A 56,442-nucleotide genomic window follows, 5' to 3' on the forward strand; every position below is an offset into this window, starting at 1 on the left:
GTGGGGCCACCCGGGGGAAAAACGGGGCTTCCGGGGGGGGAAGCTTGCCCCTTTGTGGTCCGGGGTTTCTCCTCCCGGTCCGCCCCGCCCCACCCGCTTTTGCCCCCCCCCCCTCCCCGCCGAGACACCCCCTGACGGCAAGGCTCGATGGAGACGCTCGACAGCAAGGAGGCACGGGTGCTGCTGACCGGCATCAGGGGACCGCGCGATCTGGACCGGCTCGCCCCGGAGCAGCTGAACCAGCTGGCCGCGGAGATCCGCACCTTTCTCGTCGACGCCGTGTCCAAGACCGGAGGGCATCTCGGGCCCAATCTGGGCGTGGTCGAGCTGACCATCGCCCTGCACCGGGTCTTCGAGTCACCGAAGGACAAGGTGCTGCTGGACACCGGGCACCAGTCCTACGTCCACAAGCTGCTCACCGGGCGCCAGGACTTCTCGCGGCTCAAGAAGAAGGACGGGCTGTCGGGTTACCCCTCGCGCGCCGAGTCGGAGCACGACGTCATCGAGAACAGCCACGCCTCCGCCGTCCTCGGCTGGGCCGAGGGCATCGCCAAGGCGAACGAGCTGCAGGGCAAGCCGGACCACGTGGTCGCGGTCATCGGGGACGGCGCGCTGACCGGCGGCATGGCCTGGGAGGCGCTGAACAACATCGCCGCCGCGAAGAACCGCCCGCTGGTCATCGTCGTGAACGACAACGAGTGGTCGTACTCGCCGACGATCGGCGGTCTCGCGAACCACCTCGCCACGCTGCGCACCACCGACGGCTACGAGCGTTTCCTGGCCCGCGGCAAGGACCTCCTGGAGCGCACCCCGGTCGTCGGCCGCCCGTTGTACGAGACGCTGCACGGCGCGAAGAAGGGGCTGAAGGACTTCATCGCCCCGCAGGGCATGTTCGAGGACCTGGGGCTGAAGTACGTCGGCCCGATCGACGGCCATGACATCGAGGCGCTGGAGTCCGCTTTCCAGCGGGCGAAGCGTTTCGGCGGCCCGGTCATCGTGCACTGCCTCACCGAGAAGGGCCGTGGCTACACCCCGGCCGAGCAGGACGAGACCGACCGTTTCCACGGCATCGGCCCGATCCACCCCGACACCGGGCTGCCGATCTCGGCGGGCGGCGCCGACTGGACCTCGGTCTTCGGCGAGGAGATGGTCAAGCTCGGCGAGGAGCGGGAGGACATCGTCGCGATCACGGCGGCGATGCTGCACCCGGTGGGCCTCACCGAGTTCGCGAAACGGTTCCCGGATCGGGTCTACGACGTGGGCATCGCCGAGCAGCACGGCGCCGTGTCGGCGGCGGGCCTGGCCACCGGCGGTGTGCATCCGGTCTTCGCGGTCTACGCCACGTTCCTCAACCGCGCCTTCGACCAGGTGCTGATGGATGTGGCGCTGCACAAGTGCGGGGTCACCTTCGTCCTCGACCGCGCCGGGATCACCGGTTCGGACGGGCCGTCGCACAACGGCATGTGGGACATGTCTCTCCTCCAGGTCGTCCCCGGGCTGCGGATCGCCGCCCCGCGTGACGCGGGCCAGGTCCGTGCCCAGCTGCGGGAGGCCGTCGAGGTGGACGACGCGCCGACGGTGGTGCGGTACTCGAAGGGCGCGGTCGGCCCGGAGGTCGCCGCGGTCGGGCGGATCGGCGGCATGGACGTGCTGCGCGAGCCCGCGGCGAGCGCCGCGGACGACCCCGATGTGCTGCTCGTCTCGGTCGGCGCGCTGGCCCCGATGTGCCTGGAGATCGCGGACCTCCTGGACAAGCAGGGCATTTCGGCCACGGTGATCGACCCGCGCTGGGTCAAGCCGGTGGACGAGGAGCTTCCCGCGCTCGCCGAGCGCCACCGCGTCGTCGTCACCGTCGAGGACAACAGCCGGGTCGGCGGGGTGGGCTCCGCCATCTCCCAGGCGCTGCGCGACTCCGGCGTCGACATGCCGGTGCGCGACTTCGGCATCCCGCCGCGCTTCCTGGAGCACGCCTCCCGCAAGGAGGTCATGGCCGAGATCGGTCTGACCGCACCGGACATCGCCCGCCAGGTCACCGGCCTGGTGTCGCGGCTCGGCGGCCGCTACGAGGAGTCGTCCGGTACGGAGGAGCAGGGCGTGGCGACGCGCCGCGCGACCTCCGCCGAGCCGGTGCGCGACTAGCTCCAGCGGCTGGGTTCCAGCGGTTAGGTTCCAGCGGCTAGGTTCCGCGGAACAGGGCCCCGGCCCGGACCGAGCAGGTCCGGGCCGGGGCCCTGTCGTGCTCCGACCGGCCCAGCCCCGTCCCGCCTGCCCGCCCCCATCGGGTGAATCGGCGAGGCCGCCGAGTGTGCGCGCATCCCTCCCGCGCGGTTGGCAGAACCATGACGCGCGGGGGCAGGCGCGGGAGGTGTCACCGGTGAGCGATGAGGAACCAGGCGGCGACGGAGGCCGGAGCGGCCGCCGGGGCAGGGCCCGGCCGGAGTATCTGCGGACGAAGACGATCGAGCAGTCCATCAAGGACACCGAGGAGCCCGAGCACGCCCTCACCAGGTCGCTGACCGCCCTGGACCTCACGGTCTTCGGCGTCGGCGTCATCATCGGCACCGGCATCTTCGTGCTCACCGGCGCCGTCGCCAGGCAGCAGGCGGGCCCCGCGACCGCGCTGGCCTTCGTGGTCGCGGGCGTGGTGTGCGCGCTGGCCGCGCTGTGCTACGCCGAGTTCGCCTCGTCCGTTCCGGTGGCCGGGTCCGCGTACACCTTCTCGTACGCCTCGCTCGGCGAGCTGCCCGCCTGGATCATCGGCTGGGACCTGGTCCTGGAGTTCGCGCTCGGCACCGCCGTGGTCGCGGTCGGCTGGGCCGGGTACGTACGCTCGCTCCTGGACAACGCCGGGTGGCGGCTGCCCGCCGTGCTCTCCGGCCCCGACGAGGCGAGCGGCTTCACCTTCGACATCCTCGCCGCCGCCCTGGTGCTGGCGCTGACCGCGATCCTGGTCCTCGGCATGAAGCTGTCCGCGCGCGTCACCACCGTCGTGGTGGCGGTGAAGGTGACCGTCGTGCTGCTCGTCATCATCGCGGGCTCCTTCTTCATCGACGCGGACAACTACCGGCCGTTCATCCCGGAAGCCAAGGGCACGCTCTCCGCATCCGGGCTGCGGGCGCCGCTGATCCAGCTGATGGCCGGGTACGAGCCGACGACCTTCGGCGTCGCCGGGATCTTCACCGCCGCCGCCGTGGTCTTCTTCGCGTTCATCGGCTTCGACGTGGTGGCCACCGCGGCGGAGGAGACCAAGAACCCGCAGCACGACATGCCGCGCGGCATCCTCGGCTCGCTCTTCATCTGCACCGCGCTCTATGTCGCGGTGTCCATCGTGGTCACCGGCATGCAGAAGTACACCCGGCTGACGGTCGACGCCCCGCTCGCCGACGCCTTCAAGGCGACCGGACACCCCTTCTACGCGGGCCTCATCAGCTTCGGCGCCGCGGTCGGGCTCACCACCGTGTGCATGATCCTGCTGCTGGGCCAGACCCGGGTCTTCTTCGCGATGAGCCGTGACGGGCTGCTGCCGCGGTTCTTCGCCAAGGTGCATCCGCGGTACGGCACCCCGTACCGCTCGACGATCCTGCTGGGCGTCCTCATCGCGGTGGTCGCCGGGTTCACCAGCATCTCGGAACTGGCGGCTCTGGTGAACATCGGCACGCTCTTCGCGTTCGTCGTCGTCGCGCTCGGCGTCATCGTCCTCCGCCGCACCCGCCCCGACCTGCCCCGCGCTTTCCGCACGCCGTGGGTGCCGGTGCTGCCCGCCGTCTCCGTGGCGGCGTCGCTGTGGCTGATGCTGAATCTGCCCGCGGAGACCTGGCTGCGGTTCGGGGTGTGGATGGTGCTGGGCATCGTCATCTACGTCCTGTACGGGCGCGGGCACAGCCGGGTGACCCAGGCGGGCACGCGCCGCTGAGCGCCTGCCTGACGGGGCGTCTAGCCCCGGACGGCGCGGGGGCCCACGACCTCCGCGCCGAGCGCCGTCACCCGCTCCCGCAGCTCCCGGTCGGCCGTGACCACCAGGCAGGGCCGCCCCGGCTCGCGCGCGGCCGTCAGCTCCACGATCAGGTCGTCCCCGCTCCCCGGCGCCGCCTCCACCCGTACGCCCTCCACGGGCTCCACGCCGCGCGCGGCGCCCTCCACCACCAGGACGATGTCCAGGGGCGGTTGACGGGCCCATTCGGGGACGCCCGTGCGCTCCGGGACGCCGCTCACCGCGACCGCTCCGAGCCGGTCGCGCAGCCGCTCGGCCGCCCCGTGCCGGTCGCGCCACCAGCCGTCCGGGACCGAGCCGACCACGTTTGCCGCGTCCACGATGACGAGCCCGCCGAGACTACTCATAGACCAGGCAAAATACTATGGGCGACGGGGAACAGGTAGATCGACGCGGGAAGGTTGGCGGCGGGCCATGGCGTTGCGGTTGCTCCGCGGCAAGGACGGCAGGCTCACGGCCTACGCACTGGTGGCGGGCGGTGTCGCCCGCTGGACCGAAGAACGGCGGGGCGGGCCGGACTGGACGGGCCCTCTGCGGATCGAGGTCCCCGGGCTGTCCCGGCTGACGGCCGCTCAGGGGGCCGACGGCTACGCGCATCTCGTGGGGCTCCGGCACACGGAGGGCAAGGACGGGCAACAGGTCGACATCGTCCACGCGACCCAGTTCCAGACCGGCCGCGCGCTCACCGCGTGGCACTCCCTGGGCACCCCGCACCCCAAGGACCAGGCCAAGGCGCAGCGGATCGGCATACCGGCCGCGGCGGTGGACTCCACGGGCGCGCTCCGCGTCTTCGTCCGCAACGCCGGGGGAGGGGTGAGCGCGCGGCGGCAGGATCCCAAGAAGGGGACGTGGGACCGCTGGACCGACTGGAAGGGCACGCACGTGCTGGACGGCCTGTCCGCGGCCGCCACCGCCGACGGCCGTCTCGAACTGTTCGCACCGGCCTGGAAGGGAGCGGCGCTGCGCTGGTACCAGCCCACGCCCGGCGCCGCTCCGAAGCGGGCCGAGGACATACCCGCCGACGCCCAGCCGGATTCGGCGTCCGCGGTGGAGACCAGCCCCGGCACCGTCACCCACTACTGGCGGGACGTCCGCAGCGGTGAGGTCCTGGCCTGGCGGCCCAGCTCCCCGGCCCCCGTGCCGCTGGGCGGGCTGACGGGCGCCGGGCCCGTCGCGGTGCTCCGCGCCCCGGTGGACGGCCACGACTGCACCGTTCTGGCGCACCGCGACACCTCCAGCGGACGGCTGGCCGTCGCCGCGCATCCGGCGGAGGACGAGGCGGCGGGCGTGTGGTGGACGCCGTCCGGCGACCCCGGCGCCCAGCACCCGGCGCTCGTGCTGGACGGGCACGGGCTGGTGGTCCTGGCCGCGCTCGCGCCGGACGGCGGTCTGCTGGTGGCGCGTCAGAAGACGGACGAGCGGGGCCTGGCCCTGCGAGCCTGGTCCCGCGTCGGGACATGACCCGGCGGGCCGGGGCATGACACGGGCGCCGGGCGGGCCCGCTGGCCCACCCGGCGCCCATCGACGGCGCGGCGCGCGGTGTTACGCCGGGACGCTCGCGATCCCCGGGGCCAGGAACGGCTTGCCGTTCACCCGCTCCGAGACGCCCTCACGGTCCAGGTACGGCGTCAGGCCGCCCAGGTGGAAGGGCCAGCCGGCGCCGGTGATCAGACACAGGTCGATGTCCTGCGCCTCGGCGACGACGCCCTCGTCCAGCATCAGGCCGATCTCCTGCGCGACGGCGTCCAGCACCCGGGCGCGCACCTGCTCCTCCGTCAGGACGGTGTCGCCCTGCTGGAGCAGCGCGGCGACCTCCGGGTCCAGCTCCGGCTTGCCGGAGTCGTAGACGTAGAAGCCGCGCTTGCCCGCCTCGACCACGCGCTTGAGGTTCTCCGAGACCGTGAAGCGCTCCGGGAAGGCGCCGTGCAGCGTCTCGGAGACGTGCAGGCCGATGGCCGGGCCGACCAGCTCCAGCAGCACCAGCGGGGACATCGGCAGCCCGAGCGGCTCGACCGCGCGCTCCGCGACGTCGACCGGGGTGCCCTCGTCGATGACGTTCTGGATCTCGCCCATGAAGCGGGTCAGGATCCGGTTGACGACGAATGCCGGGGCGTCCTTGACCAGGACGGCGGTCTTCTTCAGCTTCTTGGCCACCCCGAAGGCGGTGGCCAGCGACGCGTCATCGGTCTGCTCGCCGCGGACGATCTCCAGCAGCGGCAGGATCGCGACCGGGTTGAAGAAGTGGAAGCCGACGACCCGCTCGGGGTGCTGGAGCTTCGACGCCATCTCGCTGACCGACAGCGAGGAGGTGTTGGTGGCGAGGATGGCGTGCTCCGGCACGACCGCCTCGACCTCGGCGAACACCTGCTGCTTGACGCCCATCTCCTCGAAGACGGCCTCGATGACGAAGTCGGCGTCCCCGAAGGCGGCGGCCTTGTCCAGCGAGCCGGTCACCGCGGCCTTGAGCCGGTTGGCCTTGTCCTGGCTGATCCGGCCCTTGAGCAGCAGCTTGTCGATCTCGTCGTGGACGTAGCCCACGCCCTTGTCGACGCGCTCCTGGTCGATGTCGGTCAGTACGACCGGCACCTCCAGGCGGCGCGCGAACAGCAGCGCCAGCTGCGAGGCCATCAGCCCCGCGCCCACCACGCCGACCTTGGAGACCGGGCGGGCCAGCGACTTGTCCGGGGCGCCGGCCGGCCGCTTGGCGCGCTTCTGCACCAGGTTGAAGGCGTAGATGCCGCTGCGCAGCTCGCTGCCCATGATGAGGTCGGCGAGCGCCTTCTCCTCGGCCTCGTAGCCGCGGGCGAGGTCGCCGTTGCGGGCGGCGTCGATGATCTCCAGCGCGCGGTACGCGGCCGGGGCCGCCCCGTGCACCTTGCCGTCGGCGATGGCGCGGCCGCGTACGACGGCCTCGTGCCAGGCGTCGCCCCGGTCGATCTCGGGCCGGGCGATCTCGATCTCGCCCCGCAGGACGGCCGCGGTCCAGATCAGCGACTGCTCCAGGAAGTCCGCGCCCTCGAAGATCGCGTCCGCGATCCCGAGTTCGTAGACCTGCTGGCCCTTCAGCTGCTTGTTCTGGTTCAGCGAGTTCTCGATGATCACCGAGACCGCGCGGTCCGCGCCGATCAGGTTCGGCAGCAGGGTGCAGCCGCCCCAGCCGGGCACCAGGCCGAGGAACACCTCGGGCAGCGAGAAGGCGGGCAGCGCGGCCGAGACGGTGCGGTAGGCGCAGTGCAGGCCGACCTCGACGCCGCCGCCCATCGCCGCGCCGTTGTAGTACGCGAAGGTGGGCACGGCGAGGGTGGACAGCCGCTTGAAGACGTCGTGGCCGCCCTTGCCGATGGCGAGCGCGTCCTCGTGGCGCTTCAGCAGCTCCACGCCCTTGAGGTCGGCGCCGACGGCGAAGATGAACGGCTTGCCGGTGATGCCGACGCCGGTGATCTCGCCGTCCGCGGCCTCCTTCTCCACCTGGTCGATCGCCGCGTTGAGGTGCGCGAGCGAGGCCGGGCCGAAGGTGGTGGGCTTGGTGTGGTCGAGCCCGTTGTCCAGGGTGATGAGGGCGAAGCGGCCCGCGTCCTGGGGGAGGTCGAGGTGACGGACGTGCGCCTGCGTCACGACCTCGTCCGGGAACAGCTCGGCCGCCCCCTTGAGAAGCTCTGCGGTGGTAGTCACTTGTTCCCCTCGAAGTGCGGGTTCTCCCAGATCACGGTGCCACCCATGCCGAAGCCGATGCACATGGTGGTGATGCCGTAGCGGACTTCCGGCTGCTCCTCGAACTGCCGCGCCAGCTGCGTCATCAGGCGGACGCCGGAGGAGGCGAGCGGGTGGCCGAAGGCGATCGCGCCGCCGTACTGGTTGACGCGCGGGTCGTCGTCCGCGATGCCGTAGTGGTCCAGGAACGACAGCACCTGGACGGCGAAGGCCTCGTTGATCTCGAAGAGGCCGATGTCATCGATCGTCAGCCCGGCCTTGGCCAGGGCCTTGACGGTCGCCGGGACCGGTCCGTAGCCCATCACCTCGGGCTCGACGCCCGCGAAGGCGAACGACACCAGACGCATCCGGACCGGCAGCTCCAGCTCCCGGGCGAAGTCCTCGGAGGCGATCAGGGAGGCGGTGGCGCCGTCGTTGAGCCCCGCGGAGTTGCCCGCGGTGACCCGGCCGTGCGGCCGGAACGGGGTCTTCAGCGTGGCCAGGTTCTCCAGCGTGGTGCCCGGGCGCATCGGCTCGTCGGAGGTCGCGAGCCCCCAGCCGGTCTCCCCGCCCTCGGGGGTGGTGCGGCGCACCGAGACCGGCACCAGGTCCTGCTGGATCTTGCCGTTGGCGTACGCCTTGGCGGCCTTCTCCTGGCTGCGCACCGCGAACTCGTCGGCGCGCTGCTTGGTGAGGTGCGGCAGCCGGTCGTGCAGGTTCTCCGCGGTCATGCCCATGAAGAGGGCCGACTCGTCGACCAGCTTCTCGGAGACGAAGCGCGGGTTCGGGTCGACGCCCTCGCCCATCGGGTGGCGGCCCATGTGCTCCACGCCGCCCGCGACGACCGCGTCGTACGCGCCGAAGGCGATGGAGCCAGCGGTGGCGGTGACGGCGGTCATCGCACCGGCACACATCCGGTCGATCGAGTAGCCGGGGACGGACTGCGGCAGCCCGGCCAGGATGCCCGCGGTGCGGCCGATGGTCAGGCCCTGGTCCCCGATCTGGGTGGTCGCGGCGACGGCCACCTCGTCGATGCGCTCCGGCGGCAGATCCGGGTTGCGTCGCAGCAGCTCCCGGATGCACTTGACGACCAGGTCGTCGGCGCGGGTCTCGTGGTAGATGCCCTTCGGGCCCGCCTTGCCGAACGGGGTACGGACGCCGTCGACGAAGACGACGTCCCTAGCGGTACGAGGCACGTTGGCTCTCCTCCAGGTGCGGGATGGCACTGCTGCGGGCACGCCATCGGCGCGCCTCCACACCCTCATGCTACTTATGAGTAACCACGCTGCCCAGTCTTCACCGCCGTAGCGTCGAAGGTCACAGGTCAGGGCGGGTGAGCCGGGCTGGGAGCCACGCGGGAGGGGACCGGCGGCAGGGCCGCCGGTCCACGCGCGTCACATCACGCCGGAGGTCACGCGGGCTCTGCCCCCAAAGCGCCGGTCAGGACCGCCGACACCTGGTCGATCTGCCAGGGACGGGCGCCATGAGCGGCGAGAACGTCCGCCACCGCGTCCGTCGTCGGCTCCGCCGGGGGCTCCCAGCACAGCCGCCGGACGGTGTCCGGGGCGATCAGGTTCTCCTGCGGCAGGTTCAGCTGCTCGGCGAGCGAGGTCACCGCCGCGCGGGCCGCCGAGAGCCGGGCCGCCGCCGCGGGGTCCTTGTCGGCCCAGGCGCGCGGCGGGGGCGGACCGGCCACCGGCTGGCCGGGCTGCGGAAGTTCGGCCTCCGGCAGTTCCCGGGCCCGGTCCACCGCGGCCTGCCACTGCTCCAGCTGGCGGCGGCTCATCCGGTGGCCGAAGCCGCTGAGCGCGGACAGCGCCCGGGCGTTCACCGGCAGCGCCAGCGCGGCCTCCACGATCGCCGCGTCCCCCAGCACCTTGCCGGGGGACACGTCGCGGCGCTGGGCGATCCGGTCCCGGGTCGTCCACAGCTCGCGCACGACGGCCATCTGCCGTCGTCGTCTCACCTTGTGCATCCCCGACGTACGCCGCCAGGGATCCTTGCGCGGCGGGGCGGGCGGGGCCGCGGCGATGGCCGCGAACTCCTGGTGCGCCCACTCCAGCTTCCCCTGCCGGGTCAGCTCCTCCTCCAGCGCGTCGCGCAGGTCGACCAGCAGCTCCACATCGAGCGCGGCGTAGTGCAGCCACGGCTCGGGGAGCGGGCGGGTCGACCAGTCGACGGCCGAATGACCCTTCTCCAGCGCGTAGCCGAGGATGTTCTCGACCATGGCGCCGAGCCCCACCCGGGCGAACCCGGCCAGCCGGCCCGCGAGTTCGGTGTCGAAGAGCCGGTCCGGGACCATGCCTATGTCCCGCAGACACGGCAGATCCTGGGTGGCGGCGTGCAGCACCCACTCGGCGTCGGCGATGGCGGCCCCCAGACCCGACAGGTCGGGGCAGCCGACGGGGTCGATCAGTGCGGTCCCCGCTCCGGCCCGGCGCAGCTGGACCAGATAGGCCCGCTGTCCGTAGCGGTAGCCGGAGGCGCGCTCGGCGTCGACGGCGACGGGGCCGTGGCCCGCGGCGAAGGCCGCGACGACCTCGTCGAGCGCGTCCGGGCCGGCGATGACGGGCGGAATGCCCTCCCGCGGCTCCAGCAAGGGGACCGGCGCCGGGGGGAGGTCGTCCGGAGGAGCGCCCCCGGTGGTTCGCAGTGTCGTCTCTGCTGCGGTCTCTTGGGCGTCGGTCACCTGTCAAGGGTAGCTGTGTACGGCGCGTACACAGGCGCCCGTCGACGGAACGTTCCGTCGACGGGCGCCAGGGCGGTGCGGGCGGGGCATCCCCGCCGTGGGTCTCAGTGGATGATGCCGGTGCGCAGCGCGACCGCGACCATGCCGGCGCGGTCGCCGGTGCCGAGCTTGCGGGCGATCCGGGCGAGGTGGCTCTTGACGGTGAGTGCGGACAGGCCCATCGAGACGCCGATGGCCTTGTTGGACTGGCCCTCCGCAACCAGCCTCAGCACCTCCACCTCACGTCCCGACAACTCCCGGTAACCACCCGGGTGACCGGGGGCGCCCGGCGGGCGGCGGTGCATGCGGGCGGCGGCGGCGCCGATGGGGGCGGCGCCCGGGCGGCCCGGAATGCCCAGGTTGGTGCGGGTGCCGGTGACGACGTAGCCCTTGACGCCACCGGCCAGCGCGTTGCGCACGGCGCCGATGTCGTCGGCGGCGGAGAGGGCCAGGCCGTTCGGCCAGCCCGCGGCGCGGGTCTCGGACAGCAGGGTGAGGCCGGAGCCGTCGGGGAGGTGGACGTCGGCGACGCAGATGTCGCGCGGGTTGCCGATACGGGGGCGGGCCTCCGCGACGGACGACGCCTCGATGACGTCGCGCACCCCGAGGGCCCACAGGTGACGGGTGACGGTGGAACGAACGCGGGGGTCGGCGACGACGACCATGGCCGTCGGCTTGTTCGGGCGATAGGCGACCAGGCTGGACGGTTGCTCGAGGAGAACAGACACCAGGCCTCCTGGAAAGTGGTGGGACGGGTCACCACTCCTTCGGCACCGATTCGGTCCAGCTTTAGGGAATGATCACGATTTGGTGAGTAACAATTCGGGCAATTCAGACTCCTGAGCGATCAGTGCCGCTCTTTTTGAGGCGCGTTCGCCTCCGGGGCGCCACAGCCGGTGTCGACGGCCGACCGTGCTCGGCCCGTCGTTCCCCAGGGCCTGCGCGCGCTTTCCCTTCCGGTACCGGTGCGCCCCTTCGGCTCGCCCCCAGCTACCGCTGGGAGGTGCCCCCGCCGATCAGCGCGGTCCGCCGGGGCCCCGACGCTGGGGGAGGGAGACGACGCCCGCCTCCGTCGTCCCGGCCGGGGGAAGACCGGCGATCTGGCACAGCAGGTCGCACCAGGCCGCCAGGTGTGCCCCGGTGTCCGGCACGCCCAGCGGCTCCGCGCCCGCCTCGTCCGCCCGCTCCGCCTCGGGGGGCGGGTGGTCCGACGGCGTCCAGGAGGCGCGGATCTCGATCCGGGTCGAGGGCTCCCGCTCCCCGATCCCGCCGAAGTAGTGCGAGCTGGCGCGCGTCACCGTGCCGCTCGGCTCCCCACAGGAGAGCCCGCGCGCGTCCAGCGCGCCGGTGAGCCACGACCAGCACACGTCGGGCAGCAGGGGGTCCGCCGCGATCTCCGGCTCCAGGTCGGCGTGGATCAGCGTGACCAGCCGGAAGGTGCCGCGCCAGGCGTCGTGGCCCGCCGGGTCGTGCAGCAGGATGAGCCGGCCCTCGGCCAGCTCCTCGTCGTCGTCATCGGAGGTGGCGTCCGTGACCACCGCTTCGAGTGCGTAGGAGAACGGCGCCAGACGGCGCGGTGGTGGGGTCGGGTCGAGCTCCACCTCGGGCCGCACCCGGACCGCGCGCAGACCGGCGACCGCGCGCCGGAAGGCGAGCGGGGCGCCTTCCCCGCCCGCGTCCGGGCCCCCCGCACCGTCAGCACCGTTCGAGAGGTGTCCTTGAACCGCTGCCATGCCCGGAAGACTAGGCGCAGTAAGGGCTTCAACCGGGGAGGAACACCCGGGTTGGCGGGTCACTCGTTCGGCCCGTGCGAAGATTTGGTGCATGAGCGCCACAGAGCGGCCCTCGGGCCAGCAGCAGACCGGCCGCCCGGCGGCGAACCCCTGCGCCGATTCGGCCTTCCTCCGGGCGTGTCGGCGCGAACCGGTGCCGCATACCCCGGTGTGGTTCATGCGGCAGGCGGGGCGCTCGCTGCCGGAGTACCGCAAGGTCCGCGAGGGCACCGCCATGCTGGAGTCCTGCATGCGGCCCGACCTGGTCACGGAGATCACGCTGCAGCCGGTGCGCCGTCACCGGGTGGACGCGGCGATCTACTTCAGCGACATCGTGGTGCCGCTCAAGGCGATCGGCCTCGACCTCGACATCAAGCCCGGCGTCGGCCCCGTCGTGGAGCGTCCGATCCGCAGCCGCGCGGATCTGGAGCGACTGCGTCCGCTCGATCCCGATGATGTGAAGTACGTCACCGAGGCCGTCGGATCGCTCGTCGGCGAGCTGGGCGCCACGCCCCTCATCGGTTTCGCGGGCGCGCCCTTCACGCTCGCCAGCTATCTGGTCGAAGGCGGCCCGTCGCGCAACCACGAGCACACCAAGGCGCTCATGTACGGCGACCCGGAGCTGTGGGCGGATCTGCTGGACCGGCTCGCGGACATCACCGCCACCTTCCTCAAGGTGCAGATCGAGGCGGGCGCCTCGGCCGTGCAGCTCTTCGACTCCTGGGTCGGCGCCCTGGCCCCGGCCGACTACCGCCGCAGCGTGATGCCCGCCTCCACGAAGGTCTTCGAGGCCGTCGCCGGATACGGTGTGCCGCGCATCCACTTCGGCGTCGGCACCGGTGAACTGCTCGGCCTGCTCGGTGAGGCGGGGGCGGATGTCGTCGGCGCCGACTGGCGGGTGCCGCTGGACGAGGCCGCCCGCCGGGTGGGCCCCGGCAAGGCGCTGCAGGGCAACCTCGACCCCGCCGTGCTGTTCGCGCCGCGCGAGGCCGTGGAGGCCAAGGCGGCCGAGGTGCTGGACGCGGCCCAGGGTCTTGAGGGGCACATCTTCAACCTCGGCCACGGGGTGCTGCCCACCACCGACCCGGACGCCCTGACCCGGCTCGTGGAGTACGTCCACACCCGCACCGCGCGCTGACCCGGGCACCGGCGGCGGGTCCCTGCCCGGCACCGGCGGCGGGGTCCTACCCGTCCGCCGCCTCCCGTACGGCGGCCGCCGCCTTGCGCGCCGCCACCTGCACCGGGTCCCAGACCGGGGAGAACGGCGGGGCGTACCCCAGGTCCAGCGACGCGACCTGCTCGACCGTCATCCCGGCGGTCAGCGCGACCGCCGCGATGTCCACGCGCTTGCCCGCGCCCTCCCGGCCGACGATCTGCACGCCGAGCAGCCGCCCCGTGCGGCGCTCGGCGAGCACCTTCACCGTCATGGGGCGGGCGTCGGGGTAGTACCCGGCGCGGCTGGTCGACTCGGCGGTGACGGTGTGGAAGCGCAGCCCCACCTCCTCCGCCTGGGCCTCCAGCAGCCCGGTGCGGGCGATCTCCAGATCGCAGACCTTGCTGACCGCGGTGCCGACCACGCCGGGGAATGTCGCGTAGCCGCCCCCGATATTGGTGCCGATGACCTGGCCCTGCTTATTGGCGTGGGTGCCCAGCGGGATGTGCCGGGTGCGGCCGGACATCACGTCCAGGACCTCGACGCAGTCGCCGCCCGCCCAGATGTTGGCGTGGCCGCGCACCCGCATGGCCAGGTCGGTGAGCAGCCCGCCGGACTCGCCCAGGGGCAGCCCCGCCTCCCGGGCGAGCCCGGTCTTGGGGGCCACTCCGAGGCCCAGGACGACCAGCTCGGCCGGGTATTCGCTGACCTTGGTGGCCACGCCGCGCACCCGGCCGTCCTCGCCGGTCAGCACCTCGGCGACCTCGGCGCCGGTCACGGTGTCGATGCCGAGCCCGGTCATGGCGTCGCGCACCAGCCGCCCCATGTCGGGGTCGAGCGTGGCCATCGGCTGCTCGCCGCGCTCCAGGACGGTGACGCGGCAGCCGCGGCGGGTCAGCGCCTCGGCCATCTCGACCCCGATGTATCCGGCGCCGACCACGACCGCCCGCTCGACCGTCCGGCCCTCCAGGGTCTCCAGCAGCGCCCGGCCGTCGTCCAGGGTCTGCACCCCGTGCACCCCGGGCGCGTCGATGCCGGGCATGCCGGGGCGGCGCGGCCGGGCGCCGGTGGCGATCACCAGGTCGTCGAAGCCGTGCCAGCGCTCGGCGCCGCCGGACGCGTCCAGCTCGCGGACCCGGACCCGCTGCCCGTAGAGGTCGATCTCGGTGACCTCGCTGCGCGTACGGACGTCGATACCGCGCCCGCGGTGGGCCTCCGGGGTCCGGGCGACGAGGTCGTCGGGGCCGTTCACCAGGCCTCCGGCCCAGTACGGGATGCCGCAGGCCGAGTACGACGTGAAGTGGCCGCGCTCGAACGCGAGGATCTCCAGCTCGCCCCGCTTGCTGAGCCTGCGCGCCTGGGACGCCGCCGACATCCCCGCCGCGTCGCCCCCGATGACCACCATCCGCCGTGCCGTCATCGATTCCGCCCCTTCGCCGCCGTATGTCCCGCTCCGTCACGGGCCAGGCTACGAGGGGGCGGTGCGCTCGCGTACCAGGACGTACAGAACAGCACTCGCGAGCATCAGCGCGCCGTCGATGTAGACGGCGGACGTCCAGCTGCCGTAGTGGTCGAAGAGGGTGCCGCTCAGCGCCGGGCTGATCACCGCGCCTATCTCCCCGACCAGGTTGAACAGGCCGAAGGCGGCGCCGCGCTCGGACGCGTCGACCACATCGTTCAGCAGGGCGTGGGCCATCGGCTGGAGGGCGTTGAAGAACAGGCTGGTGACGAAGAGCAGGAGGGACATCACCAGCAGGGACGGCTTCTCCTGGGTCTGGAGATAGACCGCGAAGACCAGCACCAGCACGCCCTGGACCACGGTGAAAGCGATCAGCAGCGGCCGCCGCCCCCACCCCCGGTCCTTCGCCAGGTCCGACAGCCGCCCGCCGACCGGGAACCCGAGGATGCCCGCGCCCGCGTTGAACGTCGCGACCAGTGCCGCGTTCTGGAAGGAGCTGTGCGCGGCGTCGGCGACGATCGACACCGACCAGAAGCTGAAGAACCACAGGTTCCACATGACCGCGATGAAGGCGAAGCTGAGCAGCAGCACATTGCGGTTTCGGGAGATGGAGCCGAGCCGCGACCCGCGCCGGGCGAAGATCGCCCCGATCAGCACGAAGGCGAGCACGCACTCCAGGACGGCCACGCCCCAGCTCGGCATCCCCGCCCCGTCGGCGATCAGATAGACCGCCATGACGGCCGCGCACAGCACCGCCGAGATGCCCAGCAGCCGCAGGGTGGAGCCGGTGGCCTTGAGCGGGCCGCCGATGCGGCGCAGATAGGCGGTGGTGATCCAGCCGAACGCGAGCGTGGCGCCGCCCAGCACCAGGAACGGCATCCGCCAGGCGTCCTCGTCGCCGAACACCCCGGCGCCCCAGTCGATCAGATAGGGCGTGCTGATGGTCGCGACCGTCAGCCCGATCGACAGCCCGGTGATGGCGACGCCCATGCCCAGACTGGTCTTCTCGGGCGGGGTGCGCTGGGCGATCAGCGCGCGGTCGTTGGAGTAGAAGACGCCCTCGCCCAGCCCGGTCAGCACCCGCAGCACGACGAAGGCGATCAGCCCGCTCACCATCCCGCTGGCCAGGGTCGCCACCCCCGCCCACAGCAGGGAGACGGCGAGCATCGCGCGATGCCCGAAGCGGTCCCCGAGATAGCCGCCGGGGAACTGGGTGAGCATGTAGCCCGCGAAGAAGAGGCTGCCGATCAGTCCGCCGAGGGCATGCGGATGGCTGGCGGAGCCCAGCATGCCGTGGTCGTTCTCGATCAGCCAGGTGACCACCGGGCCGGTGAGGGTGCGGTCGGCGTAGGAGAAGAGCCAGCCGCCGAGCAGCATGGCCCACAGCGTGTGATACGGCTGCCAGCCGGTGCGCCGGGCGGTCGGCTCCCGCGCGGCGGTGTCCTCGGTGGTCACTTCGGGAGCCCCCCTTGGGCGTTGGGTGTTCAGGCTCGGAGCGCGGTGTGCCCCACAGAACGCGGCGTCCCACAGAATGTGGTGTGCGGGCACCCCCGGCAAGGGGCAGCTCCAGGTCTTCCGTCAGCCGGAAGCCTCAGCAAGGGACTCTTGTCCCCAAGCGGCGGCGAGGGTACGGGATATGCCGTGGGCGGCGACCCGCACCGCCGGTATCAGCCCCGGCGCCCGCCCCTCCGCGGCCGGGACCACCACCGACAGCGAGGCCACCACCTCCCCGCGCGGACCCCGCACCGGGGCGGCGACGGACAGCCCGTCCATGGTGATCTGCCGGTCGCTGACCGCGATCCCGGTGCGCCGCACCTCGGCGAGCGTGGCCCGCAGCCGGGCCGGGTCATGGATGGTCCGCTCGGTGAACCGGCGCATCGGCCGGGAGCACACCCGCTCGCCGAGCCCCGGCGGCCCGTACGCGAGCAGCACCAGGCCGACGCCCGTGGCGTGCAGCGGCCAGCGGCTGCCGACCCGGGTGCGCACATGGACCGCGGAGCGGCCGGAGATCAGCTCGACGTAGACCACTTCCAGGCCGTCGCGCACCGCCAGTTGCACGTTCTCATGGGTGGCCTCGTACAGGTCCTCCATGAACGGCAGCGCCGCCTCGCGGACCCCGACCCCGCGCGGAGACAGCGTCGCCACCTCCCACAGCCGCAGCCCGATGTGGTACGCCCCCGAGGTGTCGCGCTCCAGGGCGCCCCAGCGGGTGAGCGAGGCGACCAGCCGGTGCGCGGTGGCCAGCGGCAGCCCGGCGCGCCGGGCGAGAGCGGTGAGCGACAGCGACCGGTGGGAGGCGTCGAACGCGTCCAGCACGGCCAGCACCCGGCCCGCGACCGACCGCCCGGCGTCCGGGCGCCGGGCATCCGGATGCCCCGCGTCCGGGCGATGGCTATCCGGGCGGTGGCCGAACGGGGAGCTCGTCGGGGCCGTCATGACAGCGGAAGGCCGACGTAGTTCTCGGCCAGCTCGGCGGAAGCGGTACGGGACGTGGCGATCCGGTCCAGCTGGGCGATCTGCAGCCGGTCCTCGAACGGGCTCTGGTCCGGGCGCCGGTGCAGGGTGTCCGTCATGAAGGACGAGAAGCGCTCGGCCTGCCAGACCCGGGCGAGGCAGGTCTCGGAATAGCCGTCCAGCAGCTCGGCCGAGCCCGTGGTGTGGTGATGGGCGAGCGCGCGGGCCAGGGTGACCACATCGCTGACGGCGAGATTGAGCCCCTTGGCCCCGGTCGGCGGCACGATGTGCGCCGCGTCGCCCGCGAGGAAGAGGCGGCCGTGGCGCATCGGCTCCCGCACGAAACTGCGCATCGGGGTCACGGACTTGGCGGTGATCGGGCCCCGCTCCAGCTCCCAGCCCCGGCCGTCGTCGAGCGCGAAGCGGGCGGCCAGCTCGTCCCAGATCCGCTCGTCGGGCCAGTCGGCGGGCTCGGTGTCGTTCGGCACCTGGAGGTAGAGCCGGGACACCTGCGGGGAGCGCATGCTGTGCAGGGCGAAGCCACGCTGATGGCGGGCGTAGATCAACTCCTCGCAGGACGGCGGCACATCGGCCAGCACCCCGAGCCAGGAGTACGGATAGGCGCGCTCGAAGGTACGGACCCGGTCGGCCGGGACCGCGCCCCGGGCGATGCCGTGGAAGCCGTCGCAACCCGCCACGAAGTCGCAGCTCAGCGTCGTCTCCTGGCCCTCGTGGCGGAAGCGGATGACCGGGGCCTCGGAATCCGGCTTCTCGATCGCCAGGGCCTCGGCCCCGAACAGCAGCGGAGGGCCCCCGGGGTCGGCGAGCTGGAGCCGGACCAGATCCTTGACGATCTCCGTCTGCGCGTAGACCGTCACCGCCTTGCCGCCCGTGGCGGCGGGGAAGTCGACGCGGTGGCCACGCCCTTCGAAGCGCAGCTCGATGCCCTCGTGCGGCAGCCCCTCGCGGTCCAGGCGCTCCGCCGCGCCGCACTCCCGCAGCACGTCCACCGTGCCCTGCTCCAGGATTCCGGCCCGCTGCCGCTGCTCCACATAGGCCCGGTCCCGGCTCTCCAGCACCACGCAGTCCACCCCCGCGCGGTGCAGCAGACGGGCGAGCAGCAGGCCGGCGGGTCCCGCCCCGATGATCCCGACGGTCGTGCGCATCGAAACGTCCCTTCGTCCGGGCCAGTTGGCCGGGCCATCCCGTCCGGGCCGGGTGAGATGAGGATCCCCACTTGTTCGCGGAGTGAAACTTCGTTCATAATCGAGCTTGTGATGAGTCTCGGTCCGGTGTCCCCGCCTGTCAATGGCCCCGTCGGTCCTCTCGAGCGCGGCCTCGCCGTGCTCTGCGAGCTGACCCGGCTGGCCGCGCACCGGGGCGAGGCCGCGGTCCGGCCCGGTGACCTCGTGCGCGGCACCGGGCTCGCCCGGTCCGTCGTCGACCGCGTCGTGGGCACGCTCGAACAGCTCGGGTATGTGCGGCTCGACGGGCGCGAGGTCAGCCTCGCGGCCCGGCTCATGGAGCTGGGCAACGCGTATCTCGCCGCCAGCGGCCTCCCGGAGGCGCTCGGACCGTTCGCCGAGCGGCTCGCCGACGGGCTCGACGAGTCGGTCTCGGTCGCCGTCCCGGACGGCGACGGGGCGCGCTTCGTCGTCCAGGCCACCCGCCGCCGCACCATGTCCCTCGCGTTCCGCATCGGCGATCTGCTGCCCGCCGAGCGCTGCGCCCCGGGCGCGCTCTTCGCCGCCGAGTGGGACGAGCGGGCCTGGGCGGTCTGGCGCGCCCGCCGCGCCGCCGACCCCCTCGACGCCGCCTTCCCCGCCGTTCCGCCGCGCCACCGGCCCGCCGCGGACACCGTCTTCGAGGCGGACACCGGTTTCGAGGCGCGCGTCCGGGAGGCCGCCCGGACCGGCTGGGCGGCCGACGACCAGCTGATCGAGCCCGGCCTGGTGGCGGTGTCCGTCCCGGTCCGGGACGCCTCGGGCCGTACGGCCTGTGCGGTGAACGTCGTCAGTCACACCAGCCGCCATGACGTGGCCTCGCTGCGGGCCGCCGTGCTGGGTCCGCTGTCTGCGGAGATCCCGGCGATGGAGGCGGCGCTGGCCGCCCCGCCCACGCGCTGGATGCGCCCGCCGGGGCGCGGGCCCGCCGAGCCGGGCTCGGCCGCCGGGGCCGACGCCGGGGCCGACGCCGGTGCCGGTGCCGGTGTCGGTGCCGGGGCCGGGGCCGCCGAGGATCCCGCGCGGGCCGCCAAGCGGGAGCTGGGCGCCGGGTATCTCCAGTCGCTCGCGCGCGGCCTCACCGTGCTGCGGGCGCTCGGCACCCCGGGGGAGGGAGAGGGGGACGGCGGCGCACCGCGCGGGCGCACGCTCACCGCCGTCGCCGAGGCCACCGGGCTGCCACGGGCCACCGCCCGCCGCTCCCTCCTCACCCTCGTGGAGCTGGGATACGCCGAGTACGCGGCGGCCGACGGCCGGGCCTTCCGCCCGCTGCCGCGGGTGCTGGAGCTGGGCTACGCACCGCTGGGCGACCTCTCGTTCACCGAGCTGGCCCAGCCCCATATGCGTGAACTCGTCCGCACCATCCACGAGTCGGCGTCCCTGGCGGTCCTCGACGGAGACGACATCCGGTACGTGGCGCGCGTCCCGACCGTGCGGATCATGAGCGTCAACATCACCATCGGCACCCGCTTCCCCGCCTACGCGACCTCCATGGGCCGCGTCCTGCTCGCGGGGCTGGCCCCGGAGGAGCGCGCCGCGCGTCTCGCCGGTCTCGCTCCGAAGCCGCTGACCCGGCGCACCGTGACCGCCGTGCCCGAGCTGGCCCGCGTCCTGGAGCGGACCGGGAGGGACGGATACGCCCTGGTGGACGAGGAGTTGGAGGAGGGGCTGCGGTCCCTCGCGGTGCCCGTGCGGGGCGCGGACCGCACGGTGGTGGCCGCGCTCAACATCGCCACCCACGCGGGCCGCGGCAGCGCGGAGTCCACCGTCGAGGAGCTGCTTCCGGCGCTGCGGACCGCCGCCGCCCGCATCGAGGCCGACCTCGCCACGGCCTCGGCCCATCGCCCGCTGGGGGCGGGCTCACCCCCCGGGGGCGGGTGAGAGAGTGGGGGCATGAGCGCAGCGACCTCCCCGGCTCCGGGGCTTACCGGCCATGCCGTCGTCATCGGCGGCGGGATCTCGGGCCTCGCGGCCGCCCACCGGCTGCAGACCGGCGGGGCGCGGGTGACGGTGCTGGAGGCGTCGGGGCGGCTGGGCGGCAAGCTGTGCTCGGGCGAGATCGAGGGCGTGGCCGTGGACCTGGGCGCCGAGTCGATGCTCGCCCGGCGCCCGGAGGCGGTGGAGCTGGCGCGCGCCGTCGGCCTCGGCGAGCGGCTGCAGCCGCCCGCCACCGCGAGCGCCGCCCTGTGGACGCGCGGCGCCCTGCGGCCGATGCCCAAGGGCCATGTGATGGGCGTGCCCGGCGACCTGGCGCCGCTCGCCGCGTCCGGGGTGATCTCGGACGAGGGGCTTGAGCGCATCGCCCGCGACGCGCAGCTGCCGCCCACCCCGGTCGGCGAGGACGTGGCGCTCGGCGAGTTCATCGCGGCGCGGCTCGGCCGCGAGGTCGTGGACCGGCTGGTCGAGCCGCTGCTCGGCGGGGTGTACGCGGGGGATGTGTACCGCACCTCGATGCGGGCGGCGGTGCCGACCCTCTTCGACCTGGCCCGGGCGAACCGCCCGCTGGCCGAGGGCGTCCGGGAGCTGACCGAGCGGGCCGCCCAGCGGCAGGGCGGGGCCGGTCCGGTGTTCATGGGCATCGACGGCGGCATCGGGCGGCTGCCGCTCGCGGTGGCCGACGCCGTACGGGCCGCGGGCGGCGAGATCCGCACCGATACGCCGGTACGGGAGCTGCGCCGGGCCGACGACGGCTGGACGGTCGTCACCGACGACGGGGTGCTGCGGGCCGACGCGGTCGTGCTGGCGGCCCCCGCGCCCGCCGCCGCCCGCCTCCTGGCGGCCGACTCCCCGGCCGCCTCCGCCGAGCTGGCCACCGTCGACTACGCCTCCATGGCGCTGATCACCATGGCCTTCCGCCGCGCCGACGTGGCGTCGCTCGCCGAGGGCAGCGGCTTCCTGGTGCCGCCGGTCGACGGCCACACGATCAAGGCGGCGACGTTCTCCAGCCGCAAATGGGGCTGGCTCCGCGACTCCGCCCCCGATCTCTTCGTGCTGCGTACCTCGATCGGGCGGTTTGAGGACGATGAGCATCTGAAGCGCGACGACGCCGATCTGGTAGGGATGTCGCTCGCCGATCTCCGCGCGGCCACCGGCCTCGGCGCCCAGCCGGTGGCGACCCGGGTGACCCGCTGGGACGGCGGACTGCCCCAGTACCCGGTCGGCCATCTCGACCGGGTCGCCCGGATCCGCGCGGAGGTCGCCAAGCTGCCCGGGCTGCGGGTGTGCGGCGCGGTCTACGACGGCGTCGGCATCCCCGCGTGCGTCGCCAGCGCCCGCACGGCCGCCGATGACCTGATCGGGCCGCTGACGGCGACCCTGGCGCAGGGTGCCGTAGCCGGAGAGCGAGAATAGGGACCATGACTGCTGCTGCTCCCGAGACGCCAGAAACCCCCGAGACCGGTGCCCCCGAGACCACCCCGTCTCCCAAGGCCCCCAACGCCGGGAAGAAGGCGAAGGACCTCAACGAGGTCATCCGCTACACCCTGTGGTCGGTCTTCCGGCTGCGCGACGTGCTGCCGGAGGACCGCACCGGCTACGCCGACGAGGTCGAGCAGCTTTTCGCGCAGCTCGCCGCCAAGGACGTCACCGTGCGCGGCACGTATGACGTCTCCGGGCTGCGCGCGGACGCGGACGTCATGATCTGGTGGCACTCGGAGACCTCCGACGCCCTGCAGGAGGCGTACAACCTCTTCCGCCGCACCCGGCTCGGCCGCGCCCTGGAGCCGGTCTGGTCGAACATGGCGCTGCACCGCCCGGCGGAGTTCAACAAGTCGCACATCCCCGCGTTCCTCGCGGACGAGAACGCGCGCGACTACGTCAGCGTCTACCCCTTCGTACGGTCCTACGAGTGGTATCTGCTGCCCGACGAGGAGCGCCGCACGATGCTCGCGGACCACGGCAAGATGGCCCGTGGCTTCCCCGATGTGCGCGCCAACACCGTCGCGTCGTTCTCCCTCGGCGACTACGAGTGGATCCTGGCCTTCGAGGCGGACGAACTGCACCGGATCGTCGACCTGATGCGCCATCTGCGGGCCTCCGAGGCGCGCCGTCATGTGCGCGAGGAAGTGCCGTTCTACACCGGGCGGCGCAAGCCGGTCTCCGAGCTGGTCGCCGGTCTGGCCTGACGCTCCAAGTCTGGCTTACGGCATCCCCGGCGCTCCGGAACCTCCCGGGGAGCCCGGGGCTCCGGGCAGTGCGGGCTGCTTGCCGGACTCGGGCACCGGGGCCGGGCCCGGCCCCGGTTCGGGGGCCGGGCGCGGTGCGCAGGAGGCCGTCCGGCCCGGTGTCTTCCCGGTCAGCAGGTACGTGTCGACCTTGCGGTTGACGCAGGCGTTCGGGCCGCCCCACAGGCCGTGCGTACCGGCCTTCCGCTCGGTCACCAGGGAGGCGGTCGGGAGTCTGCGCCACAGCTCCTTGGCGCCCGCGTACGGCGTGGCCGCGTCCCGTTCGGCCGCCAGCAGCAGCACCGGCGGCAGCCCCGGCCGGGCGGTCACGTCCATGGGGGTGTCATGCCCCAGCGGCCAGTAGGCGCAGGGCAGGTTCATCGCCACGTTGTCCCAGGTCTCGAAGGGCGCCCGGCGCGCGAGCGCGGTGTTCTCCCGGTGCCAGCTCGCCCAGCGGCGCGGCCAGGGCGCGTCGTTGCACTCCACGGCGGTGTAGACGGCGGTGCCGTTCTCGTCGGCCACCGCGTCCCCGGATTCGGAGGCGGCCAGCGCGATCAGCGGCCGGGGATTGCCGCGCAGGTAGGCGGCGAGGGCCCGGGCGCTGGGGTCCCAGTAGGCGTCGTTGTAACCGGCCCGTACGAACGCGTCCTGCAGCTCCCCGGTGCCCACCCGGCCGCCCGCCGGTTTCCGGGCCAGGCGGTGTGCCGCCTTCCGGTACGCGGCGAGCACCCGCGCCGGGGTCCTGCCGAGGCGGTAGACGGTGTGGTGCCGGGCGGTCCAGCGGCGCCAGTCCGCCCAGCGCCGCTCGAAGGCCAGGGACTGGTCGAGGTTGTTGCGGTACCAGATCTGCGCGGGCCCGGGGTTGACGACACTGTCGAACACCATGCGGCGCACATGGCGGGGGAAGAGCGTCGCGTAGACGGCCCCGTAGTACGTGCCGTACGAGGCGCCCACGAAGGTCAGCCGCTTCTCGCCGAGCGCGGCGCGCAGCACGTCGAGGTCGCGGGCGTTGTTGAGCGTGGTGATGTACCGAAGGGCCTTCCCCGTACGGCGCACACAGCCCCGCGCGTACGCGCGCGCCCGCGCCACCATCGCCCGCAGATACGCGGCCGAGGGGTGCGGCGGGGAGCTGGTCGGCGTCTTGGCGAACGCCGACGGCGGCTGGCAGGACACCGGCTTGGAGCGGCCGACTCCGCGGGGCGCGTATCCGACGAAGTCGTAGACCGCGGCCGTCTTGCGGAAGGCGTCCTCGGCGGCGTACTCGGGGAACGTCATACCGGAGGCGCCCGGTCCGCCCGGGTTGTAGACCAGCGCGCCCTGCCGCCGGGTCTTGGGCCCGGAGGCACGCACCCGGCTGACGGGGAGGCGGAGGTGCTTGCCGCCCGGCCGCGCGTAGTCCAGCGGTACGGAGACGGTGCCGCAGCGGACGGCCGCCGACAGCTCCTCGGAGCGCGGGCAGCGGCGGAACGTGATGCCCCGGGCGGCCGCCCGCCGGACCGCCACCACCACCCCGCGGGCCTCGGCGGCGCCGCCCCGGGGCACGGCCAGCACGGGGGAGACCAGCATGGGCGAGGCGGGGGAGCCGAACGAGGCGGACCAGGCGGGTGATGCCGCGGTGATGGCGGTCGGCGCCGGGGGCCCGGCGGCCACCGCGGCGGGGCGCGCGGGCGGCGCGGCGAGCGGTCTGCCGGTGGCGGGGGTGGCGAGCAGCGCGGTCATGGCCAGGGACAGGGACAGCGGTCCGAGGATGCCGTACAGCGCTGCTGCTCTCACAAGCCGTCCCTCCGCAGATCGCGCGATGAAAGGGATCCTTGGCGCGGGGATTGGCCATGTAAAGCACCGGGCCGCGGTGTCGGGGTCAATGACCCCAATGCGCCCTCAGCGCGGCGCGCAGCGCCGGATCGGGCAGCGCGACCGTGCCGTGGACCGCGAGCGCGGTGAGCAACTGGCCGTCGTCGGGCTCCTCGTCGGCGGCGCCCCAGGCGCGCTGGGCGACGGGCCGCCGGGGCGGCACATCGATCCGTCCCAGCAGCTGCTGCCCGGCGGGCGAGGCCCAGCGCGAGTACGGATGCACCTCGACCCGGGCGATCACCAGGCAGCTCGCGGTGAGCAGCAGCGGAAGCGCGAACCACGCCACCGCTGACCCCGGGCCCGACGCGGGCGGCACCATCAGCAGCGCGATCACCCCCGCCAGCAGGACCACGACGCAGGCCAGCCGCACCTGCCGCACCGCCGCCGCCACGTTCGCCCGCGCTCCCACGGGCACCGCGAGCCCCGCCGCCACCAGCCGGTCGGCCAGCGCCCGCACCGGGTCGGCGGTGACCAGGAGGTTGCGGACCGGCGGCACGGGGGACTGGCCGTGCGGGCCTATCGCGGCGATGACCGAGCGTTCGAGGTCGTCGCGGCCGTCCGGGTCCACGACGGTGACCCAGCCGGTGTGGGCGAGCAGCAGACGCCGCTCCCGGGCCATCGACACCAGGGCGAGATCGGCGACCCGCCGCTCCCCGCCCGCCAGGAACGCCGCCTCGTACAGGCTCAGGGTCCGCCTGCCCGGCTCCGGACCGGCGGTGACGTCCATCGGCCGGGCGGCCGCGACCGCGGCGAGGCACAGGCGGGTGCAGCTGACCACCGCCGAACCCCATGCGACGAGCAGGAACAGGACCCACAACATGGCCGAGTTGTACTGGACCCGACCGGTTCCGCGCCACAGATTTCGCGATATGCGTGATTCGGCGTCACGATTCGTGAGCGGTCAGCTGCCTCCGCCGCAGCCGCCACCGCCGCCACAGCTCGAACCGCCCCCACCCCCGCCGCAGCCGGAACCGCCCCCGCCTCCGCCGCAGCCGCTTCCGCCGCCCCCGCACGACGAGCCGCCGCAACCGGAGCCCCCGGAGCCCCCGCCGCACCACGAGCCGCCGGAGGAGTCGGAGAAGCCCGACGAGCCCGAACCGGCGCCCGAGGACGCGCCCGCGCCCGTCACCCGCTGCGCTTGCAGCAGTTGGTCCCGCAGCATCGTGTCGGCGGGGATGGCGGTCGCGCCGCCCAGCGCCACGGCGGCCGCGACGGGCGCGGCCCCCGCTGTGGCGGCGGACGCGTCGGACCAGGGCCCGTGGGGCGGCCCGCCCCACGGCCCGGCGGCGGCCGACTCAATGTCCCGCCGGAAGGCGTCCAGTGCGCGCCTTCCGGCGGGGGTCAGCCGTCCCTTGGCCAACCGCCCGCAGCTCGCGCCGATCACGAAGCCGAAGAACAGCGCCGGAATGAGCATGAAGATCACCGGGACCCCGTCCAGCACGGCCTGGCCGAAACTCGCCAGGATGCCCAGGAGGACGCACAGCCAGCAGCCGATCACCTGCGCTCGTGCCGCCTTCCGCCAGAACCGGAGGGCGTCGGGGCGCACCATCAGCCCGCGTCGCGCCAGCTCGTCCCCGATCCCCTGCACCTCCGGGGTGCGCATCAGCTCCCGGCGCAGCCGGTCCAGGGCGCCGTTCGGCGAATGGGCGAGCACCGTAAGAAGCGCGTTCTCGACCGGATTGCGGGCGACCGGCTGACGCACCGAGACCACCCCGGGCCCGCCGACCGCGATCCGCCCGTCGGTGTGCATCTCGCTGATCGCCGTGTCGGCAACCCGGCCGGGCCCGCCTGCCAGGAACGCGGCCTCTATGAGGTCGTTCACGCCGCTGTCCGGCGCCCCCGCGGCGGCCCGCCGCGTTCGTACGGTGCCCCTGATGACGAAGACCGACGACGCGATCACCGCCACGTATACCAGGATCACGATCGCGTTCATGCCGCTCACCCCCCGCTCAGCACGAGCCGGGCGCGGCGGGCGAAGCGCGCCAGTGGGTGGGAGGACAGCGGGGCGGGCCCGGACCGCTCCTGCCACCACAGGGTCAGCCGTCGCCGCGTCGCCGCGTCCCGGATGTCACCGGCCGCCAGCAGGTGCTCGACGAACGTCATCGCGTCGCGGCGGTAGCCGCCGGTCATCGGGCGGCCGTCGGCGTACGTCCCGAACGCCGGGCGGTAGCCGTCGCCCAGGATCTCCGGCAGCTCCGGTGCGACCTTGGCGACCACCCCGGCCCGCTTGGCCGTCAGCGCCCGGCTCTGGACCCCAAGCCGCTGCCGGTCGAAGCCCTCCGGCGCCGGGGCGCCCGCGACGAGCGCCGACAGCAGCGCGGTCTGGGCGCGTGCCAGCCGCTCCCGCGCGGCACCGGTGTCCGCTATGTCCTCTCCTCCCGGACTGCGTGCCGGTGCGGAGACATGGGCGGCCGTCACCCCGGCCGCCGTCACCGCGCGGATCGCGTCCAGCTCGCCCGCCAGCTCCTCGGCCGCCGGGAAGTCCTCGTCCCGCTCCAGCAGCACCCCGGGCGGCGTCGTGCGGGCGCACAGCTCGGCGAGCACGTCGAGCACCGGCTGCGTCACCGGGTGGGCGTGGCTGTCGTGCCAGACCCCGTCCCGTTCGACGCCGCCCGCCACATGGACGTACGCGATGGCCGAGGTCGGCAGCTCGTCCAGCGCCGTGGCCGGATCCTCGCCCCGGTTGACGTGGTTGGTGTGCAGATTGGCGACGTCGATGAGCAGCCGGACCCCGGTCCGCTCGACCAGTTCGGCCAGGAACCGCCCCTCGGTCATCTCCTCGCCGGGCCAGGAGATCAGGGCCGCGATGTTCTCCAGCGCGAGCGGCACGGGCAGCGCCTCCTGGGCTATCGCCACGTTCTCGCACAGCACGTCCAGCGCGTCCCGGGTGCGCGGCACCGGCAGCAGGTGTCCGGCCTCGATGGCGGGCGAACCGGTCAGCGGCCCTCCGGCACGGACGAACGCGATGTGCTCGGTGACCAGGGGCGCGCCCAGGGCCTCCACCGTCTCGGCGAGGGCCGCGAGTCGCTCGGGGTCGGGCCGCTCGGCGCCCCCGAGGCCGAGGGAGACGCCGTGCGGCACCACCGTCGTACCGCGCTCGCGCAGCCGCCGCAGGGCGTCGGGCACATGGCCGGGGCAGACGTTCTCGGCCACCACCTCGACCCAGTCGATGCCGGGCAGGCGCGCGATGTCCTCCGCGATTTCCGGTCGCCAGCCGATTCCGGTACCGAGGCGCGTCATGGCTCCCCCTTCTCCTGCGGTCCTGAATCCTCGCCTGCCGAGGTAATGACCCCTGGGGGAGAGGACGAATCCACGGCGCTCGCGGTTCAGAGGTTCATTTGAGCTTCGGGGTGTCACGCTACGCCCCTCCGCACACCACCGAGCGCCCGGTCTGTCACTCCCGACGCCCCTGGCTGGGCCGCGAGTTGCGGAATATCGGCACTGTTACAAAATTTTGGGGCCCTGTGGCGACAGATGTTCGGAAGGGAGAATAAGGTCGTGTGGTCCGGGGGGATGGAAGATCACACCTTTGTGCCGCGCCCGCGCGCGGAGCGAGCGTGGGGGAACACACGTGCTGGGCAGCAACAATGCCATGGGGAAGCACCGCCGTAACGCACACCGCAAGCCGCCGCCGTCATCGACGGGCCGCGGGATGCGGCTGCGCCGTTGGGCGGCCCGCCAGATCCGCCTCGACTACCCCCGGGCCGGGAGACGGGGCGTGCGGCGCTGGCTGCCGTCGTGGCGCCAGATGGGACTCCTCTTCGTGTTCTGCCTCGGGAGCCTCACCGGCGTCCTGAGCTATCTCTACATGCAGACCGAGATACCCAAGAACCTCAACGACTTCGCCACCCAGCAGGACAACGTCTACTACTGGGCCGACGGTTCCGAGATGGCCCGCACGGGTCCGGTGAACCGTCAGGAGGTGGCGTTGTCCAAGGTGCCGGAAAAGGTGCAGTGGGCGATCCTCGCCGCCGAGAACTCCAGTTTCTACTCGGACAGCGGCATCTCCCCGAGCGGTCTGATGCGTGCCGTGACCCGGATGGTGACGGGCGGTGAGACACAGGGCGGCTCGACCATCACCCAGCAGTATGTGAAGAACGCCTATCTGAATCAGCGCCAGACGTTCTCCCGCAAGCTCACCGAGATGTTCATGGCCATCAAGCTCGACGACCGGATGTCCAAGCAGGAGATTCTCGAACGCTATCTGAACACCAGCTGGTTCGGGCGCGGCACCTACGGCATTCAGCGCGCCTCGTACGCGTACTACGGCAAGGATGTCTCCCGGCTCAACGCGAGCGAGGGCGCGATGCTCGCTTCGCTGCTGAAGGGCGCCGGAACCTTCGATCCGACCCTCAGCGCCAAGAACCACAAACGGGCGGTCGACCGCTGGAAATGGGTCCTGGACCGGATGGTCGACATCGGCAAGCTCTCCAAATCCGAGCGGGCGAAGTACACCGAGTTCCCCGACCCCAAGTCCGCGCCCAAGCCCGCCGGGCTCACCGGTCAGGTCGGCTACCTGGTGGAGACCGCGAAGGCGTATGTGAGTTCCCATACCGCCATCTCCGACGCCGACTTCGACCTGGGCGGCTATCAGATTCACACCACCTTCGAGAAGGCGAAGGTCGACGCGCTCGCCGCGTCGGTGAAGAAGACCCGCGACGGCCTCGACCCCAAGAGCCGCCGGGAGGACCGCTACGTACGCATCGGCGCCGCCTCCGTGACGCCGGGCGGGCGCATCGAGGCGCTGTACGGCGGCCCCGGCTATCTGGAACAGGGCTTCAACGACGCGAACGCCTCCGTCGTCCCGGCCGGTACCGCCTTCACGCCCTTCGTCTACGCGGCGGCGCTGCGCGAGGGCGTGCTCAAGGAGCGGAACAGCCCGCGGACGCCCGTCGCGCCGACGACGCTCTACGACGGCAACAACAAGGTCGCCGTGAAGACCCCCGAGGGGCCCTACTGGGACCGCGGCGGCCAGATCGTGCGGGGCGAGAACGACGGCGAGCAGTCATACGGGCAGGTCAGCCTGCGCCAGGCGATCGTCCAGTCCATCAACACCCCGATGATTCAGCTCGGCATGGACGTCGGCCTCGACCGGGTCCGCCAGGCCTCCATCGACGCGGGGCTGCTGCCCAGCAGCTTCGGCGCGCGGGTGCCCATGTTCTCGCTCGGCACCGCGACGCCCAGCTCCATCCGGATGGCCAGCGCGTACGCGACGTTCACCGCCAAGGGCGCTCATGTGCCGCCGTTCTCGGTGAGCGGGCTGACCCGTAACGGCGAGAAGTTCGCCCTGCGCAAGGACCGCGCCAAGCGGGCGTTCAGCACCGAGGTGGCGGCGCAGGTGGACGACGCGCTGCACGGCGCGGTCCAGGGCGGCACCGGGCAGGCGGCGGCCGTGGTGGGACCCGATACGGCGGGCAAGACGGGCACCGCGCAGGACGGCACCTCGTCCTGGTTCGTGGGCTACACCGACGAGGTGTCCACGGCCGTGTCGCTGTCGCGGGTGGACCCCAAGACCCAGGAATTGCTGCCGCTCAAGGGAATGGGCGGAGACGCCACCGGAAAGGCGAGCGACACCTATCCCCTGGACATCTGGACGCGCTATATGGCGGGCGCCGGGAAGAAGTAGCGGGAGATATACGAAAGCCCGGCTGGGTGCGTCGGATCCGACGCACCCAGCCGGGCTTCTGCGTACTTACTTGGTGTACGTCGACCAGTCCGGCGATTCCGCCGGGTCGAGCATCCGCAGCTTGTCCAGGACCTTCGGATCCTGGGCGTCCAGCCAGTCGGCGAGCTGCTTGAACGATACGCACTGAACCCCGTCGCGCTTGCACACGCTGCGCATCACGTCTTCGATGGCCTGCATATAGATGCCGCCGTTCCAGGTCTCGAAGTGGTTGCCGATGAACAGCGGTGCCCGGCTGCCGTTGTACGCGCGCTCGAAACCGTTCAGATATCCCTCGCGGGTCAGCCGCTCCCATTCGGCGTACTTCGCCGGGTCGCCCTCGGTGCTGTCACCCGACTGGTTGAAGAGGAAGTTGAAGTCCATGGAGAGGACCTGCTTCTCGCTCTCCGGGTACGGCACCAGTTGCAGCGGGAAGTTCCAGATTCCCTTGATTTTGGACGGCCAGATCTGGAAGTCGCCCGGAGAACTCGCGTCGTAGCGCCAGCCGAGCGATTTGATGGCCGGGATCAGGTTCTTCTGGCCTTCGAGGCAGGGGGCGCGGCCGCCGACCAGTTCCTCGTCGTAGTCGAAGGGCAGCGGCTCGATGTCGGTGAATCCCGTATTGGTCTTCCACTGCTCCACGAACGAGTACGCCTGCTCCGCCTCGCTCTTCCACTGCTGGGTGCTCCATTCGCCGCCGCCCTTGGAGCCGCAGAAATGCCCGTTGAAGTGCGAGCCGATCTCATTGCCTTCCTGCCACGCCCCGCGCAGCTGCTCCAGCGTCTCGCGTATGTGCTCATCGGTGGGGAAGGATATGGCGGCCGAGCCACGCTTGTGCATCGGCGGCTGATAGAGATCGCTCTTGTACTTGGGCAGCAGGTACATGCCGCTCAGGAAGAACGTCATACTGGCGTTGGTTTCCTTGGCGACCTGGCGGAAGCGGGAGAAGAGATGATCGCCGTTCTCCAGCGCGCCGTCCCAGGAGAAGACCACGAACTGCGGCGGCTTCTCGCCCGGCTTCAGTTTCCTGATCTTCGGCTGGCCGGGCTGGGGGCCGGTGTAGGACGTGGAGCCGTCCCCGATCACCTTGACCTTGCCGTCCCAGTCGGCGTACTTGTTCTTCTTCTTGGCGCCCTTGGGGGCCTCGTCCGCCCGGGGCACGGGTACGGCGGCCTGGACGCTGCCGTCCACCGCGCCCCTCGTGTCACCCGGCGAGGTCAGGGCGATGAGCAGCGCCACGACCACGGCCACGGCGGCGAGCGCGCCCAGGGGCGCGGCCATGCCGTAGGCGTTCCGCGCGGATAATGCCTTCAACGCCTTCAAGGACTTCGATGCCTTCAAGGTCTTCAACGCCTTCAACGGGTCCCGCCCCCTGGCAACGGTTCAGTTGTGTGCCCCCGCTCAGTATCACAGAAGTATCACCTGCTCTTCACATCGGCCACTCACTCACTGGCACTCACCAACCGGTCAGCAGCAGATGGTTGACGAGTAGCGCGAGACCGGCCTGCGCCGCCAGCCAACGGCGCAGGTCACGGGCGGGCAGCAGCGCGGCGGAGGGCAGCAGCCAGACCACGAACGGCAGCCAGATGCGCTCCGTCTCGGCCTTGCTCATCCCCGACAGATCGGCGGTAACCAGCGCGAACAGGGCGGCGAGGACGAGCACCACGAGCCCGTCCACCCCGCCGTCACCTCCATGGCGTAGCCGCCGTACCACCCCCGGCGCGGCTCCCACGGCCCGACGGGCTCCGGCGACGGAGGCGAGACCAGCCGTGATCACTGTGCAGGCGAGGTTGGCCCACACCCAGTAGCTGTACGGGCGATCTGCCGCGACCCCTTGGTAGTACCGCTCGACCAGCAGGCTGTACCCCTCCCACCAGGCGAAACCGACCAGGGTGAAGGCACCCGCCACCACTACCGCCCCGGCCAGCACGTACGGCAGCGGCCGTACCGTACGGCCGAGGAGGAGTACGGCCGCCGCGGGCAGCGCCATGAGCGTGAGCCCGTACGAGAGGTACGCGGTGAGGCCGAACAGCAGCCCGGCGGCCAGCGCGACGGCCCCCGGCGCCCGGACCGTACGGGTCGCCGCCAGCGCGAGCAGCGCCAGCCCCCAGGCCACGACCGCCGCGAAATAGCCGTCCGCCGACGCCCCCACCCACACCGCGGCCGGGGCCAGGACGAGGAAGGGCGCGGCGGTGCGCGCCACCCGCTCCTGCCCCAGCGCGCGCAGCGTGACCAGGACGGCGGCCACCGCGGAGCTTCCGGCGGTGACGCAGAACGCCCCCGCCCACGCGCCGCCGCCGAGCCCCAGGCGGTCCAGCCCGACGAAGGTGAGCACGGCGCCCGGCGGATGCCCGGCGATGTGCGCGGGCCAGTGGTCGGGCGCGTTGATCAGGATGTGACCGGTGAAGCCGCGCAGCGCGGCGCCGATGTCCTGGAAGCGGTCGACGCCGCGCAGATACTCGTGCCGCTGCGTCAGCCGCCCGGCCACGCCCCGCCCCCAGCCGTCGACGAGCGCCAGCGACCAGGTCCAGGCCATCGCCGCCGCCCAACTCGCCCCCAGCAACCGACGCCACGGCAGCGTCGCCGCGATCCGCGGGCCGTAGGCGACGACGGCCACGGCGAGGGCCACGGCGGCGGGCGTGCCGGGGCCCGCGTGGGGCAGCCAGTCGGCGTACAGCGGAGCCCAGTCGACGTACAGGATGTGGTGGGTCCGTTCGATCACGGTGCCGACGGCGGCCGCGACGGCGAAGAGGAGGGCCGCCGCCGCGGCGGCCAGCACATCCCGGCGACGGCCGGTCCGCTCGTCGCCGTCCGGCCTGCGCAGAGTCTGGTCATCGGTGCGGAGAGGGATGCGGAGTGGGAGCTTCACGGCCTCACGCTAAGCCGGTGACCTGCCCGATCGGCCGCCGCGGCGCGCTCCGTCACCGAACCGTCAGATCCGTCCGGGCGGGTGCCGCCGGACGGGCCGACGTCAGCGTTTGGTCATGAGTCGATGCCCCTTTTGTCGGGGTCGGCGGCCCTACGGTCGTGCCATGAGCCCCAGTCCACCCGCCTGGCGGAGCCCCTTGCGCGGCCCCTGGCTGACGTCCGTCTTCGGTCTGGTCCTGCTGTTCGGGATCCCCGTGCTGTTCGTCACCGGGCTGCTGTCGTACGCCGCGTACAACCCCGATCTGTCCCCGGTCAACGACAAGACGCCGGACAAGGGACTGCTCGGCTTCTACCTCTTCTCCTGGCCGACCCACCCCGTCTGGCTCTACCGCGTCACCCAGGGCGTGCACGTCACGCTCGGCGTCGTGCTGGTCCCGGTGCTGCTGGCCAAGCTGTGGTCCGTCGCCCCCAAGCTGTTCGAACGGCCGCCGGTGCGGTCCCTGGGGCACGGTCTTGAGCGGCTGTCGCTGCTCGCGCTGGTCGGCGGCGGGCTGTTCGAGTTCGTGACCGGGGTGCTCAACGTCCAGCTGGAGTACGTCTTCCCCGGGTCGTTCTACCCGCTGCACTTCTACGGGGCGTGGATCTTCATGGGCGCGTTCGTCGTCCATGTGGCGCTCCGGTTCCCCCGCATGGTGCGCGCGCTGCGCGGCCGCGACCTGCGGGCGGAGCTGCGTACGCCCGTCTCCCGTACCCGGCCGGAACCGCCCGACGAGACCGGTCTGGTCAGCCCGGACCCCGCCCCGCCCACCATGTCGCGGCGGGGCGCGCTCGCGATGGTGGGCACCGGCTCGGCCGCCCTGCTGGTGGTGACGGCCGGGCAGAGCACGGGCGGCCCGCTGCGGAACACGGCGCTGCTCGCGCCGCACGGCCGGGACCCGGGCCGGGGGCCGAACGGCTTCCAGATCAACAAGACCGCCGCCGCCGTCGGCATCAGTGCCCGCGACATCGGCCCCGGCTGGCGGCTGGTGGTGCGCGGCCCGGGCCGTGAGGTCGTCCTCACCCGTGAGCAGGTGCTGCGGCTGCCACGGCACGGGGCGGCGCTGCCGATCGCCTGCGTCGAGGGCTGGTCCACCTCCGACCAGCGGTGGGAGGGGGTGCGGCTGTCCGACCTGGCCGGGCTGGTCGGCCTGGGCGAGCGGCCGCCGGGCGTCTTCGTCGCATCGCTCCAGCGGCACGGCTCGTTCCGCTCGGTCGTACTGCGGGAGAACCAGGTCCGCGATCCGCGCTCCCTGCTCGCCCTGCGGGTCAACGGCGCGGACCTGTCGCCGGACCACGGCTACCCGGCGCGCGTCATCGTCCCCGGCGCCCCCGGCGTGCACAACACCAAGTGGGTCGCCCGGCTCAGCTTCGGGGAGCTCCAGGCATGATGCGGGGAGTTCACTGCATGAGGAGTTCCGGCTTCCGGCGGTGGTACGGCGCGTCGCCCTCGCAGCTGCTCCTGCTGCTGTGCTCCTTCGCGCTGACCGGCTACGCGGGGGTGCGGCTGCTGCGGGGCGACTGGCTCGGGATCGTGCTGTGGTTCGCCGGCGCCGCCGTGCTGCACGACCTGGTGCTGCTGCCGCTGTACGGGCTCGCCGACCGGGCGCTCCAGCGGGTGGTTCCGGCGCCCGGCGCGTACGTCAACTTCGTGCGGGTGCCCGCGTTCGTCTCGGGACTGTTGCTGCTGGTGTGGTTCCCGCTGATCGCGGGGACGCAGCGGCGCCGCTACGAGCGTTCGGCCGGGCTGTCCGCCGATGTCTTCCTGTCGCGCTGGCTGCTGATCACCGCCGGGCTCTTCGCCGTCTCCGCGCTCTGGCTGTGGGTCAGGGCGGCGGTGTGGCGGGCCCGGGCGGGGGCGCGGAGGCGTGGCGCAGGGTCATGAAGTCGCGGCCCCGGGCCGTCCAGAGTTCGACGGCGGTCCAGCCCGACGCCCGGGCGTGGCGCAGCAGCGCGGGGGCGCCCACCCGGGCCCAGGGGAAGGCCGTGCCGACCCCGCCGCGCCCGTCGTCCACCCGCACCCGGACCCGTTCGTCGACATCGGCCGCGGCCGCCTCGACGATCAGCAGCCCGTCAGGCGCGAGGAGTTGCCGCACGCGCGCCAGCAGGGCCCGCGGATCGCCGCCGATGCCGATGTTGCCGTCGAGCAGCAGCGCCGTACCCCAGCGCCCTTCGTCCGGCAGCGGTTCGAAGACCGAGCGGCACAGGGCCGGGCCGCCGGTGCGGACGGTACGGGCGACCGCCGCCTGGCTCACGTCGATGCCGAGGCAGGCGCGGCCGTACGGGGCGAGCGCGGCCACCAGCCGTCCGGGGCCGCAGCCGATGTCGAGGACCGGCCCCTGGCACCGGCGCAGCACGGTACGGTCCGCCGCGTCGGCCTCCGCGCACCAGCGCTCGACCTCCAAGGGCAGCAGCCAGCCGTCCGCGCGGCGCAGGAACAGCGGGCCCCGGCCCGCGCTCAGCGCCCGCGTATAGGGGTCGGCGCGCCACGGCGCGGCCTTGGCTCCGCTGCCCGCACCGTCGCGTATCGCCGTGCTCATCGGGCGGTGGCCCGGGACAGCCCGGCGAGGGTACGGGCGAACCGGCTGCCCGGCGCGACGGCCGCCACCCACGCGGCGTCGTCCGCCGTGTCGACATCGCGCAGTACGGGCAGTTCGCGCACCCGCAGCCCCGCGTCCGTGAGACGACGCCGCTGTGCGGCACCGGTGGTGGCGGTGGACATCGGTACCCCGCGCAGCAGTTCCGGATCGGGTTCCGCCAGGCCCAGGGCCCAGAACCCGCCGTCGGCGGCGGGGCCGAACCAGGCGTCGCAGTGCCGCCAGCCGTCCCCGGCGAGCGCGGGCGCCAGCAGGGCGGGGGTGATCTGCGGGGTGTCCATGCCGATGAGCAGGGTGGGCCCCTGGCACCCGGCGAAGGCCGTGGCCAGCCGCTCGTCCAGCCCGCCGCCGCCCTGCGGCACGACCTCGATGCCCGGCGGCAGCCAGGGCCCCGGGGCCCCGTCGAGCGCCAGCACCCGGCGCCGGGCGGGCATGCTGAGCACGGCGTGCAGGGTGTCCCCGAGGGCGGCCTCGGCCAGCGCCGCCGCGTCCGCCGGTGTGTACGGGGGAGTGAGCCGGGTCTTCACGCGCCCCGCCACGGGTTCCTTGGCGATGACGACCACGGTGGACTCCGGGCGTTCGCCGGTGTCGGGTGCGGTGTCGGTGCGGGGCAGTGCGCGCGTACGCCTCGTCAACGCGCTCACCGGGCAACCTCCGCGCGGTCGCGGTCGCGGTCGCCGTTGCCGTCGCCGGAGGAGGCCGGAGCCGTGGACGGCGGCTGGCGCAGGACCGCCCGCATGTCGCGCACCGCGTGCCAGGTGCCCCGCCAGGTGCCGGTGACCTTCGACTTTCCGGTGCGCGGCCGGTACGGCACGTCGCGCTCCTCGATCCGCCAGCCCGCGTCGGCGGCCCGTACGACCATCTGCAGCGGGTAGCCGCTGCGCCGGTCGGTGAGGCCCAGGGCCAGCAGCGGTTCGCGCCGGGCGGCCCGCAGGGGCCCGAGGTCGTGCAGCGCGACTCCGGTGCGCCGCCGCACCATCCGGGACAGGGCGAGGTTGCCGAGCCGGGCATGCACCGGCCAGGCGCCGCGCGCCTGCGGGCGGCGGCGCCCCAGGACGAGGTCGGCGTCGCCGTCCGCGACGCTCCGCACGAAGCCCGCCAGCAGCCCGGGGTCGAGCGAGGCGTCGCAGTCGCAGAAGCAGACGACGTCGGCGTCGGCGGCGAGCAGTCCGGCGTGGCAGGCGGCGCCGAAGCCCCGGCGGGGCTCATGGACGACGGTGGCGCCGAGGGAGCGGGCGAGGGCGGCCGAGCCGTCCGTCGAACCGTTGTCGACGACGATGGCGCGCCAGCCCGCGGGGATGCGTTCCAGCACCCAGGGCAGGGCGGCGGCCTCGTCCAGACACGGGAGGACGACGTCCGCACGGAGAGGGGGTGAGTGGGTCACCCGGCCCACCCTACGAACCAAAAAGCCACATTCCGGGCTTCGGGTCCTTACGAAACACGGACGTCACCCCCGTCCCCGGCCGGGGGAGGCACGGCACGCCCGGGCGGGTGCCAGGCTGGAGCGCATGGAGCAGACACCGCCTCCCGGCCGCGTGCTCGTCGTGGACGACGATCCGACCGTCGCCGAGGTCGTCGCCGGGTACCTCACCCGCGCCGGGTTCGCCGTCGACCGGGCCGCCGACGGCCCCGGCGCGCTCGCCCGCGCCGACGCCCAATGGCCCGACCTGGTCGTCCTCGACCTCATGCTGCCCGGCATGGACGGTCTGGAAGTGTGCCGCGCGCTCCGCGGCAAGGGTCCGGTGCCCGTGATCATGCTGACCGCCCGCGGCGACGAGGACGACCGCATCCTCGGACTGGAGATCGGCGCGGACGACTACGTCACCAAGCCGTTCAGCCCGCGCGAGCTGGTGCTGCGGGTGGAGTCCGTGCTGCGCCGCAGCCGTACCGGACCGCGCGCCTCCGCCGCCCCCGTCAGCCCTGAGCGGCCCGGCACCGTCCTCCACCACGCCGGGATCACCCTCGACCCGCTGGCCCGCCGCGCCACCAAGGAAGGCCGGGAACTCGCCCTCACCCTCCGCGAATTCGACCTGCTGGCCTTCCTGCTGCGCCACCCCGGGGTCGCCTGCACCCGCGAGGAGCTGATGCGGGAGGTATGGGGCTGGGACTTCGGCGATCTGTCCACCGTCACCGTCCATGTGCGACGGCTGCGCGGAAAGATCGAGGACGACCCCGCCGCGCCGCGCCTGATCCAGACCGTCTGGGGCGTGGGCTACCGCTTCGACGCGCCAAGCGCATCGGACGCGTCAAGCGCACCGGACGCACCGGACGCGCCGGACGCACCGGACGCGCCGGCCGCACCGGACGCGCCGGCCGCCGGACCGAAGGGGCCGGACCGCCATGCGTGACGTGCTGCTGATGGCCCTGGTCGCGTTCCTCGGCGCCGCCGCGGCCGGGCTGCTGGGCGCGCTCAGTCTGCGCCTGCTGCGCGGCCGGTCCGTCGCCGTGTCCCTCGCCGTCGTGGCCGCCGTCGCGGTGACGGCCATGCTCGCCGGGACGCTCGCGGTCGCCTGGGCGATGTTCCTGTCCCCGCACGACCTGTCGGTCGTCACCACCGTCTGCGCCATGGCCGCGGTGGTGTCCCTGGCCACCGCGCTGTTGCTGGGCCGCTGGGTGGTGGCCCGCAGCCATGAGCTGACCCTCGCCGCCCGCTCCTTCGGGGACGGCGGCAGCTTCGCCGCCCCCGGCGGCGCCGCCACCGCCGAACTCGCCGAACTCGGCCGCGAACTGGCCGCGACCAGCGCCAAACTGGCCCAGTCACGTGAGCGCGAACAGGCCCTGGAGGCCTCCCGCCGTGAGCTGGTCGCCTGGATCTCGCACGATCTGCGCACCCCCCTGGCCGGGCTGCGGGCGATGTCCGAGGCGCTGGAGGACGGCATGGTGGACGACCCGGACCGCTACCACCGCCAGATCCGCACCGAGGTGGAACGGCTCAACACGATGGTCGGCGACCTCTTCGAGCTGTCCCGCATCCACGCCGGGGCGCTGTCCCTCGCTCCCACCCGGATCTCCGTCTACGACCTGATCGGCGACGCCCTCGCGGGCGCCGACCCGCTCGCCCGCGAGCTGGGCGTCCAACTGGTCGGCGATCCCGTGGACGCCATCCCGGTCGAGGTCGACGGGAAGGAGATGACCCGCGTCCTCGGCAACCTCCTCATCAACGCCATCCGCCGTACCCCGGCGGACGGCACGGTCGCCGTGGCCGCCCGGCGCGAGGCGGACACCGTCGTGCTGTCCGTCACCGACGGCTGTGGCGGCATCCCGGAGGAGGATCTGCCGCGCGTGTTCGACACCGGCTGGCGCGGTACCCACGCCCGCACGCCCCCGGCGGGCGCCGGGCTGGGCCTCGCCATCGTCCGCGGCATCGTCGAGGCCCACGACGGCCACGCGGCCGTACGGAACGTGGACGGCGGCTGCCGCTTCGAGGTCCGCCTGCCCGCCGCCCGGGCGTAGGGGGTGTGTTGCCCAGGCGGGTGCGCGGTCGTCCGGCTCCGCCGGGGCGGCCCGGGCGTGGCTACGCGTGCGCCGAAGGCACCGCCGGGGCGGCTCCCGCGCGCTGGGGTGCGTGGGCGAACTCGGTCAGGCCCTCGGTGAACGAGATCGCGGGCCGCCAGCCCAGTTGTGCGCGGAGCCGTCGGGACGAGGCCGTGATGTGCCGTACGTCGCCCAGCCGGTACCCGCCGGTGACCACCGGCGCGGGCCCGCCGCAGGCGGCGGCCAGCGCCTCGGCCATCTCACCGATCGTATGGGGGTCGTCGCTGCCGGTGTTGTACGCGGTGAGGCGGCCCGGCTCCGCCGCAGCGGCGACCGTCTCCAGGGCGGCGGCGTTGGCCGAGGCCACGTCCCGTACGTGGATGAAGTCGCGGCGCTGGCCGCCGTCCTCGTAGACCGTGGGCGCCTCGCCGCGCGCGAGGGCCGAGCGGAAGAAGGAGGCGACGCCCGCGTAGGGGGTGTCGCGCGGCATGCCCGGCCCGTAGACGTTGTGGTAGCGCAGCGAGACCGCGCGGCCGTCCACGGCCCGCGCCCACGCCGCCGCCAGGTGCTCCTGCGCCAGCTTCGTGGTGGCGTAGACGTTGCGGGGGTCGGCCGGTGCGTCCTCGTCGACCAGGCCCGGGCGCAGCGGGGTCCCGCAGTCCGGGCAGCCGGGTTCGAAGCGTCCTGCGGCCAGGTCTGCCTCGGCGCGCGGGCCGGGGCGCACCCGGCCGTGCCGGGGGCAGTCGTAGCGCCCCTCCCCGTACACCACCATCGACCCGGCCAGCACCAGCGCGCGCACCCCGCACCCGGCCATGGCCGCCAGCAGGACCGCGGTGCCCAGGTCGTTGCAGCCGACGTAGTCCGGGGCGTCGGCGAAGTCCTTGCCGAGGCCGACCATCGCCGCTTGGTGACAGACGGCGTCCACCCCGCGCAGCGCCGTCTCCACCGCCGCCCGGTCCCGTACGTCGGCGTGGATCCACTCGGCGCCCGACTGCCGCGGCGGCGCCGCCGGATGGGCGGCGGGCAGCAGGGCATCGAGGACGACCGGCTCATGGCCGCGGTCGATGAGAGCGGTGACGATGTGCGAGCCGATGAAGCCCGCGCCTCCGGTGACCAGTACGCGCATGGCCCCGACGCTAGGCGTTCAGCGGTCCGGGAGCCCGTGTCCGCGCCGTCCCGTCATCGCTCCGTAAGACCCCATTCCGCGCCGTCCCGGTCACTGACCCCCCGTGGCGGCCTGGTCGCCCGGTGTTCTGGTCACACAAAACACACAACCGTGACGTCCCGGCGTTGCTTGCCACTGCCACCGTGGCCCGCGATGACGTCTCTCCCGACCGCCTTCGAGGAACAGAGAGCACCAATGACGGCCACCACCGCCGCAGCAGCGCAGCGCCCCCGCAGCCTCCATGACGTCAAGGGGTGGTTCCCCAGCCTTGACCAAGTGCTCTTCGATTTCTTCCTGAGGCGTCAGGAGCGCCTCGGGGAGCGCGGGGACCTCATGGAGATGGGCGCCTACATGGGCAAGAGCGCCATCTTCACCGCCGCGTACCTGCGGGCTGACGAGCGCTTCACGGTCTGTGACCTCTTCGACGCGGAGGACGCGCCGGACGAGAACAACGCGGCGGAGGCCCGGAAGTCGTACTCCACCCTCACCCGCACCGCCTTCGAGCAGAACTACCTGGCGTTCCACGACGAGCTGCCCCACATCCTCCAGGGCACGACCTCGATCGTGCCCAGCCTCGTGGACGACGACACCTGCCGCTTCGTCCACGTCGACGCCTCGCACCTGTACGAGCACGTCGAGGGCGACATCGGCGCCGCGCGTGACGTCCTGCTGCCCGGCGGCATCGTCGTCCTCGACGACTTCCGCTCGGAGCACACCCCCGGCGTGGCCGCCGCCGCGTGGGAGGCGGTCTTCAACCGCGGGCTGCGGCCCATCTGCCTGACCACCCAGAAGCTCTACGGCATGTGGGGCGACCCCGGCCCCATCCAGGAAGAAATGCTCGCGGACGAGGTGTGGCGCCGCGGGATGCACACCAGCCGCCAGGAGATCGCGGGCAGCCGGGTGCTGCGGTTCTCCGGTAAGCCGAAGAACCCGGCGGCGCCGAGGTCCCGCTACGCCGACGAGGCGCCCGCCGCCGCCCCCGCCTCGAACGCGGGCCGCGCACCCGCCGCCCCGGCGTCGGCGTCCGCCCCGCGCCGCCCCAGCCAGGTCCGGCGGCTGGCCGCCGACGTGCTGCCGCCGGTGGTGACGCGCGCGATCCGCAAGCGCCGCCGCGCCTGACCCGGCCCCGGGCGCGCGGGCGCCGGGCTTGGCCGGGCCCGGCGCCTGGCCGGTCGCGCGCCGGATGCGGCCCGGTCCCGCGCTCGGCCCGGCGTCCGACCCGGCCCCGGGTCCGGCGTGCGTGTCGCGCCGCCTCAGCCAGGTCCGGCGGCTGGCCGCCGATGTGCTGCCGCCGGTGGTGTCGCGCGCGCTGCGCAACGGACGTCGCGCCTGACCCGGCTCGGCGTCCGGCTTGGCTCGCGTCTGATCCGGCTCGGCGCCCGGCTTGGCCCGCGTCTGATCCGGCCCCGCGCTCGGCAGATCCGGCCCGGGGCGCGGAGCAGCGTCAGCGACCCTTCACGCAGGCGCGTACGGCCTCGGTCAGGCGGGTGGCGCGGGCGTCGGCGTGGCCGATCATGCGGTTGGCGACGTACGCGAAGCCCACGCCGTACTCGTCGTCGGCGAAGGCGAACTGGCCGCCCGCCCCGTCGTTGCCGAAGCTGCGCTCGCCCAGCATCGGGCGGAAGGCCGCCGAGTCGAGCAGGAAGCCCGCGCCCCAGCGCGCCCCGGCGTCGAAGCCCAGCCAGCCCCGGCCGGACGACACCTCGCGGACCGCGTCCGTCACCGTCTCCGGGCTGAGCAGCCGCTGATGGCCCTCGACGCCGGTCACGGCCGCCGCGTACATCCCGGCGAGACCGCTCGCCGACGCGGTGGCGCCCGCGCCGGGCAGCTCCGCGCCGAGCAGCGCCGGGTCGTTCCAGCCGTGCGGCTCGTCGGTGCCGGGGAAGACCAGCGCGCCGTTCATCGTCACGATGCGGGTCAGCAGATGCTCGGGGCCCGGCATCCCGGGCCGTCCCTCGGCTTCGACGAGGCGGGCGCGGCCGTCCATCTCCCGCGCGGGCAGGCCGATCCAGGCCCGTAGCCCCAGTGGCTCGGCCACGGCGGTGCGGAAGTACGCGCCCGGGGTGAGCCCGGTGATCCGCCGGATGACCTCGCCGATGAGGAAGCCGAAGACGTGGCCGTGGTACTCGTACGCCGTGCCCGGCTCCCACAGCGGGTGCTGCTCCTCGATGGCGCGGATCACCGGTGCCCAGGCGGTGATCTCCTCGAAGCCGAGCACCGCGTCCAGGGCGGGAACGCCCGCTCGGTGCCCGAGGACCATGCGGCAGGTGATGGTGTCCTTGCCGTGCCGGGCGAACGCGGGCCAGTACCGGCTCACCGGGGCGTCGAGGTCGAGGCGGCCTTCCTGGGCGAGGAGGTGGGCGCACAGGCTCACGATGCCCTTGGCGCAGGAGAAGACCGGTACGGCCGTGTCCCGCTCCCACGCCCGGCCGGTGCGCTCGTCCGCGATCCCGCCCCACAGCTCCACGACCTTGCGTCCGCCGACGAACACCGTGACGGCCGAGCCGAGTTCGGGAAACTCGGCGAAATTCCGCGAGAACGTGTCGGCGACGGCGCCGAACCCCTCGTCGGCCCACCCGTTGTGCTGCTCCACCGTTCCCCGTCCTCCGTCGTGGGGCCCGTGGGTCCCGTGAACTCGTGATGCCGAGATCGTCAGCCCGGTCACGGTACGGCGGTGTGCGCGCCCCGCACGAGCGATTTTGTGCCGAGCGTCCGGCGGACGGCGTCGCGGAGCCAGTGGTGTGCTCCGTCGGCGGCGTGCCGGGGGTGCCAGGCCATGCCGATGATCACCGGTGGCAGCGGCAGCGGGATGTCGAGGAGGCGCAGGCCGAGGGCGGTGGCGGCGTCGGTGAGCGGAGAGGGCGCGGCGCCGGGGGGCGGGGCGGGGACGAGGCAGACGACATCGCCGCGGGCGGCGAGGGTCATCGCGGCCAGGTGGCTGGGGAGGACGACGGTGACCCGCCGGTGGAGGTCCCGTTCGGCCAGGGCGGTGTCCAGGGGGCCGGTGAACCGGCCGCGGCGGCTGACCCCGACGTGTTCGGCGGCGGCGAGCCGGGCCGGGGTCAAGGGCGCTTCGGTGAGCGGGTGGCCGGGCCGGACGGCCGCCGCCATCCGGAGGGTGACCAGCTCTTCGACCTGCGTTTCGGGGTCCACGTGGTCGATGGCCCCGACCTCCAGGTCGATCCCGCCGTCGCGGAGGGCCGGTCCGGCCTCCAACTCCTCGGCCCGGAACCGCAGGGATACTCCCGGCGCCTCCCGCCGGGTCAGCTCCAGCAGCCCCGGGGCCAGCGCCGCGCCGACCACGTCGGCGGCCTGGAGGGTGAACGTGGTGCGCAGGGTGGCGGGGTCGACGCCGGGCCCGGGGGTGAGCAGCGCCCCGAGGCGGCGCACCACCGTGGCCGCCTCATCGCGCAGGGCCTGGGCGCGGGGCGTGGGGACCATGGTCTGCCCGGCCCGGACCAGGAGCGGGTCCTTGAGGACGCGGCGGAGGCGGGCCAGGGTGCGGCTCATGGCGGCGGGCGAGGTACGCAGGCGCGCGGCGGCGCGGGTGACGCTCTGCTCGGTCAGCAGCGCGTCCAGCGCGACGGCGAGATTGGCGTCGATGGTCGGCCCGGGAGCGACCGGCTCTGGGCTGTTCGGACTGCTCACCTTGGTAATTCCATTTCAGTCAATGATCCCTTGCTGAAGTTCCCATTGTGGCAACGCAGTTGTCCTCCGCAGGATGAACGGGTGCCGATCCGGTACGTCCCTCACCTGCCGAACCTGGAGGATCCGCCATGTCCGCCGCGCCGCACACCGCCCCGCCGGTCACCGCCTTCATGCTCATCAAGACCCGGCCCGAGTGGCTCGCCATGACCCCCGAGGAACGGGTCGACGCATTCGCCACCCAGGTCATCCCCGCCATCGAGGCCAAGACCAAGGGCGTCCGGTCACGCTTCTACGACACGGAGTTCTACTCCACGCGCGTCACCGACGTCTGGCTCTGGGAAGCCGACGACCACGAGGCCTACCAGCTCCTCATCGACGTCCTGCGCGAAACCCCGTTCTGGGACCGCTACTTCGAGGTCGTCGACCTCCTCGTCGGTACCGAGAACGGCTACGCCCGCACCTACGGCCTCGACCCCATCGCGACCATCGCCACCTGATCCGCCGCCCGAAGCGATCCCCCGCTCACGACCGTCGTGTGCGGGGGAGCGGGCAGAAGCGGCTGCCGCCCTCGGCCACGACGGTGTCCCCGGGGGCGATCTCGGTGAAGCCCGCGTCCCGTACGACCGGCAGACCGCTCCCGGCGAGCGCGCCCCACCGCTCGGCCGGGGCCGTCCGCACCGACAGCGGGAAACCGGCCTCGCGCCACGCCGCCCGCCGCGCCTCGTCCAGCTCCCACCACGCCAGTTGTGCGCCGTGTCCGGCCTGCGCCATCGTCTTGCCCGCCGACATCGTGACCCCCGGGTTCAGCCACAGCACCGGCCCGGCCGGGTCCGGCGCGGGCGGGGGCGCGGGGTCGTCCAGCTCGGTGCCGGAGACCTGGAGCTTGGCCAGCTCCTTGGGCCAGCCGTCCAGCGGCACCGGCGGGAACACCCGCACCTCGGCCGCCGGGCCGTCCCCGTGCGCCGCCGCCCCGCCCGTGAGCGTGATGCCCGGCAGCGTCTGCGCCCGCCGCCACTCCGCGCCCCGCGCCCGCCGTACGACCTTCCGGATCCGGGCGTCCTGCCAGTCCCGCACGGCCTCCGCCCACTCGCCGTCCTCCGCCGTCGACCGCTCGTCCGACAGCAGGACCAGCACCGCCCGCGCCGCCGTCTCCAAGGCGTCCGTACGGGCCGGGGGCGCGGCCTTCTCGATCCGCACCACCAGGGGCAGCACGAACTGCGGCGCCGCGTCCCGGTCCGTCTCCGCGCGCCGGAACGGGCTGCCGTGGGGAGTGGGGGGACTGGCGGGGATGGCGTCTGAGCTGGTCACGCGGTCCAGTCTGCCAGCACCCGCCGACAGCGGCGGCGGGCCGCCGCCCGAGTGCCTATGCTCAACCAGCATGAGACTGCGAGGAGTCGGGCGCCGTTACGGCCTGGCCGGGCCCTGGGTGCTGCGCGGCGTCGATCTCGACGTACCGCCGGGCTCGCTGACCCGCGTCGAGGGGACGAACGGCAGCGGCAAATCCACCCTGCTGCGGCTGCTCGCCGGGATCGACGCCCCCACCTCGGGCCGGATCACCGACCGCCCGCGCACCGCGTACGTTCCCGAGCGGTTCCCCGCCGAGCTGCCCTTCTCCGTCCTCGGCTACCTCACCCACCTGGGCCGGATCCACGGCCTGGGCCGGGCCGAGGCGGCGCGCGGGGCGGGGGAGTGGCTGGAGCGCTTCGGCGCGGACGCGTACGCGGCCACCCCGCTCGCCGAGCTGTCCAAGGGCACCAGCCAGAAGGTCGCCGTAGCCCAGGCGCTCCTGGCCGCGCCCGCCCTGCTCGTCCTGGACGAGGCCTGGACCGGCCTCGACCGCGCCGCGCGCGCCGTCCTGGACGAGGCGGTCGCGGAGCGGGTCGCCGGGGGCGCCGCGGTGGTCTTCGTCGACCACGACCCCCGCCGCCTGTCCGGCGCCCCGGACGCGGTGTTCCGCGTCGCGGACACCCGCCTGGAGCCGGTCCCGGCCCCGGCGGCCGGGGGCCCGCCCGGGCCCGGTGAAGCGCCGGGCCCGTCGGCCGCGACGCCGCCGGATCGCGGCGCGTCCCCGGCCATCGCCGGACCGCGGGTCCGGGTGGAGGCCGAGCGCCCGCCGGGAGCCGCCCTCCCCGCGAACCTCCCCGGCGCGCCGCAGTACGAGCCCGCCCCCGGGCCGCGCCCCGGCCCCGAAACCGGGCGGGCCGCCCGGGTCGGGCAGGCGCCGCAGAATGCGTCGAACCCCGACGACGGGGCTGCGCGCGCTGTGCAGTTGGGGCAGGCGCCGCAGGGCCCGACGAATCCCGGCGACGGGGCCGGGCCGGGCTCAGGCCCCGCACAGCCCGGGCAGACCGGGCAGCCTGTGCCGGGGCCTGGCGATGAGGGCAGGCCGGGCGCGCGTCCCGGGCAGAACGGGCAGACGGGGTACGCCGCACGGGTCGGGGTGGTGGGGCATGCCGCGCAGCCGGGCCCTGGCGATACGACCGCGCACAGCGGGCAGGGCGTGCCGGGTGGGCCCGAGCAGGCCGCGCCGGGTCCCGGTGGCGAGGCCCGGCCTGTCGCAGAGCCGGATCGGGCCGCGAGGGCCGCGCAGCCCGGGGTGGCGGGGCAGGCCGCGCCGGACCCCCGTACCGAGGCCGGGCAGGCCACGCAGGGCGCACCGAACGTCGGCGACGAGGCCGTGCCGGGGGAACCCTCGTGGCCCGCGCCGGACGGCGATCGGCGGGTCGTGCGGTTTACGGTTGGGGCCGCGGACTCCGATGATCTGCTGCGGGCCCTCCTCACCGCCGACCCGCCCTGGCGCATCCGCGCGGTGACCGAAGTTCCGGAGGACGTATGACCGCCCTGTTGCGCTATCAGATGGCGCTGCTGGCCCGTTCGCATCGCTGGCTGCCGCCGCTCATCCTCTACGCCGCCTTCATGGGCATCGGGGTGCAGGCCGGGCAGCCGGTGCTCGACTCCTTCGGGTACGCCGCCGCCGGGGTGCTGCCCGTGGCCGCGTGGTTGGTGCGGGTGTGCGTCACCAACGAGCCCGCCGCGGCGCGGGCCTGCGCGGCTGCCGCGCGGGGGGCCGGGCGGGTGCATCTGGCCGGGGTGCTGACCGGGCTGGGGGCGGCGGTGGTCCTCGGGGTCGCCGGGACGTCGTACGTCGCGCTGGTCGGCGATCCGCGCAGTGCGGACGGGCGGGTCGCCGTTCCCCTGGCGGCGGCGACCGGCGCCGGGCTGCTGGCCGCGCTCGCCTGCGCGCTGCTGGGCACGGCCGTCGGCGCGCTCTGCAACCGGCCGCTGCTGCGCCGCCCCGGCTGGGCCATCCTCTCGACCGCGCTCGCCGCGCTGCTGGTGTCCGTGATCGGCGCCTCGCCCGCGAACGCGGCCGTATCGGGCCTGGTCAACGGCTCGCGCAGCGGCACCGTGACCATGCCGCTGCTGCCGCTCGCCGTGACCGCCGTGCTCGCCGCCGGGGCGACGGCGATCGCCTGTGCGCTCGCCTCGCGTCGGCAGTAAGCCGACGGTAAGCCGGCAGTATTCCGCAGCAAGGCCGTGCCTCCCGTCCCGGTCGCGCGGGACAGGAGGCACGGGGAGCGTCAGTGGCGCCAGGGGCCGGTGATCGCGAACGTGGTGCCCGGGGTGTAGCAGTTCACGTACATCGTGCGGCGGTCCGGGGCGAAGGTGACGCCCGCGAACTCACCCCACTCGGGCTCGTCCTCGCTGCCGATGTTCTGGCGCCCGCGCGCCATCGGGTAGACCTCGCCGCGCCGGGTCAGCCCGTAGACGTGCTGCGCGCCCTCGCCGTCCTCGCAGACCATCAGCCCGCCGCTGGGCGCGAGCGTGATGTTGTCCGGTGACTCACCGGGCAGTTGCACGTCCGTGTCCGGCCCGAAGACGATCACCAGGGTGAGCCGGTGCCGCTGCGGGTCGTAGCGCCAGATCTGCCCGAAGTGGTCGGCGCCGGAGCCGTCCGCGCTCTTGGCGAAGCTGGAGACGAAGTAGACCGAGTTCCCGCCCCAGTAGCAGCCCTCCAGCTTCTGGGCGTGGGTGATCCCGCCCGGGCCGAAGTCCTGGAAGCGGATGGGGGTTTCCGTCGCGAGCGGATCGGGGACGGTGACCCATTCGATGTCGCCGAAGGACGTCCCCGGCTCCTGGATGGTGGACAGGTCGGCCACCCCCGGCACCCGCAGGGCCTGGAGCTTTCCGCCCGCGCGCAGCGATCCGGTCCCGCCGAGGGGTTTACGGGGCAGAAAGCGGTAGAAGAGGCCGAAGGGCCTCTCGAAGGCGTCCTCGGTCTCGTAGACGACCCCGCTGCGCGGGTCGACGGCGATCGCCTCGTGCTGGAAGCGGCCCATGGCGGTGAGCGGTACGGCGCCCGTGCGGCGCGGATCGTACGGGTCGACCTCGAAGATGAACCCGTGGTCCTTGGTGTAGCCGTTCGTACCGGCCCTGTCCTCGGTCTCCTCGCAGGTCAGCCAGGTGTGCCAGGGCGTGGGACCGCCCGCGCAGTTGACGGCCGTACCGGCGATGGCGACCCGCTCCGACAGCACCCGGTTGGCGGAGTCGAGCGCGAGGGCGGTGCAGCCGCCCATGCCCATCGGGTCGTAGGTCAGGCCCTTGACGGCGGGGACGCGGATCGCGGCGTCCTTGCGGTTCTCATGGTTGCGGACCAGATGCGTACGGCTCCCTCTGCCGCTCGCCCGGCCCGGGAAGGCGGCCATGCCGTCGCAGTGGCTGGGGACCTGGCCCTCACCGGACCGCAGCGCGTCGCCCTCGCGGGACAGCACGCGGTAGCGGAAGCCCTCGGGGAGGTCGAGCAGCCCGTCCGGGTCGGGTACGAGCGGACCGTAGCCGCCGCGCCCGGCGGCGTCCGGCGCCCCCGGGCCGGGTGCGTCGGCCATGGCCGTACCGGCGAAGATCTCCTGGATGCTCCCGGTGAAGGCGATGGAGGCACCCAGCGCGCCGGTACGGCCCAGGATCTGACGTCGTGTCGCTGACATGCGGTAACTCCCTGCTGGCGGACAGGAAAGATGACCGCACGTGTGTATCACGCGGCCCGCCCGCGCGGGAACCATCTGATCGACGCGGCGTGCGCGGACGGTGCGCCCGGCACCCCGACTACGCCGCGCCCGGCCCCCCAACTACGGTGCGCCCGGCCCCCGACTACCCGCGCCCACCACCTACGCCGCGGCCAGCTCCCTCGCGTCGCGGGCGAGCGCGGTGAGCCGGGATATCGCCCGGAAGTACTTCTTCCGGTAGCCGCCGTTCAGCATCTCCTCGCTGAACAGCCGGTCGAACGGCGCCCCGGAGGCCAGCACCGGCACCTCGCGGTCGTAGAGCCGGTCCGCCAGCACCACGAGCCGCAGCGCGGTCGACTGGTCGGGCACGGGCCCGACCCCGGTCAGGCACACGGCCTGGACGCCGTCGGACATCGCGCCGTACCGGCTCGGGTGCACCTGGGACAGGTGCTCCAGCAGGTCGGGGAAGGCGTCCAGGGAGGCGCCGGGGGTGCGCTTGGCCGCGCGGGTGACCACCTCGTCGGAGTGCGGAGCGGGGGCCTCGGGCAGCCCGCGGTGGCGGTAGTCCTCGCCGTCGATGCGCACCGGCTGGAAGTGGGCGGACAGCCCCTGGATCTCGCGCAGGAAGTCGGCGGCCGCGAACCGGCCCTCGCCGAGCTTGCCGGGGAGGGTGTTGGACGTCGCGGCGAGCGCCACGCCCGCCTCGACCAGCTTGCCCAGCAGGGACGACACGAGGACGGTGTCACCCGGGTCGTCCAGCTCGAATTCGTCGATGCACAGCAGCCGGTGATCGCTCAGGGTCTTCACGGTCTGCTGGAAGCCGAGCGCGCCGACCAGGTTCGTCAGCTCGACGAAGGTGCCGAACGCCTTCTTCTCGGACGGGGCCGGGGCCGCGTGCCACAGGGAGGCCAGCAGATGGGTCTTGCCGACGCCGTAGCCGCCGTCGAGGTACACCCCGCGCGGGCCACTGGGGGCGGCGGGCTTGGCCGCCCGGCGGAACCAGCTTCTGCGGCCGCCCTTGTCCTTGCCCGCCCCCGCTCCGCCGCCCAGCTGCTCGGCGAAGCCGCGCAGCACCGTGACGGCCTCGGCCTGGCTGGGCTGATTACGGTCCGGGATGTAGTTGTCGAAGCTCACCGTGGCGAACCGGGGCGGCGGCACCATCTCGGCCACCAGGCGCTCGGCGGGCACCTGCGGCGCGCGGGCCGTGAGGGCGATGGGGGCTTCGGCGGCTATCGAGCCTGCCGAGCCGGATGTGGTGATTGGTGCAGACACGGGTGTCCAGGGTAGTCGCTTTTCCCGAGAGGACCGTCCGGAGGGAGCCATGTCACACTGCGGCCATGCGACGCCTGTTCCCCTTGCCCACCGAACCGTCCGTTCCGCCCGCCGCCCCCGACCGCGAGTGGGGGCTCCACGAACTGGCCGACGCGTATGCCTACCCGGACCGGCCGCAGAGCGCCACGGGGGCGTATCTGCGGGCCAACATGGTGTCCTCGCTGGACGGCGCGGCCCACCACGACGGCCGGTCGCAGCCGCTGTCGTCCGAGACCGACATGCGGATCTTCGGGGTGCTGCGCGGGCTCGCCGACGCGGTGGTGGTCGGCGCCGAGACCGTGCGCCAGGAGGGCTACCGGCCCGCCCGCGCCCGGGAGGCGTTCGCCGAGCGCCGGGCGGCGCTCGGCCAGCCCCCGGCGCCCGCGATAGCCGTGGTCAGCGCCAGCCTGGAGCTGGACTTCTCGGCTCCGCTGTTCACCGAGCCGCTGGTGCCGACCGTGGTGATCACCGGCGCGCGGGCCGCGGAGGAGCGGGTCGAGGCGGCGAAGGCCGCCGGGGCCCGGGTGGTGCGCGCGGGGTCCGGGCCCTCGGGGCGGGTCGACGTGGCGGCGGTCCCGGCGGCCCTCGCCGAGCTGGGATACACCCGGCTGCTGACCGAGGGCGGCCCCCGGCTGCTGGCGCAGTTCGCGACCACCGGAGTACTGGACGAGCTGTGCCTCGCGGTGGCCCCGCTGATGGTCGCGGGCGACGCGGCACGGATCGCGAACGGCCCCCTGGCCGTGGAACCGGAGCGGTTCGCTCTCGCTTCCGTGCTGGAGGACGCCGGTTTCCTTTTCACCCGCTACCGTCGGATTTACCCATAGTTTTGCGTTAAACGGGCCACATTCCTACCACTTCATTCGGACCCGCTTCCTACCCACCGCTTCGTTGACGGCTTGAAGAACGAGAAGGGCGCACGTCGTGTTCACGAGCATTTTGATGATCGAAAAGCCGCTGACCGCTGCCGACGTCGAGTTCGTCACCACCCTGCACGGCGATGACCCGGTCTCCTTCGTCGTGCTGATGCAGCCCCGGGGCAGCAAGGACCGGCTGCTCCGCGCCATCGACGACATCGCGCTCGGCGAGCTGGAACAGGCCACCCAGGAAGGCGAGGAGCCGGAGGGCCGCGAGGCGCTGGAGCCCGCCGAGCGTGCCCTGAGCCATTCGGTGGCGGCCCTGCGCGCGGCGGGCAGCGAGGCCCGCGGCCATGTCGTGCAGCGGCGCCCGCTGGACGTTCTGCGCGGGGTGGTGGAGGAGACCGCCGCCGACGAGGTGATCGTCCTCACCGCGCCGCACTTCGTGGAGGAGTTCTTCCACCGTGACTGGGCCTCGCGGGCGCGCCACAAGGTCGGCGTCCCGGTGCTGAAGCTCTTCTCGCACACGGACGACGAGGTCGGCGAGGGACGGGCACCCGCGGGCGGCTGAACACCGTGGGGGAGGGGCGCGGCGGGGTGCGAGAATCGGGCCGTCAGAACCGAGAAGACCGCTCAACCAGGGGAGACCCGTACATGGCACCGGCCGGCATTGCCCCCGACGCGCTGGACCGTCCGCATTTCATCGGCATCGGCGGCGCCGGTATGTCCGGCGTCGCGAAGGTTCTCGTCCAGCGCGGCGCGCGGGTCGCGGGCAGTGACTCCAAGGACTCCCCGATCGTGGCCGCGCTGCGCGAGCTGGGCGCGACCGTGCACATCGGGCACGCCGCCGGGAACCTCGCGCCCGACGCCACCAGCGTCGTCATCTCCAGCGCCATCCGCGCCGACAACGCCGAACTGGTCGCGGCGCGCGAGCGCGGCATCCCCGTCGTGCACCGCTCGGACGCGCTGGCCGCCCTGATGGACGGCCACCGCCCGATCGCCGTCGCCGGTACGCACGGCAAGACGACCACGACCTCGATGCTCGCCGTCTCGCTGCGCACCCTCGGCCTCGACCCGTCGTACGTGATCGGCGGCGACCTGGACGTGCCGGGCTCCAGCGCCGAGCACGGCGGCGGCGAGATCTTCGTCGCGGAGGCCGACGAGAGCGACCGCAGCTTCCACAAGTACGCGCCCGAGGTCGCGATCATCCTCAACGTGGAGCTGGACCACCACGCCAACTACGCCTCCATGGACGAGATCTACGACTCGTTCCGGACCTTCGTGGAGCGGGTGCGGCCCGGCGGCACGCTCGTGATCTCCGCCGACCACGAGGGCGCCCGCGAGCTGACCGCCAAGGTCGCGGGCCAAGACGGTCTGCGGGTGCTCACCTACGGCGAGGCAGCCGACGCGGACGTCCGGGTCCTGGAGGTCGTCCCGCACGGGCTGACCAGCGAGGTCACCGTCCAGTTCGCGAAGGGCCTCGGCGGTGACGGTGACGGTGAGATCACCTTCACCGTCTCCGTGCCCGGCCGCCACTACGCGAACAACGCCGTCGCCGCGCTCGCCGCGGGCGCCGCCCTGGACGTGCCCGCCCGCGACCTCGCCCCCGCGATCGCCTCGTACACCGGCGTCAAGCGGCGCCTCCAGCTCAAGGGCACCGCGGCCGGGGTGCAGGTCATCGACTCGTACGCGCACCACCCCACCGAGATCGCCGCCGACCTGGAGGCGATCCGCGGCGGCGCCGGGGAGGGCCGGGTCCTGGTGGTCTTCCAGCCGCACCTGTTCAGCCGTACGCAGGAGCTGGGCGCCGAGATGGGCGAAGCCCTGGCGCTGGCCGACGCCTCCGTCGTCCTCGACATCTACCCGGCCCGCGAGGACCCGGTCCCCGGCATCACCAGCGCCCTGGTGATCGACGCCGCGAGCCGCCACGGCGCGGACGTGACCGCCGAGCACGACCGGTCCGCGATCCCCGGCCTGATCGCCGGAATGGCCAAGCCCGGTGACCTTGTTCTCACCATGGGCGCGGGCGATGTCACCGACCTCGGTCCGGAGATCCTCGCCCGTCTGCAGACGCGGCGAGCCCGGAGCGCCCTGAGGAGCCCGGCGAACCGGGAGAGCTGAGGAGGGTCCGTCCATGGCGTACGAGATCGACAAGCCGGAGGAGCAGTGGCGCGCGGAGCTGACTCCGCAGGAGTACCAGGTCCTGCGCGAGGCGGGCACCGAGCGCCCCTTCACCGGTGAATACACCGACACCAAGACGACCGGCGTCTATTCCTGCCGGGCGTGCGGCGCGGAGCTGTTCCGCTCCGAGACGAAGTTCGAGAGCCACTGCGGCTGGCCGTCCTTCTACGACCCGGCGGACTCGTCCGCGGTCGAGCTGATCGAGGACCGCACGCTCGGTATGGTCCGCACCGAGGTGCGGTGCTCACGCTGCGGCTCCCACCTGGGCCATGTCTTCGCGGGCGAGGGCTATCCGACCCCGACCGACCAGCGGTACTGCATCAACTCCATCTCGCTGCGGCTCGCCCCTCAGGAGGGCTGACCCGCACCACCGCTGACCCGCAACACCGCGGCCGTCTCCGGCGGCAGCCGCAGCGTGCCGTCCGGGCCCGGCGGCTCGACCGGCCGCCAGGCCGCGACCACCTCGGTGACGGCCCCGGCGGCCCCCGTGCCCCCGGCGGGACGCGGGTCCAGCCGGGCGTCCGCCGGGCGGTCGTGCGGGTTGACGACGATACGCAGCGGGCCGCGCCGGAAGCCGAAGCAGCCGTCCGGACCGGTCGCGATCGCCGTGCGGGACCAGTCGGGGGCCGTCAGGGCGGGTTCCGCGCGGCGCAGCGCGATCAGCCGCCGGTGCCAGTCCAGCAGCGCGCGGTGCGGCTCCCGGTCCGGCTCGGTCCAGTCCAGGCAGGACCGCAGCCGGGTCGCCGGGTCCTGCGGGTCGGGGATGTCCGCCTCCGCCCAGCCGTGGGCGGCGAACTCGCGGCGGCGGCCGCGCCGTACCGCCTCGGCCAGCTCCGGGTCCTGGTGATCGGTGAAGTACTGCCAGGGCGTCCCCGCGCCCCACTCCTCGCCCATGAAGAGCATCGGGGTGAACGGCGCGCACAGCACGAGCGCCGCCGCGCAGGCCAGCAGCCCGGGGGAGAGCCGGGACGGCAGCCGGTCGCCGGTCGCCCGGTTGCCGATCTGGTCGTGGGTCTGGGCGTAGCCGAGGAGCCGGTGCGGCGGGGTGGTGAGCGGGTTCAGCGGGCCGCCGTGGCGGCGGCCCCGGAAGGCCGAATAGCCGCCGTCGTGGAAGAACCCCTGGCGGAGTGTCTTGGCCAGGGCCGCGGGTCCCTCGGCGGCGAAGTCGGCGTAGTAGCCCTGCCGTTCGCCGGTCAGGAACGTGTGCAGGGCGTGATGGAAGTCGTCGTTCCACTGGGCGTGCAGCCCGTGGCCACCCGCCTCGCGCGGAGTGGTGGTGCGCGGGTCGTTCAGATCCGACTCGCCGATCAGGAACAGCGGTCGGCCGACCTGTGCCGCCAGCGCGTCCACGGCGGCGGACAGCTCGGCCAGGAAGTGCCGGGCCCGGGTGTCGTGCAGCGCGTGCACGGCGTCCAGCCGCAGCCCGTCCAGCCGGTAGTCGCGCAGCCAGGCGAGCGCGCTGCCGATGAAGTACGCGCGGACCTCGTCGGAGCCGGGCGTGTCCAGGTTGACCGCCGCGCCCCAGGGGGTGTGGTGGGTGTCGGTGAAGTACGGCCCGAAGTCGGGCAGCCGGTTGCCGGACGGCCCCAGGTGGTTGTGCACCACGTCCAGGACGACGCCGAGGCCGTGCCGGTGGGCGGCGGCCACGAACCGGGCCAGCCCCTCGGGGCCGCCGTACGGCTCGTGCACGGCCCACGGCGCGACCCCGTCGTACCCCCAGCCGTGGGTCCCGGGGAACGGGCACACCGGCATCAGCTCCACGTGGGTGACGCCCAGCCCGGCCAGATGCGGAAGCCGCGCGGCGGCCGCGTCGAAGGTGCCCTCCGGGGTGAACGTCCCGATGTGCAGCTCGTACAGCACCGCGCCCGGCAGCGGCCGCCCGAACCACTCCCGCTCCCCGTCCCCGGGGAGGCGGGAGTGGTCCACGACCGCGCTCAGCCCCTCCGGGCCGTCCGGCTGGCGCCGGGAGCGCGGGTCGGGCAGCGCGGGGCCGCCGTCGAGCGCGAAGCCGTAGCGCGTCCCGTGCTCCGCGTCGGCCTCGGCCCGCCACCAGCCGTCGCGGGCGGGATCGCGCTCCATGGGACGCGTACGGCCTTCCACATGGAGCCCGACCCGTTCGGCATGCGGCGCCCACACCTCGAACAGCACTGACATCTCCTCACATCGTCCTGCGGACGGGTTCGGAACCATGCTGTGGGATGCGGCACCGGGCGCGCAGCAGGGCCGCACCGGACAGACGAGGTGTCAGACGAGATCGATGCGCTCCTGGGTGGCGGGGTAGCCCGCCTTCGCGAAGTGCGCGGCCATCGGCCAGTTGCCCTGGTCGGTCGCGGCGGCGATCCTCGTCGCGCCCCGTTCCACCAGGTCGTGGGTGCACTCCACGAGCAGGTCGTACGCGTAGCCGTGGCCGCGCTGACCGGCGACGACTCCGATGAAGCCGACGCACGGCCCGGCCGGATTGCGCGCGGGCACCTGGATGCCGACGACCTCCCCGCCCGGCGTCCACGCCAGCCGCCACCACGCGCGGGGCGACGGAAACCAGTGGAACAGCCGCAGATTCTCGGCGATCGCCGCCTCGACGCCGCGCTCGGCGATGGTCTTGCGGTCGTGTGCGTCCAGCGTGCCCTGGTGGACGTGGCGCAGTACGTCGGCGATCACCGCGTCGTCGGGTTCCGGACGGAACTCCAGCCGCCCCGGCCGCCCGGGCAGCCCGGCGGCGGGCGTCCACTCGTAGCGATAGCGCTCGACCAGGGGGGTGAGCCCGCCCGCCACGGCCGCGTCGATCCGGGCCCGTACCGCCGCGCTCTCGTCCGGCCGGTCGCGCCAGCCGGGCGGCGCCAGCAGGCTGTACTCGGCGCGTAGGGGAGCGGTGCGCAGCAGCTCCGCGGCGGCCTCGGCCTCGCCCTCGGCGAAGTCGAACCAGTCCAGGGCGATGGGCGCGGTGTCGTCCGGCCCGGCCCACCACGCGGCGCGGGCCACGACCCGCTCCCCGCGCAGCGCCACCCAGGTCCACTCGGGGCGGTACTCGCCGCCCTGGCCGACGGTGGCGTAGGTGTGGCCGAAGCGGCCCCGGCCGACGAGCGCGGGGTCGGGCAGTGCGTGAAACAGACGCGCGTCGCTCTCGGTGAGCGCGCGGATGACCAGTCCGGTCATGGGGTT

Annotated in this window: 47 protein-coding genes and 1 pseudogene; 21 read left to right on the forward strand and 27 right to left on the reverse strand. The window is 73.6% G+C overall.

Features of this window, described 5'->3' with window-relative positions:
* Positions 1–147: 147 nt before the first annotated feature.
* The gene (gene dxs / locus ACZ6CL_RS18270) at positions 148–2,139 is read left to right on the forward strand and encodes a 1-deoxy-D-xylulose-5-phosphate synthase (protein ID WP_468937139.1); all 1,992 of its coding nucleotides are present in this window, start codon (positions 148–150) and stop codon (positions 2,137–2,139) included.
* 304 nt (positions 2,140–2,443) lie between these two features.
* Entirely contained in the window at positions 2,444–3,913 is a 1,470-nt protein-coding gene (locus ACZ6CL_RS18275) for an amino acid permease (RefSeq protein WP_468937378.1), read from the forward strand.
* A 20-nt stretch (positions 3,914–3,933) separates the two neighbouring features.
* Here the strand turns inward: ACZ6CL_RS18275 and ACZ6CL_RS18280 are convergent, their stop codons facing one another.
* Positions 3,934–4,338 carry an NTP pyrophosphohydrolase gene (locus tag ACZ6CL_RS18280; RefSeq protein ID WP_468937140.1) on the reverse strand — a complete coding sequence of 135 codons (405 nt, stop codon included), beginning with the start codon at positions 4,336–4,338 and terminating at the stop codon, positions 3,934–3,936.
* A gap of 67 nt (positions 4,339–4,405) precedes the next feature.
* On the opposite strand from ACZ6CL_RS18280, the gene ACZ6CL_RS18285 reads away from it, so the two are divergent.
* Positions 4,406–5,452 (forward strand): PLL family lectin, encoded by a 1,047-nt coding sequence (locus ACZ6CL_RS18285; RefSeq protein WP_468937141.1) that lies wholly within the window; start codon positions 4,406–4,408, stop codon positions 5,450–5,452.
* Positions 5,453–5,533: 81 nt separating this feature from the next.
* Here the strand turns inward: ACZ6CL_RS18285 and ACZ6CL_RS18290 are convergent, their stop codons facing one another.
* The 5 genes from ACZ6CL_RS18290 to ACZ6CL_RS18310 form a co-directional block, all read right to left on the reverse strand.
* Positions 5,534–7,663 (reverse strand): 3-hydroxyacyl-CoA dehydrogenase NAD-binding domain-containing protein, encoded by a 2,130-nt coding sequence (locus ACZ6CL_RS18290; RefSeq protein ID WP_468937142.1) that lies wholly within the window; start codon positions 7,661–7,663, stop codon positions 5,534–5,536.
* Complete coding sequence (locus tag ACZ6CL_RS18295; protein WP_385449046.1) at positions 7,660–8,877, reverse strand: thiolase family protein; 1,218 nt, start codon at positions 8,875–8,877, stop codon at positions 7,660–7,662. The genes ACZ6CL_RS18290 and ACZ6CL_RS18295 overlap by 4 nt, the downstream gene beginning before the upstream one ends.
* 215 nt (positions 8,878–9,092) lie before the next feature.
* Entirely contained in the window at positions 9,093–10,370 is a 1,278-nt protein-coding gene (locus ACZ6CL_RS18300; protein WP_468937143.1) for a ribonuclease D, read from the reverse strand.
* A gap of 104 nt (positions 10,371–10,474) precedes the next feature.
* Positions 10,475–11,137 (reverse strand): response regulator transcription factor, encoded by a 663-nt coding sequence (locus ACZ6CL_RS18305; RefSeq protein WP_063730929.1) that lies wholly within the window; start codon positions 11,135–11,137, stop codon positions 10,475–10,477.
* A 288-nt stretch (positions 11,138–11,425) separates the two neighbouring features.
* Positions 11,426–12,142 (reverse strand): DUF3000 domain-containing protein, encoded by a 717-nt coding sequence (locus ACZ6CL_RS18310; RefSeq protein WP_468937144.1) that lies wholly within the window; start codon positions 12,140–12,142, stop codon positions 11,426–11,428.
* Positions 12,143–12,233: 91 nt separating this feature from the next.
* Between ACZ6CL_RS18310 and hemE the strand changes: the two genes are divergently transcribed.
* A complete protein-coding gene (gene hemE / locus ACZ6CL_RS18315; protein ID WP_468937145.1) occupies positions 12,234–13,319 on the forward strand; it encodes a uroporphyrinogen decarboxylase in 1,086 nt (361 codons plus the stop codon).
* Positions 13,320–13,365: 46 nt separating this feature from the next.
* On the opposite strand, the gene ACZ6CL_RS18320 is transcribed toward hemE, so the two are convergent.
* The 4 genes from ACZ6CL_RS18320 to ACZ6CL_RS18335 form a co-directional block, all read right to left on the reverse strand.
* Entirely contained in the window at positions 13,366–14,754 is a 1,389-nt protein-coding gene (locus ACZ6CL_RS18320; protein ID WP_468937146.1) for an FAD-dependent oxidoreductase, read from the reverse strand.
* A 48-nt stretch (positions 14,755–14,802) separates the two neighbouring features.
* The gene (locus ACZ6CL_RS18325; RefSeq protein WP_468937147.1) at positions 14,803–16,248 is read right to left on the reverse strand and encodes an MFS transporter; all 1,446 of its coding nucleotides are present in this window, start codon (positions 16,246–16,248) and stop codon (positions 14,803–14,805) included.
* 123 nt (positions 16,249–16,371) lie between these two features.
* Positions 16,372–17,229, reverse strand: a complete 858-nt coding sequence (locus ACZ6CL_RS18330; RefSeq protein ID WP_468937148.1) for an IclR family transcriptional regulator — start codon at positions 17,227–17,229, stop codon at positions 16,372–16,374.
* Positions 17,226–18,413: a 4-hydroxybenzoate 3-monooxygenase gene (locus ACZ6CL_RS18335; protein WP_468937149.1), complete on the reverse strand. Its 1,188-nt coding sequence runs from the start codon at positions 18,411–18,413 to the stop codon at positions 17,226–17,228. The genes ACZ6CL_RS18330 and ACZ6CL_RS18335 overlap by 4 nt, the downstream gene beginning before the upstream one ends.
* Positions 18,414–18,524: 111 nt before the next feature.
* On the opposite strand from ACZ6CL_RS18335, the gene ACZ6CL_RS18340 reads away from it, so the two are divergent.
* From ACZ6CL_RS18340 to hemQ, 3 genes are read left to right on the forward strand one after another with little or no spacing between them, the layout of a single operon-like run.
* A complete protein-coding gene (locus tag ACZ6CL_RS18340) occupies positions 18,525–20,351 on the forward strand; it encodes an IclR family transcriptional regulator domain-containing protein (protein ID WP_468937150.1) in 1,827 nt (608 codons plus the stop codon).
* Positions 20,352–20,363: 12 nt separating this feature from the next.
* Positions 20,364–21,821, forward strand: coding sequence for a protoporphyrinogen oxidase (hemG, locus tag ACZ6CL_RS18345; RefSeq protein WP_468937151.1), 1,458 nt, complete (start codon positions 20,364–20,366; stop codon positions 21,819–21,821).
* A 5-nt stretch (positions 21,822–21,826) separates the two neighbouring features.
* Positions 21,827–22,594: a hydrogen peroxide-dependent heme synthase gene (gene hemQ / locus ACZ6CL_RS18350; RefSeq protein WP_468937152.1), complete on the forward strand. Its 768-nt coding sequence runs from the start codon at positions 21,827–21,829 to the stop codon at positions 22,592–22,594.
* Positions 22,595–22,609: 15 nt separating this feature from the next.
* Here hemQ and ACZ6CL_RS18355 read toward each other — a convergent pair whose 3' ends face one another.
* The 4 genes from ACZ6CL_RS18355 to ACZ6CL_RS18370 all read right to left on the reverse strand — a co-directional run bounded on the left by ACZ6CL_RS18355 (position 22,610) and on the right by ACZ6CL_RS18370 (position 27,724).
* Complete coding sequence (locus ACZ6CL_RS18355; protein WP_468937153.1) at positions 22,610–24,406, reverse strand: alpha/beta hydrolase; 1,797 nt, start codon at positions 24,404–24,406, stop codon at positions 22,610–22,612.
* A gap of 85 nt (positions 24,407–24,491) precedes the next feature.
* The gene (locus tag ACZ6CL_RS18360) at positions 24,492–25,304 is read right to left on the reverse strand and encodes a TIGR04222 domain-containing membrane protein (protein WP_468937154.1); all 813 of its coding nucleotides are present in this window, start codon (positions 25,302–25,304) and stop codon (positions 24,492–24,494) included.
* A gap of 81 nt (positions 25,305–25,385) precedes the next feature.
* Positions 25,386–26,417: a TIGR04222 domain-containing membrane protein gene (locus tag ACZ6CL_RS18365; protein ID WP_468937155.1), complete on the reverse strand. Its 1,032-nt coding sequence runs from the start codon at positions 26,415–26,417 to the stop codon at positions 25,386–25,388.
* A gap of 5 nt (positions 26,418–26,422) precedes the next feature.
* The gene (locus ACZ6CL_RS18370) at positions 26,423–27,724 is read right to left on the reverse strand and encodes an MbnB/TglH/ChrH family RiPP precursor modification enzyme (RefSeq protein ID WP_468937156.1); all 1,302 of its coding nucleotides are present in this window, start codon (positions 27,722–27,724) and stop codon (positions 26,423–26,425) included.
* A 412-nt stretch (positions 27,725–28,136) separates the two neighbouring features.
* Here ACZ6CL_RS18370 and ACZ6CL_RS18375 point away from each other — a divergent pair, with 412 nt between their 5' ends.
* Positions 28,137–30,110, forward strand: a complete 1,974-nt coding sequence (locus tag ACZ6CL_RS18375; protein WP_468937379.1) for a transglycosylase domain-containing protein — start codon at positions 28,137–28,139, stop codon at positions 30,108–30,110.
* Positions 30,111–30,176: 66 nt separating this feature from the next.
* Here the strand turns inward: ACZ6CL_RS18375 and ACZ6CL_RS18380 are convergent, their stop codons facing one another.
* Positions 30,177–31,427: a polysaccharide deacetylase family protein gene (locus tag ACZ6CL_RS18380; RefSeq protein ID WP_468937380.1), complete on the reverse strand. Its 1,251-nt coding sequence runs from the start codon at positions 31,425–31,427 to the stop codon at positions 30,177–30,179.
* Positions 31,428–31,602: 175 nt separating this feature from the next.
* A complete protein-coding gene (locus ACZ6CL_RS18385) occupies positions 31,603–32,997 on the reverse strand; it encodes a hypothetical protein (RefSeq protein WP_468937381.1) in 1,395 nt (464 codons plus the stop codon).
* Between the two features lie 181 nt (positions 32,998–33,178).
* Between ACZ6CL_RS18385 and ACZ6CL_RS18390 the strand changes: the two genes are divergently transcribed.
* Both ACZ6CL_RS18390 and ACZ6CL_RS18395 read left to right on the forward strand, forming a co-directional pair.
* Positions 33,179–34,441, forward strand: coding sequence for a molybdopterin-dependent oxidoreductase (locus ACZ6CL_RS18390; protein WP_468937157.1), 1,263 nt, complete (start codon positions 33,179–33,181; stop codon positions 34,439–34,441).
* Positions 34,442–34,458: 17 nt separating this feature from the next.
* Positions 34,459–34,935, forward strand: a complete 477-nt coding sequence (locus ACZ6CL_RS18395; protein ID WP_468937158.1) for a hypothetical protein — start codon at positions 34,459–34,461, stop codon at positions 34,933–34,935.
* On the opposite strand, the gene ACZ6CL_RS18400 is transcribed toward ACZ6CL_RS18395, so the two are convergent.
* The 3 genes from ACZ6CL_RS18400 to ACZ6CL_RS18410 form a co-directional block, all read right to left on the reverse strand.
* Positions 34,877–35,590 (reverse strand): methyltransferase domain-containing protein, encoded by a 714-nt coding sequence (locus ACZ6CL_RS18400; protein WP_468937159.1) that lies wholly within the window; start codon positions 35,588–35,590, stop codon positions 34,877–34,879. The two genes, ACZ6CL_RS18395 and ACZ6CL_RS18400, sit on opposite strands and share 59 nt — an antisense overlap.
* Positions 35,587–36,210, reverse strand: a complete 624-nt coding sequence (locus ACZ6CL_RS18405; RefSeq protein WP_468937382.1) for a TIGR04282 family arsenosugar biosynthesis glycosyltransferase — start codon at positions 36,208–36,210, stop codon at positions 35,587–35,589. The genes ACZ6CL_RS18400 and ACZ6CL_RS18405 overlap by 4 nt, the downstream gene beginning before the upstream one ends.
* A 77-nt stretch (positions 36,211–36,287) precedes the next feature.
* A complete protein-coding gene (locus tag ACZ6CL_RS18410; protein ID WP_468937160.1) occupies positions 36,288–37,040 on the reverse strand; it encodes a glycosyltransferase family 2 protein in 753 nt (250 codons plus the stop codon).
* A gap of 115 nt (positions 37,041–37,155) precedes the next feature.
* Here ACZ6CL_RS18410 and ACZ6CL_RS18415 point away from each other — a divergent pair, with 115 nt between their 5' ends.
* On the forward strand, positions 37,156–37,995 hold the full coding sequence (locus ACZ6CL_RS18415; RefSeq protein WP_468937161.1) for a response regulator transcription factor: 840 nt from the start codon (positions 37,156–37,158) through the stop codon (positions 37,993–37,995).
* Positions 37,988–39,100 (forward strand): sensor histidine kinase, encoded by a 1,113-nt coding sequence (locus ACZ6CL_RS18420; protein WP_468937162.1) that lies wholly within the window; start codon positions 37,988–37,990, stop codon positions 39,098–39,100. Before ACZ6CL_RS18415 ends, ACZ6CL_RS18420 begins: the two co-directional genes overlap by 8 nt.
* A gap of 61 nt (positions 39,101–39,161) precedes the next feature.
* On the opposite strand, the gene ACZ6CL_RS18425 is transcribed toward ACZ6CL_RS18420, so the two are convergent.
* Entirely contained in the window at positions 39,162–40,247 is a 1,086-nt protein-coding gene (locus ACZ6CL_RS18425; protein ID WP_468937163.1) for an NAD-dependent epimerase/dehydratase family protein, read from the reverse strand.
* Between the two features lie 234 nt (positions 40,248–40,481).
* Between ACZ6CL_RS18425 and ACZ6CL_RS18430 the strand changes: the two genes are divergently transcribed.
* Positions 40,482–41,405, forward strand: coding sequence for a class I SAM-dependent methyltransferase (locus ACZ6CL_RS18430; protein ID WP_468937164.1), 924 nt, complete (start codon positions 40,482–40,484; stop codon positions 41,403–41,405).
* Positions 41,406–41,433: 28 nt separating this feature from the next.
* Positions 41,434–41,619: a hypothetical protein gene (locus ACZ6CL_RS18435; RefSeq protein WP_468937165.1), complete on the forward strand. Its 186-nt coding sequence runs from the start codon at positions 41,434–41,436 to the stop codon at positions 41,617–41,619.
* A 111-nt stretch (positions 41,620–41,730) separates the two neighbouring features.
* Here the strand turns inward: ACZ6CL_RS18435 and ACZ6CL_RS18440 are convergent, their stop codons facing one another.
* Together ACZ6CL_RS18440 and ACZ6CL_RS18445 are read right to left on the reverse strand one after the other, a co-directional pair.
* Positions 41,731–42,879, reverse strand: coding sequence for a serine hydrolase domain-containing protein (locus ACZ6CL_RS18440; protein WP_468937166.1), 1,149 nt, complete (start codon positions 42,877–42,879; stop codon positions 41,731–41,733).
* A gap of 68 nt (positions 42,880–42,947) precedes the next feature.
* The gene (locus tag ACZ6CL_RS18445; RefSeq protein ID WP_468937383.1) at positions 42,948–43,943 is read right to left on the reverse strand and encodes a LysR substrate-binding domain-containing protein; all 996 of its coding nucleotides are present in this window, start codon (positions 43,941–43,943) and stop codon (positions 42,948–42,950) included.
* Between the two features lie 119 nt (positions 43,944–44,062).
* Here ACZ6CL_RS18445 and ACZ6CL_RS18450 point away from each other — a divergent pair, with 119 nt between their 5' ends.
* Positions 44,063–44,431: a darcynin family protein gene (locus ACZ6CL_RS18450; protein ID WP_468937167.1), complete on the forward strand. Its 369-nt coding sequence runs from the start codon at positions 44,063–44,065 to the stop codon at positions 44,429–44,431.
* Positions 44,432–44,456: 25 nt separating this feature from the next.
* Here ACZ6CL_RS18450 and ACZ6CL_RS18455 read toward each other — a convergent pair whose 3' ends face one another.
* Complete coding sequence (locus ACZ6CL_RS18455) at positions 44,457–45,242, reverse strand: peptidyl-tRNA hydrolase (protein ID WP_468937168.1); 786 nt, start codon at positions 45,240–45,242, stop codon at positions 44,457–44,459.
* Positions 45,243–45,312: 70 nt separating this feature from the next.
* Here ACZ6CL_RS18455 and ACZ6CL_RS18460 point away from each other — a divergent pair.
* Positions 45,313–46,107: pseudogene (locus ACZ6CL_RS18460) on the forward strand (ABC transporter ATP-binding protein); the annotation flags it as partial.
* A 659-nt stretch (positions 46,108–46,766) separates the two neighbouring features.
* Positions 46,767–47,435 carry an ABC transporter gene (locus tag ACZ6CL_RS18465; protein ID WP_468937169.1) on the forward strand — a complete coding sequence of 223 codons (669 nt, stop codon included), beginning with the start codon at positions 46,767–46,769 and terminating at the stop codon, positions 47,433–47,435.
* A gap of 80 nt (positions 47,436–47,515) precedes the next feature.
* Here ACZ6CL_RS18465 and ACZ6CL_RS18470 read toward each other — a convergent pair whose 3' ends face one another.
* Both ACZ6CL_RS18470 and zapE read right to left on the reverse strand, forming a co-directional pair.
* Positions 47,516–48,919: an alkaline phosphatase PhoX gene (locus ACZ6CL_RS18470; RefSeq protein WP_468937170.1), complete on the reverse strand. Its 1,404-nt coding sequence runs from the start codon at positions 48,917–48,919 to the stop codon at positions 47,516–47,518.
* 180 nt (positions 48,920–49,099) lie between these two features.
* Positions 49,100–50,260, reverse strand: coding sequence for a cell division protein ZapE (zapE, locus tag ACZ6CL_RS18475; RefSeq protein ID WP_468937171.1), 1,161 nt, complete (start codon positions 50,258–50,260; stop codon positions 49,100–49,102).
* 14 nt (positions 50,261–50,274) lie between these two features.
* Between zapE and ACZ6CL_RS18480 the strand changes: the two genes are divergently transcribed.
* The 4 genes from ACZ6CL_RS18480 (at position 50,275) to msrB (ending at position 53,644) form a co-directional block, all read left to right on the forward strand.
* Positions 50,275–51,072, forward strand: a complete 798-nt coding sequence (locus ACZ6CL_RS18480) for a pyrimidine reductase family protein (RefSeq protein WP_468937172.1) — start codon at positions 50,275–50,277, stop codon at positions 51,070–51,072.
* A gap of 115 nt (positions 51,073–51,187) precedes the next feature.
* A complete protein-coding gene (locus tag ACZ6CL_RS18485) occupies positions 51,188–51,673 on the forward strand; it encodes an indole-3-glycerol phosphate synthase (RefSeq protein ID WP_468937384.1) in 486 nt (161 codons plus the stop codon).
* 83 nt (positions 51,674–51,756) lie between these two features.
* On the forward strand, positions 51,757–53,223 hold the full coding sequence (gene murC / locus ACZ6CL_RS18490) for a UDP-N-acetylmuramate--L-alanine ligase (protein ID WP_468937173.1): 1,467 nt from the start codon (positions 51,757–51,759) through the stop codon (positions 53,221–53,223).
* Positions 53,224–53,236: 13 nt separating this feature from the next.
* On the forward strand, positions 53,237–53,644 hold the full coding sequence (gene msrB, locus ACZ6CL_RS18495; RefSeq protein WP_468937174.1) for a peptide-methionine (R)-S-oxide reductase MsrB: 408 nt from the start codon (positions 53,237–53,239) through the stop codon (positions 53,642–53,644).
* On the opposite strand, the gene treZ is transcribed toward msrB, so the two are convergent.
* Positions 53,632–55,437: a malto-oligosyltrehalose trehalohydrolase gene (gene treZ, locus ACZ6CL_RS18500; protein ID WP_468937175.1), complete on the reverse strand. Its 1,806-nt coding sequence runs from the start codon at positions 55,435–55,437 to the stop codon at positions 53,632–53,634. The genes msrB and treZ overlap by 13 nt on opposite strands.
* A 90-nt stretch (positions 55,438–55,527) precedes the next feature.
* A complete protein-coding gene (locus tag ACZ6CL_RS18505; RefSeq protein ID WP_468937176.1) occupies positions 55,528–56,436 on the reverse strand; it encodes a GNAT family N-acetyltransferase in 909 nt (302 codons plus the stop codon).
* Positions 56,437–56,442: the final 6 nt, after the last annotated feature.

This window comes from Streptomyces sp. NPDC041200 (assembly GCF_055591805.1).

Bases quoted from the DNA above. Each gene is read 5' to 3' on its own strand.
- murC (WP_468937173.1), top strand. From the start codon at position 51,757: ATGGCACCGGCCGGCATTGCCCCCGACGCGCTGGACCGTCCGCATTTC.
- ACZ6CL_RS18370 (WP_468937156.1), bottom strand. From the start codon at position 27,724: ATGACGCGCCTCGGTACCGGAATCGGCTGGCGACCGGAAATCGCGGAG.
- ACZ6CL_RS18470 (WP_468937170.1), bottom strand. From the start codon at position 48,919: ATGTCAGCGACACGACGTCAGATCCTGGGCCGTACCGGCGCGCTGGGT.
- ACZ6CL_RS18320 (WP_468937146.1), bottom strand. From the start codon at position 14,754: ATGACGGCACGGCGGATGGTGGTCATCGGGGGCGACGCGGCGGGGATG.
- ACZ6CL_RS18375 (WP_468937379.1), top strand. From the start codon at position 28,137: ATGCGGCTGCGCCGTTGGGCGGCCCGCCAGATCCGCCTCGACTACCCC.
- ACZ6CL_RS18365 (WP_468937155.1), bottom strand. From the start codon at position 26,417: ATGAACGCGATCGTGATCCTGGTATACGTGGCGGTGATCGCGTCGTCG.
- ACZ6CL_RS18485 (WP_468937384.1), top strand. From the start codon at position 51,188: ATGATCGAAAAGCCGCTGACCGCTGCCGACGTCGAGTTCGTCACCACC.
- hemQ (WP_468937152.1), top strand. From the start codon at position 21,827: ATGACTGCTGCTGCTCCCGAGACGCCAGAAACCCCCGAGACCGGTGCC.
- ACZ6CL_RS18400 (WP_468937159.1), bottom strand. From the start codon at position 35,590: ATGAGCACGGCGATACGCGACGGTGCGGGCAGCGGAGCCAAGGCCGCG.
- treZ (WP_468937175.1), bottom strand. From the start codon at position 55,437: ATGTCAGTGCTGTTCGAGGTGTGGGCGCCGCATGCCGAACGGGTCGGG.
- ACZ6CL_RS18340 (WP_468937150.1), top strand. From the start codon at position 18,525: ATGAGTCTCGGTCCGGTGTCCCCGCCTGTCAATGGCCCCGTCGGTCCT.
- ACZ6CL_RS18285 (WP_468937141.1), top strand. From the start codon at position 4,406: ATGGCGTTGCGGTTGCTCCGCGGCAAGGACGGCAGGCTCACGGCCTAC.
- ACZ6CL_RS18415 (WP_468937161.1), top strand. From the start codon at position 37,156: ATGGAGCAGACACCGCCTCCCGGCCGCGTGCTCGTCGTGGACGACGAT.
- ACZ6CL_RS18360 (WP_468937154.1), bottom strand. From the start codon at position 25,304: ATGTTGTGGGTCCTGTTCCTGCTCGTCGCATGGGGTTCGGCGGTGGTC.
- hemE (WP_468937145.1), top strand. From the start codon at position 12,234: ATGAGCGCCACAGAGCGGCCCTCGGGCCAGCAGCAGACCGGCCGCCCG.
- ACZ6CL_RS18310 (WP_468937144.1), bottom strand. From the start codon at position 12,142: ATGGCAGCGGTTCAAGGACACCTCTCGAACGGTGCTGACGGTGCGGGG.
- ACZ6CL_RS18335 (WP_468937149.1), bottom strand. From the start codon at position 18,413: ATGCGCACGACCGTCGGGATCATCGGGGCGGGACCCGCCGGCCTGCTG.
- ACZ6CL_RS18280 (WP_468937140.1), bottom strand. From the start codon at position 4,338: ATGAGTAGTCTCGGCGGGCTCGTCATCGTGGACGCGGCAAACGTGGTC.
- ACZ6CL_RS18380 (WP_468937380.1), bottom strand. From the start codon at position 31,427: ATGGCCGCGCCCCTGGGCGCGCTCGCCGCCGTGGCCGTGGTCGTGGCG.
- ACZ6CL_RS18505 (WP_468937176.1), bottom strand. From the start codon at position 56,436: ATGACCGGACTGGTCATCCGCGCGCTCACCGAGAGCGACGCGCGTCTG.
- ACZ6CL_RS18390 (WP_468937157.1), top strand. From the start codon at position 33,179: ATGAGCCCCAGTCCACCCGCCTGGCGGAGCCCCTTGCGCGGCCCCTGG.
- hemG (WP_468937151.1), top strand. From the start codon at position 20,364: ATGAGCGCAGCGACCTCCCCGGCTCCGGGGCTTACCGGCCATGCCGTC.
- zapE (WP_468937171.1), bottom strand. From the start codon at position 50,260: ATGGCTCCCTCCGGACGGTCCTCTCGGGAAAAGCGACTACCCTGGACA.
- ACZ6CL_RS18330 (WP_468937148.1), bottom strand. From the start codon at position 17,229: ATGACGGCCCCGACGAGCTCCCCGTTCGGCCACCGCCCGGATAGCCAT.
- ACZ6CL_RS18480 (WP_468937172.1), top strand. From the start codon at position 50,275: ATGCGACGCCTGTTCCCCTTGCCCACCGAACCGTCCGTTCCGCCCGCC.
- ACZ6CL_RS18395 (WP_468937158.1), top strand. From the start codon at position 34,459: ATGAGGAGTTCCGGCTTCCGGCGGTGGTACGGCGCGTCGCCCTCGCAG.
- ACZ6CL_RS18425 (WP_468937163.1), bottom strand. From the start codon at position 40,247: ATGCGCGTACTGGTCACCGGAGGCGCGGGCTTCATCGGCTCGCACATC.
- ACZ6CL_RS18465 (WP_468937169.1), top strand. From the start codon at position 46,767: ATGACCGCCCTGTTGCGCTATCAGATGGCGCTGCTGGCCCGTTCGCAT.
- ACZ6CL_RS18420 (WP_468937162.1), top strand. From the start codon at position 37,988: ATGCGTGACGTGCTGCTGATGGCCCTGGTCGCGTTCCTCGGCGCCGCC.
- ACZ6CL_RS18430 (WP_468937164.1), top strand. From the start codon at position 40,482: ATGACGGCCACCACCGCCGCAGCAGCGCAGCGCCCCCGCAGCCTCCAT.
- ACZ6CL_RS18450 (WP_468937167.1), top strand. From the start codon at position 44,063: ATGTCCGCCGCGCCGCACACCGCCCCGCCGGTCACCGCCTTCATGCTC.
- msrB (WP_468937174.1), top strand. From the start codon at position 53,237: ATGGCGTACGAGATCGACAAGCCGGAGGAGCAGTGGCGCGCGGAGCTG.
- dxs (WP_468937139.1), top strand. From the start codon at position 148: ATGGAGACGCTCGACAGCAAGGAGGCACGGGTGCTGCTGACCGGCATC.